Consider the following 50,486-nt stretch of genomic DNA (forward strand, 5'->3'; position numbering starts at 1 on the left):
TGAGTACCGGTACGCACCAGCCACAGAATGGCGTCAAGTACATCCCGGAGTTGATGTTTTGTCTTGCGGTTGATTGGTAGATAATCTTTAACTTCGTTCCACTGGCTGTCAGTCAACCGAGTCCACTGCTTGGTCATATTTGTAGTGTTTAGCGACTTACAAGATACGACTGGCAGCCTTTATATCTAAATTTTCATAATTTTAGACACGCTCTAAGACTTTTGATTTCAAGTTCTTATCTAAAGAGATGAAATTGTCCGGAGTTGATTATTTTGAAATAGATGGGTTATGTACACTACAATTGTCTAGGATTGCTTTTCCTGAGTTGCCATGTAGAAGATTGTCGTCCTTATGTGAATATTTCGACGTCGACGTAAATAATTACCATACTGCGGCGGATGACTCTCTTGCTACAGCCAAAGTCCTGAAAGTACTTTTAGATGAATTGGGAGAACTCAACGAGGTTCAGAGTCATAGTTGCAGTGTTTCTAATAATGGGGCTGATCGGATTGAGTTTAATCGAGATAAATCTAACTTGAAACAACAACATGAACTAAACAAGTTGTCTCGAATCATAAAAAATCGACCAGATTTTGAGACTCAATCCAGTTACAATGTCTCAGAGTACCTAAATCTCCTTGATAGGATTCTTGAGGATCGGATTGTGACTGATGAGGAGGCTCAACTTATAAAAGGCTATGCTGATGACTTCAACATTTCCTCGTTGACATTATCTAAAATTCATGAAGAATATTTCCGAAGGTTATGTTCTTTCTACTTGGAGGATGAGGTAATATCCGAAGCGGAATCAATAGATTTAAGCTTGGTCAGCAAGTTATTAGGCCTTGATGAGACAACCTGTGATCTAATTCTGAGGTTAGAATTAGGGCAGAACAAGAACGGGAATAGTAGATCAGACAAGAAAGCTAATCCTTATGAGGGTAAATCTGTATGTTTTACAGGTGCGTTGGTTGGTGTACTGAAAGGGGACAAAATTGACAGGGAAAAGGCTCATGAGTTGGCGCTTAGTAGAGGGTTAATTATTAAAAAAGGTGTTTCGTCAAAACTCGATATTCTTGTCGTAGCAGACCCAAATACTAGTTCTGGAAAAGCTAAAAAAGCTAGAAGTCTATCAATTCCAATTGTTGCGGAGATCGTGTTTTGGAACAGTATTGGTGTTGTAATAGATTGACAACATAGATGCCTTTATTTTTCTGAGTTTTCGGGGCTGTTTTATAATTTCGTCTATGTTCTACAAAAGAAGCATTAAACAGAATGGTAAGTTGGCTTACACCTCTTAGCCTTAAAAGTAAACGGCAGCAAGACAGCCCCGTAGCAAGCAGCCGCAAGATCAGCCGGCAGGCTGCCGAACCGGCCTTTCCCCGAAGAGGATGGCTGCTTCAACCTTCACCCTGCATCCTGCGGCCGCGCCTGATTGTTGTGATTTGCAACGGTTATGTGCCGTAAACGAAAGCACTGTTCGCTGGGGCGCAAACCAGATTGTCGCGATTGCTGCGCTGGGGAGGAGCAATCGCAACAAGCTGATTTGTGCCCGTTCGTTGGGGCTATCTACGGCAAAAATCGTTGCGGCTACTGGGCCCCGGATTATTCGAGGACCACGAAAAAGTCCTTCAGGCCGCTGAGGATGCTTTGCACCGCGTAGGCCGCTAAAATGAGCCCCATCACTTTACTGATTACCGTGATTCCGTACGTCCCGATCAGGCGCTGGACGTACTTCGCCATCAGCAATATCGACATGGTGACACCAACGACCAGCATGACCAAAAGGCTCGTGATGAGTTGTTGTTGCAGGCCGAAGGTGTGGTTGTCGGTCAGGAGAACTACGGCCATAATGGCTCCGGGAGAGGCGATTGAAGGAATGGCTACGGGGAAGATTGTAACGTGACGATAATCCTGAATCATCAGTTTTTCCGACTCCGGTTTTCCTTCGCCGAAGATCATCGTGAGGGCAAACAGAAAGAGAATAACTCCTCCGGAAATCTGGAATGCATCGAGGGTGACTTCCATTCCCTCGAGAATCACCTGGCCAACCACGATGAAAAACAGCAGGATGAAAAAAGCGATGACGGAGGCCCGGATGGCCACCTTTTTCTGGAGATTTTCGTCGAGCTGCTTGGTCGCTTCGAGGTAAACGGGGACCGAACCCAGGGGGTCAATAACCGCAAACAGAAAAAAGGTTTTAGTGATAATCTCAGCCCACATAGATTGCCTGAATAAATTCCAATAGGAAGTTTTGAAATAGAGTCCGCCTGAGATCAGGCGGGTGCCTTCTCCTTGCGGGAAGACAGATAACCTGTGGGTGCAGCGCGTGGTTGAGCTTTGGATGATATTGTTTCAACAGAGCTTGCGTGGTTTTAATCTGGTTTGCGCCCCCCGATTCTCAAAAAAAACGCAGCCTTGCACCTGCGTCGGCGCCCTGAAACCGACTAATTGCGCTGAGAACATGAAGCCTCCGCATTACTGTGTACGGTAGGGGAGACCAACTTCTGACGGGTTGGCATCCACTGTTGCTCAGGGGGGGCTGAGACCCGAAACCTGTTCTCCCCCGATAACGCTCTCCGGCACCTGCGACCGCGCCACCATACCACGCTGACGCGGGTATAAATCCACTTCTGGAGCTGATGTATTATGGAACCTTAACAGATTGCCACAAAATCGGGCCAAACAAATACACAGCAACGGGTTTTATGACTAAATTGACACACCATTCGTGAACTTTAGAGGGTAAGCGGTTGGTTTCATTTATGAAACGGTATTATTAGCCAGGCTAAAACCTTCCAGAGTAAACATAAAATGTACAGACTAATCATTCTACTGGCGTTTTTCCCGATGTTTTTAGGCGCACAATTTGTTGCGCCCAAAGCAAGTCCGCCAGCCACGACCACGATCGATGCAGGGTACACCCAATTGTCTGTTAAGTACAATCGTCCGAATGTACGTCAGCGGGAAATCTTTGGGAAGCTGCTGCCCTGGGGTGAAATATGGCGGGCCGGCGCAAACGAAAATACCGTGCTCTCACTCGATGGCGACGCAGAAATTGACGGTAAACCGGTACCCGCAGGGGATTACTCCCTTCTTATCATACCCGACCGGAATGGCAGCTGGACCTGGGTCCTCAACCGTGACGTCAACCACTGGGGAGCAAGAGGCTATAAAAAAGAAAGAGATCTGTTGCGGATAGACGCCGCTCCGCGCCGTTTGCCCGAACGGATCGAAACCCTCGAGTTTCGGTGGATGAACGTAAACGCTCAGGGGGCAGACCTGGTGATGGAATGGGAATGGTACCGCCTCAGGCTTCACATCAGCCTGCCCACCGAGCTGCAGGTGAGTGACCGGGCCGCCGTCGAACTCAATCCGGCAAAAGACCCCAAAGAGTACTATGAAATTGCGCGTTATTACCTCGACAATGGCAGCGCCCGTAAGGCCAAAGCATGGATTGACCGTTGGGCGGCAGCGGACGAAGAACAGTTCGGCCGCAGCCGCTACCACGCCATCATTGAGTATAAGAACGGCAACGAAGCCAAAGCGCTGCGGCTGATGAACCGCAGCTTAGCCCTGGCCGAAGAAGCGGGCAACGAGCACTACATCAGGATGAACAAGCAAAGCCTCAGAGAATGGACCCGCAAGCCTCACCAACTCTCGGCCGATTCCGTTCTGACCCGCAGCCTCCGCTTTCATGATCCCGAAGGAAACTGGGGAAAACAGAGCCATTTGATCCAACTGGCCGAAAGCCGGCCCAACGGAACGGTGAGGCACACCCGGCTGTCTCTGTTTCCGCTTACCGATGAGTTCGATATGCAACAGGTTCGTGGAAAAGACAAACTGCAAATGCGCTACCTGAAGGGAACCTTCGGCTACAGCGTAAACGGTGATACTGAAGCCGACTCGAGTACCATCAACCGGCTGGGCCTTACCCCAAAACGAATGCTGGCCATGCGCGACTATTATACTTACCTCTACGGTTTACCCATGAAGCTGCGCGACAAAGGCACGATCATTGATCCTGAAATTCACGAAGTCTGGTTTCATGGCAAAACATTGTTGGAAATGAAAGTGACCTACGCCCCCGAAACAGGTAAAGACTCGTGGTTCTTCTACTTCGATCCTCAGGATTACTCTCTGAGCGGTTACGCTTTCTACCACGACATTGACGGCCCCGGAACCGGAGAATATATTTTGCTGGAAGGCGAAGCCGAAATAGATAAAATGATTCTACCCGCTAAGCGACACTGGTACCTGACGTCTGAACGGCTCTATCTCGGAACCGACGAGATTCTGAATTAACCTGTCCGATTGGAAATACTGACGTACTAAAATGCTAACCATCTAACTGGTCCACCTTACCTTCGCCGCCAAACTACCTTTACCGATAATGAATGTCTTACTCCTGGGCGGCGGCGGCCGCGAACACGCCATGGCATGGCGCCTTTCCGAAAGTATGCTTTGCAAGCAACTGTTTGTGGCACCCGGCAACGCCGGAACCAGCGAATATGCTACTAACCTGGATCTCAACCCCAATGATTTTCCGGCAGTAAAGGACGCTGTACTCACCAACAACGTCAGTTTAGTAATCTGCGGACCGGAGGAGCCACTGGTGCGGGGAATAAAAGATTTCTTTAAAAAGGATGCTGATCTGGCGGATATCCGCTTTATCGGTCCCGATGCCGAAGCTGCACAACTGGAAGGCTCCAAGGCCTACGCTAAAGAATTTATGGCGGAATTCGACATCCCTACGGCTGGGTACCGACGCTTCAATGCTGCCAGCCTGGAGGAAGGGCTCGAGTACCTCCACAACAGCGCAACCCCGATTGTACTAAAGGCTGACGGACTCGCTGCCGGAAAAGGTGTTGTGATCCTGAATGACTGCGGAGAAGCAAAGGAAGAGCTGAAAGCGATGCTGGGCGGTAAGTTCGGCGAAGCCGGAAGTGAAGTGGTGGTAGAAGACTTCCTGGACGGAATCGAATTTTCGGTGTTCGTGATCACCGACGGGGAAAACTACCGCATCCTCCCCGTAGCTAAAGATTACAAACGGATCGGGGTAGGGGATACCGGCCCGAATACCGGTGGAATGGGCTCGGTGAGCCATCCTCCTTTCGTTGATGCTGATATGATGGCCAAGGTCGAGCAACGCATCGTTAAACCTACTTTAGAGGGCATCCAGAAACGAAACCTGGACTATAAAGGATTCATCTTCATCGGTCTTATCTCGGTAGACAATGAGCCCTACGTTATCGAATACAACTGCCGTATGGGAGACCCTGAGACGCAGTCAGTAATGGCTCGCCTCAGCTCAGACTTCCTCCAGCTCTGTCTGGAAACCGCAGACGGAGAATTAGGGCAGGCAGTTGTTGAATTCGATGAGCGTCAGGCTGCAACCATCGTACTCGTCAGTGGTGGTTACCCCGGGCCGTACGAAAAAGGTAAGGTAATCCTCGGCATAGAAGATGTGGAGGGCAGTATGGTATTCCACGCGGGGACAAAGCTCGATGAAAACGGCAGCCTGGTAACAAACGGCGGCCGGGTACTGGCCGTAACCAGCTACGGTGTAACCTTTGAAGACGCCCTCGCCCTCAGTTACGAAAACGCTAAGAAGATCAATTTTGCCGGTTGCAACTACCGGGGGGATATTGGTTTCGATCTTTAAGCGTAGTGAGTGTAAGCTGACGGTAAAACAGACCGACAGCTTTAGTACTAAAACGCAGCGCGTTTTCTTCTGGACAGCCCCTCTCCGCTGAGCCCGAAGCGAGGCGTGTCGGAGAGGGATTGGAGTGAGGTTATTACGGAGAGAACTGGCTCCGGATTACACCCCCTACTTTTGAGAGCGCTGGGAATAAGGATGCAAAATATCAGATAAGCGCTAAGGTTCAAGCCTGCCTTAATTCGCAGCAGAAGACGGTTTTTGATGCTCTCCGGCTCCGGCCGGTACATCTGTTATTGAAACTGACTGTAGAAGTATACCCCGGCAGTAACTACGCGATCCGAAGTCGCCCGTCCCGGCTATTCACCGGGAGGGGGAAGGCTGGCGGTTACGGGAGCAGTAGCTTGCACCCGTCGTTTAGTGGCGGGTTACGTCGTTAAAAGAAGCACATTCGTCGATTTTCTGAGCATCTGACGTCGTAGAAAAGCTTGGTTTATCTATTCGATGACTCCGGCGACCTGAGGCCGTTGTAGTTTCGCCCCCGAATTTTCTAATTATCAAACTCGGGATTTAGAATGAAAAGCCTTAACTACTTTATGCTGGCAGCCTTCGCGCTGGCCATCACCGCCTGCGGCGGTGAGACTTCTACCACCACCACCGACGATGGACCTCACGGAATCATCCTCGAAAACATGGATACTTCCGTAGATCCAAAAGACGACTTCTACAACTACGTCAATGGCAACTGGATGAAGACAACCGAGATCCCCGACGACCGTACCTCCTGGGGCGGTTTTGGTGTGCTCTCCAAGTCTACTTCCGATGACGTTCTTGCCATTCTTGCCAAAGCGAAAGCAAGCGGTAAATATGCTCCTGATACCGATCAGGCCAAGGCGCTGGCCATCTTCGATACCAAAATGGATATGGCGAAGCGCGATGAACTCGGTATTTCTCCACTCCAGTCTGCGCTCAACGAGATTGAAGGAATCGAAACCATCGCCGATCTGCAAACGGTACTTGCCACCAACCCCGCCGTTGGCTCCCCTTTTCTGAGGATCGGTTCCTTCCCCGACCTGAGCAACAGCTCCGTCAACGGGGCCTACTTTACAGAAAGTGGTCTCGGCCTGCCCGACCGTGATTTCTACCTCGACCAGGATTCGAAAGCGAAAGAAATCAGAAAGGAGTACGTTAACCACGTTACCCGGATGTTGCAGTTCCTCGGCGACGAAGAGCCCGTGGCAAATGAAGCCGCAAAGAAGATTCTTGACCTCGAAACCAAACTGGCCGAGCCCCGCCTGGATAAGGTCCAAAGCCGCGATGCCCGCAATTTCAATAACCGCCACACCCTCGAAGAAGTACAGGCAATGGTTCCTGCTATGGACCTCGAAAAATTCCTGAAGGAAAGCGGCCTGGAGAAAGATATCGACACGCTTATCGTGACCCAACCCAAATACGTTGAAGCGGTACAGGAGTTTCTGACCACGACCCCGATCGAAGACGTCAAAACGCTCGTTCGCTGGCATACCCTCGCGGACGCTGCCGGTATGTTGACCGAAGAGATTGAAGTCGCCAACTGGGAGTTTTTTGCCAAATATCTCAACGGTGCGAAAACGCGCCGTCCCGCCGATGAACGCGCCCTGAACACCGTGAACGGAACGGTTGGTGAAGCGCTCGGGCAACTTTACGTAGATGAAAAGTTCCCGCCTGCGGCAAAGGCCAAGGCCGAACAAATGATCGCCGATGTCATCAAAGCTTACCAGAACCGAATCCAGGCCCTCGACTGGATGACCCCCGAAACAAAAGCAAAAGCTATTGAAAAGCTCGACAAATTTACCGTCAAAATAGGCTACCCCGACAAGTGGGAAGACTTCTCGGCAATGGAGGTCGCTGCCGATAAGTCGTACTTCGACAACATGAAGGCGGCCGGTAAATGGAGTAAGGACAAAATGATGTCCGAAATCGGAGAACCGGTAGACAAATCCGAATGGGGAATGTCTCCTCAGACGGTGAATGCTTACTTCAACCCGCTCAACAATGAAATCGTATTCCCCGCCGCGATCCTGCAACCTCCGTTTTACGACTACCTGGCCGACGACGCCGTTAACTACGGAGGTATTGGTGCTGTTATCGGCCACGAAATCTCCCATGCCTTCGATGACTCCGGCGCCCGCTTCGACGGCGACGGAAACCTCGCCAACTGGTGGACCGATGCCGACCTGGAGGAATTTACGAAGCGCGGCGACGCGCTGGCAGCGCAGTACAGCGCCATCGAGGTACTCGACAGTGTATACATCAACGGGAAGTTTACCCTCGGCGAAAACATTGGTGATCTCGGTGGCGTCCTCGGCGCTTACGACGGGCTGCAGCTCAATTACGCACGCAACGGCCGTCCCGATAAAGTCGATGGTTTTACGCCGGAGCAACGTTTCTTTATGAGTTGGGCTACCGTATGGCGTACCCTCACCCGCGATGAAGCCCTGCGCAATCAGGTGAAAACCGATCCCCACTCTCCCGGGCGCAACCGTGCTACCCAGCCGCTCGTAAACATCGACGCGTTCTACGAAGCTTTCGATATCAAAGAGGGCGATGGAATGTGGCTCGCCCCCGAAGACCGCGTGCGGATCTGGTAAGCTACCTGCCTCCTCTCCTGAGGCAGCGGCTGTATGGCTTACTGCTGATGTTCCGGTGGGCGCGGCCGCAGGTGCAATGGAGGTTTTCAAAATAGCATGGTATACCCATCAACTGAATACCGGTGCCCTGGCACGCGGGATGATCCCTCTTCCGTACCAACGGAGGAGGGATTTTTTTCAGGTCACCTGGAACGCTCGAAGAGGCCTGGCCGGTCAACCCTCACTGCATCCTGCGGCCGCGCCCGAAAACTTGAACCCGTCCCGAAAATTAGAGATAAGAGCCAATTGCTATGGATATTTCCTACCTTTCGCGACGGAAAAAGAATCGATGGGTCGTAATTCAATTTTGTTTTATCTGCTTTTGTGGTGTTGCTGTTTATCAGCCCAGGAGTTGCCGCCAATCGCATCCTTTACACCGGAAACATACGGCGGCGGGAGCCAGAATTGGGCCGTCAGCCAGGATGAGCAAAAGCTTGTTTACGTCGCCAATAACCAGGGGTTGCTGGAGTTTAACGGCCATCAATGGTCTTTGTACCCCTCTCCGAACGAGACAATTTTCAGATCGGTAAAGGCGCATGGCGAACGCATCTATACGGGTTTTTACATGGATTTCGGTTACTGGGAACGAACGCCCGACGGCAAGCTGGATTACCACACACTTTGCGCCGATCTCCGGGATCGTATTCTACCCGATGAACATTTTTGGAATATTTTCTTCCACGAAGGCTACCTGGTCTTTCAATCACTCGATCAGTTGTTCTTTCATGAGCCGGGCAACGAAGAGATCAGGATTGTATCTCCGGAAGAAGGCGTGGCAAAGGTCTTCCCCGTCGACGGTGAATTGTACTTCACCGATCAGAAACAGCGGTTGTTCCGGCTGGAGTCCGGCGAAATATCGCCGGTTTTATCACAGGATGAAACCCCCGGATACATCGTCCACCTGTGGAAAGACCGCGACGAGCTAATTCTGCAAACAGCCGCTGAAGGCTGTTTCTCCCTTAGTAACGGAGTACTGAAGGCATCGGAGCGCAATACGTTTCTTAGCGGAAACCGCATTTACAGCGCGACTGACCTTCGTCGCGGAGGCCGGGCCTTCGGGACGGTCTCCAACGGCGTCTACATCGTTGCCCCCGATGGTGATTTGCTGTACCACCTTGACCAAATCGACGGTCTGGCCAATAACACCATTCTTTCGCTGTTTGAGGATGCTCAAAACAACCTGTGGGTAGCCACCGATAACGGACTCAGCTGCATCAACCTTTCTTCGCCTTTACGGAAATTTACCGATGATTCAGGGCAGCTCGGAACGGTTCATGCTTCTGCTGTTTTTGGCGATGATTTGTATCTGGCCAGCAACCAGGGGCTTTTCATCAAATCTCGTTACGGTCAGGATTTGCCAGAAATTATCCCCGGAACGAGAGGTCAGGTATGGTCTCTTTTTGAATACAACCAACAGCTGTTTTGCGCGCACGACCAGGGCGTCTTCCTGGTCAACGGTTCGGATGCAATACCGATATTTTCAGGAGGAGGTGGGACCTGGCGGATTGAAACTATTCCCGGTCATCCGGACCTCTTGCTGCTGGGGAATTACTTCGGCCTTGCCGTATTAGAGCTAAAAGATGGGAACTGGTCGTTCCGGAACAAGATTGAGGGGTTCGATTATTCGGCCCGTTTCCTCGCCAGCACCGAAGCCGGGGAAGTCTACATCAGCCACGAATACCGTGGCATCTACGGGCTGAAAGTCAGTGAAGATTACCGGACCGTAACCGAAGTTAAACTGTTCGATACCCCACAAAAGGGTAAGAATGCCGGTCTTACCCGGTTTCAGGACAGCATTTTGTATTTCTCACGCGACGGCATCTTCAGCCTGGTGGGCTACGAGGAAGGTTTTCGAAAATCCGAGGCCCTGAGTGGAGCAATCGGCAGCACGGAGTACAGCTCGGGGAAAATGACCGTGCTGGGAGACCGGCTTTGGTTTTTCACCAACGAGAGCATCAGCTTCTTTCATCCCGGCGTAGTCAGCGATGAGTTACAAAGGCAAACGATTCCTTTGCCTGCCCGGCTGGTCAACGCAAAATCCGGTTACGAAAACATTTCCGAGAGTGGCAGGGATACGTTGCTGATTGGTACAGCCGATGGTTATTTGCTGCTGGCACTCTCGGCGGTGCCTCTGCATCAACACGAGATTCGCCTGGCATCTGCCACCGCCTACCCGGCTGCCGGCGATCCGATCGCAATGTCTCTGGCGGAGAACGGTGAAGTCCGCTACGAAGACCACAGCCTGAAGTTTGAACTCGCAGTGCCTTCCTACGAAAAGTATTTCGTTCCCCGTTTTCAGTACCGGCTGCTTGGCCTGAGTAATGAATGGAGTGAATGGTCACCAGAGTCGACGCTGAGTTTTCCCGGCCTTCAGTACGGGAAATACACCCTGGAGGCCCGCTCTTTGCTCGGTCGCCGTAGCTCTGAGAACACCGTGTCTTACACTTTCAGGATACTGCGGCCCTGGTATGCCTCGGCCTGGGCCTTCGTGGTGTACTTTCTGGCAGTAGGAGCACTGATTTATCTGTTGCACAAAGCCTATACCCGCTATTACCGCAACAAACAGCGCGCGCTCCAACTGGAGAACGATCGCAGGCTCGCCGCCAGAGAACGGGAAACGGAACTGGAGATGATCCGGATCAACAACCAGAGGTTGCAGGAAGACATCAATAGCAAAAACCGGGAAGTAGCGAATTCTACCATGAGTCTTGTCCGGAAGAATGAACTGCTGCAACAGATTAAAGAAAACCTGCTGTCGAACCAAAATCCGGAGAAGAGCATCGCCCAGGTAATTCAAACAATAGACAAGAACCTGGATGAAGGTGAAACCTGGAGCTTATTCAAAGAAGCTTTCGAAAACGCAGATCAGGACTTTTTCAAGAAAGTAAAAGAGCTCCATCCTGAACTCTCCCCTAATGACTTGAAGCTTTGTGCTTACCTCAGACTTAACCTCTCCTCTAAGGAAATTGCGCCGATGCTCAACATCTCCCCGCGTAGTGTGGAAGTAAAGCGTTACCGCCTGCGGAAAAAGATCAACCTTGAGCCCAAAGCAGGACTGGTGGAGTATATCATGAGCCTGTAGTACCGGTTTCAGGCTACAACATTACCCATACAAAGCTATTTTTTTACTGCTTTTGTTTAGCTGCTCTGTAATAGGCTTTGTGGCTTTAATATTAGCATAACCCCTTGTAAACACTAGGTTTTTACCGGTTGTGTGGTTTTTGTAGTGGTGGAAAATGCGGGATTTCGGACCAATACTGAATAATTTTACACTGCAATCAGGAGGGTTTGTAATCCGGTTGCCAGCTGAGTCCTGTAACAGGCCGGTTGAGGTTTAGAATTTAAAGTCACATGCGCCAGTATATTATAATAATTGCCCTCATCCTGGGATGGGGAGGACTCGCCGCCCAGTCCATCACCGTAACGGGTACCATCACTGATGCCACTACGGGGGAAGCACTGATTGGAGCCAGCGTAATTGTTGTTCAACCAAGCTCCGACGGGCCGGTATTGGGGACGATAACGGATTTCGACGGGAATTACACCATTGATGCTGTACCGGTAGGGAGTCAGCTAAGAACCTCATACACCGGCTACAAAACAGTAGAGAGAGAAGTTCCCGCTTCGGGTAGGGTGGACATTGCGCTCGGAAGCGACGTTCAGGCCCTCGAAGAAGTTGTGGTGATTGGCTACGGTACGCAGCAAAAGCGAAACGTTACGGGGTCGGTTGTAACCATCGATAATGAGACCATCGACGACCTCAAGCCGGTCAAAATAGAGCAAGCCCTGCAGGGAACTGTGGCGGGGGTAAACGTAACGACCCAATCCGGCGCGCCTGGCGCCGGGCTCAACATCCGCATCCGGGGGGTGTCCACCAACGGACAGAACGCTCCGCTGGTGATCATCGATGGTTACCAGGGAGACCTCAGCACTGTCAACCCGACGGACATCGCCAGCATCACTGTTCTTAAGGATGCCCAGGCCGCCGTTTACGGAACAGTGGGGGCCAACGGGGTTATCCTGATTACTACTAAGACGGGAGAAAAAAACCGCCCTACTCAGTTGAGCTATAATACTTACTATGGTATTCAGGAAACATCCCGTGAGTTGAACCTTCTGAACGCAACGGAGTACGGTCTGCTGCTCAACGAAAGTTACGCCGGCGGCGGACAGTCGCTGCCGTTTCCCGATGCCAGCAGCCTGGGAGTTGGCACCGACTGGCAAGACGAGGTGTTCCAAAGTGCCCCGATGCTGAGTCACGATGTAACGGTTTCCGGAGGCAGTGACAAGACTACTTACTCCATCAGCGGATCTCACCTCTCTCAGGAGGGAATCATTGGTGGAGAGAAGTCGAACTTTGAACGAAACACAGCTCGTCTGTCCTTAGGCGTTGACCTGGCCGAAGACCTCAAGCTCACTACCAATGTCATTTATACCAACATCGACCGCGATGCCCTGAGCGAAAATGGCCTCGGAGCGGTTTTATTCAATGCCCTCAATGCGCCGCCAACCCTGCCGCTACTCGATGAAAACGGAGACTTCAGTCTGGTTCCCAATACGCCAGGACTGGGTATCGAGGTAATCAACCCCGCAGCGCAGATTGCTAATACGTTCAACGATTACGATCTCAATAAACTGAACGGCCAGGTAAGCCTGGACTGGACGGCCCTGCCGGGCCTTACCCTCACCGGTCGGGTGGGTTTCAATACATCCAACAGCGAGAGTCGTTCCTTCGCAAAAGAAGTGAGCTACGGAGGCAAAGTATTCGACGTCAACCGCTCGAGTGTTTCTCAGAACGGGATCAACGATAATAACTACTCTGTAGACTTGTACGGTACTTACCAGCGCAGTTTTGCCGACCAGCACAACCTTACGGCTACCGCCGGAACGACTTTGTTCCGGGAAGTCGGAAACGGGCTCTTCGCCACCGGATTCGATGTGCCCAACAACGACTGGGAATTTGCTGACATCTCTCTGGCTACGGGTACCAGCCCGGAGGGCGTCCGGGACGTAGGCTCCTACTCCTACGACGAACGGCGCCTGTCTTACTTCGGCAGAGTGCAGTACGACTTCAAAGAGCGGTACTTCCTGACCGCGATGCTTCGCCGCGATGCGTCCACCAAGTTCGGTCCTGAAAACCGGGCTGCCTTATTCCCATCTTTTACGGCAGGATGGATTGCCTCCGATGAAAGCTTCTTCGCTGAAAACGGCCCGATCGATCTGCTCAAGTTTCGGGTCAGCTATGGAATCCTTGGCAACGACCAGATCCTGAACAATGGCTATATCGGTTCGCTGGACGGGGAAGCCACCTACGTTTTCGATGGTTCGTTGGTGAACGGAACGGCCATCGGTGCTCTTCCCAACCCGTCTCTGCAGTGGGAGGAAGCCAAGAAGTTTAACGTTGGCTTCGACCTTGGCCTCCTCAACTACAAACTCAACGTCACGGCAGATTACTTCATCAATACGCGGGACAACCTCCTGATCTCAAACATCCCAGTATCCGGAATCGTAGGGACCTCTGCTCCCGGCAGCGCGGCCCCAACGGTAAACGCAGGAGCTGTTCGTAATAAAGGGCTTGAACTCGCCATCAGCTACCAACAACGTTTCAACAAAGACCTCAAGCTAAACCTGAGCTATAACATTACCACGCTCGACAATGAAGTGCTTGAAGTGAACAACGGAACAGGCTTCATCGAAGGTGGCGCCTTCGGGGTAGGCCAGTTGGCACCGTCCCGCATGGAAGTCGGGCAGCCAATCGGCTACTTCTACGGCTACCAAACCGATGGCATTTTCCAAAACGCCGCTGAAGTGGAAGCTCACCCGTCGCAAATCGCTCTTGGCGCAGATGCACAGCCGGGCGATATCCGCTTCGTGGACGTAAACGGAGACGGCGTCATCGACCCGAACGACCGGACTAACCTTGGTGATCCGATCGCAGACATGACAATGGGTTTCAACTTCCAGCTGGAATACAAACGTTTTGACCTGCTGACTTACGCCTTCGCATCTCTCGGGGGAGACATCGTCCGCAATTACGAGCGGGCCCTCTCGGATGTGAACCGCCTCGATTACTACCTGAATCGCTGGACCGGAGAAGGAACCAGCAACGAAGTACCCCGGGTAACCACCGCGGCCACTTCAAACGGTGTTTTCTCTGACTTCTACGTCGAAGACGCCTCTTTCCTGCGTCTCCAGAGTGTACAATTGGGCTATACGCTGCCGCTGAACGTAGGAACCGCCCGCAGTTCATCGCTTCGGCTCTACGTGAGCGGAAACAACCTGCTCACCCTGACCGATTACAAAGGCTTCGACCCGGGAGCTTCGAGCGGAGCACCAATTGGCAGTGGCATTGATTACGGGTTTTACCCCATCGCCCGCACTTTCATTTTCGGTGCGAACCTGAGCCTGTAGGGGCCTGCACCTGAAGGCGCTTCCTGCGAAACGGTCTCCGAATTTTATCGCATTTCTTTTTACTGGAATTATCTCGATCATGAGCCAAAAGAATATATTTTTTACCCTTGTATTGTTCCTGATAGGAGCATCTGCCTGCGAAGACGATTTCATCGGCCGTAGTCCGCTCTATTCTATCGATTCCGAGAACTACTTCAACTCCGAAGCAGATTACCAGAACGCACTCATCGGGGCGTACGATTTGTTGCAGCCAACCTACCTCAACGTAATGGTGGGGGAAATTGCTTCCGACAATACGCTTGCCGGAGGAGAAAGTGCTACCGATGTAATCGGCATCCAGCAAGTGGACGATATGATTCATACGCCCGTAAATGCTCAGGTTCGTGACATTTGGAACTGGATGTTTGCCGGCGTCAACCGGGCGAGCTACCTGCTGGAATTCAAAGACAAAACCGAATTCGAAGGACGGGAACAGATCATCGCCGAGGCCCGCTTCCTGCGGGCTTACTACAATTTTGAGCTGGTGAAGTGGTTTGGGCCCATCCCGATCAAGGGCGATGAGCGCTTTGTGCTGGGCGACGAAACGAGTTTGCCACGGGCGTCCAAGTCAGAAGTCTATGCTTCTATCGTGGAAGACCTCACCCTGGCGATTCCGGACCTGGCGGTTACTGCGCCGCAAACCGGACGAGTCAGCCGGGGAGCTGCCCAGGCTTTGCTGGGCAAAGCCTACCTGTACCAGGAAGATTTTGCGGCCGCAGCCACGGTTCTTACCGAAGTGATTGAGTCTGGAAACTTCAGCCTTAACGATGACTTCGCCGAGATTTTCGAAAATACCGGAGAAAACGGCCCCGGAGCCGTTTTTGAGGTGCAGTACACCGATGCCGAAGGCGCCGGGTTTGGTTGTCTGCAGTGCAGCGAAGGCAACGTTGCCGTTGGCTTCAATGGCATCCGTAACCATACCGGACCTACTTACGACAGTGGCTTCAGCTTCAATGTGCCGACCGAAGAGGCGTTCAACGCTTTTGAACCCGGCGATCAGCGCCGCGATGTAGCCATTCTGGACATCGATGCGTGGGCCGAAGAAACCGGTGCCGGTTTCGGAATCGGTAATGAACACACGGGGTACTACAACCGCAAGTACATCGCCCGTAAGGGAGACTCCAACATCGGCGATCAAAACCTGACCAACCCGAACAATTACCGGGCCATTCGCTACGCAGATGTACTGCTCATGGCCGCCGAAGCGCTCAACGCAACTGGCAACGACGAGCAGGCAAGAAATTACCTCAACCAGGTACGCCGCCGGGCATTCGGCGACGAGAACCATGACATCAACGCCGGAGGAACGGCCCTCGCCGAATTCATCCAACAGGAGCGCCGCCTTGAGCTGATGGGCGAAGGTCATCGCTTTTTCGACCTCGTTCGCAAGGGCGCGGCCGCAGGTGCAATTGACGGTTTCACAACAGGCAAGAATGAGGTTTTTCCTGTTCCCTTCGAAGAGATTCAGTTTGCAGGCGGCAATTGGGATCAAAACCCAGGCTACTAAGCTTTTGCCCGTTCCCCCCTTTTATTAACTATCGAAAACTTTTTCGGTCATGCCCGTAAAATATTTATTCTTCCTGCTCTTCCTCGTTGGTTTTACAGCCTGTGACGATGAGCAGATTCTCCCTGCGCTCGAGGACGCTGCAGGCCCTGTCGACCTGTCGCTGGATATCGTGGTGAACTCCGAAAACCCGGGCGAAGCCACCATTACCCCCGGAGGAGAAGGCGTAACGCTGTTTAGCATCGACTTCGGCGATGGCAGCCCGGTTGAAGAAATGACGATCGGAACATCCGTTAACCACAGTTACGCCGTCGGTACTTACACCCTGAGCCTCACGGCTACCGGGATCAATGGTCAGACAGCAACGCTCTCCGAGACACTGATCATAGACGCCACACCACCCCGCAACCTGGTGGTAAGCATCAACGGAACACCAGGGAATACCCTTTCTGTCGATGTAGAAGCAATGGCGGATTTCGCGGATGGCTTCAATGCTTACTTCGGCGATGTAGCCGACGAAACGCCAACGCTCTTTCAGCAAGGCGAAACCATCAGCCATGCGTATGCTGCTGCGGGAGAATATGACATCCGCATTGTGGCACTCAGCGAAGGGGTGGAAACCTCTCTGGAAGAAACGCAGACGGTAACGGTCAACAGCGGAGACAACGCACTGGTGCTGCCCCTCAACTTTGAGAATACCGAACTCGACTTCGCATGGGGTGGATTCGGTGGAGCGGGAGCCGGCGTAGTCGCAAACCCAGATGTTACCGAGGCCAACAGCAGCGCACGCGTCGTTGAGCTCAGCAAATCAAACGGCTCGGAAGTATGGGCGGGCGCATTCCTCGCCCTTGAAGGCCCGGTAGACTTTTCCTCAGGGAGTAAGATTTACGTCAATGTCTGGTCGCCACGTTCTGGTATTCCTATCATCCTTAAACTCGAAGACGGGGAAAACGCTGACATCAACGTTGAGGTTACCGCCAATACTACCGAAGCTAACGCGTGGCACCTTGTCGAATTCGACTTCAGTGGTGCGGGAGACCTCACAGAGACTTACGAAACAATTGTGATCTTCTTCGATTTCGGAACCAACGGAATGGGGGAGAACTTTTACTTCGATGACATCAGCCTTGATGGTGCAGCCGGAGGCGGTGGCGGAGGTGGCGACGAAATTGCCCTTCCCCTCGACTTCCAGAACGGCAACGTGAACTATGTTTTCGAAGGTTTCGGCGGAGCCGGCGCAGAGGTTGTCGATAATCCTGATGTAAGTGGAATCAACACCAGCGATAAGGTCGCCAGCCTGACCAAGAACGACGGCTCGGAAGTCTGGGCCGGTGTATTCATCGACCTCGATGGACCCATCGATTTCAGCGGAGGGCAAAGCATGAAACTCAAAGTCTGGTCTCCCGTTGCCGGTGCAACCATCCTCTTCAAAATGGAGAACCCCGATAACCCGGACGACAACCTGGAAATACCTGCAACAACTACAGGTGCTGATCAGTGGGAAGAACTAACGTTCGACTTTTCAGGTATCGAGTCTTTCTCCAACATCAGACGAGTTGTTCTCTTTGGCAACTTCGGATCAGCGGGGATGGGGGAGACTTACTACTTCGATGATATCCGCAAGGAATAGATCCTGCGCTGTTCCTGCGCTTAAAAACTTATTACTGCACCTGCGGCCGCGCCCTCAATTGTTACGACGGATCGGCTCAGAACCCGCTTCGAGGGGCAGATTGCATTTGGTAAATAACTAATCATGAAACATTTTTTTCTCCTTACTGCTCTTGCGCTTTTCTGCTTCGCCTGTGAACAGGAAGACTATGCCTTTGGTGACATTACCGCACCTCAGAACCTGAGTGTGGAGGCCACAATTACAGGCCAGACGGATGATGCGCCCTTCGGCGACGGCAGCGGGCAGGTTGTTTTTACCGCTGTGGCCGATAATGCCATTACTTACCGTTATGTATTCAGCGATGGAAGCGAAGAGATTGCCCCTTCCGGTCGGCTGACCAAGCGTTTCAGCCAGGTAGGGGTGAATACCTACGGCGTGACGATCGTTGCCTCCGGAACAGCTGGGGTGAGCACCACCCTGACCACCGAGGTGACGGTTCAAAGCAGCTTCAGTGATCCGGAAGTTGTAGACTTCCTCACCGGCGAGGGAAGCAAAACATGGTACTGGGCCGCAGACGAACCCGGCCACCTTGGCGTAGGCCAAAACGACGATAACTCCGAACTGAATTTTTACGCCAATTACTACCAGGCCGCACCTTTTGAAAAAGATGGTGGACCTGAAAGCGCGTGTCTGTACCAGGACGAACTCATCTTTACCCGCGAGGGGGATGCACTTTTCTTCCAACTGAATAACTTCGGTCAGACCTACTTCAATACTGCTTATCAGGGCGTTGCCGGAGGATCGCAGGGATTTGACTTTTGCTATGATTTCGATGTCGACGCAACGCCCCAACTCGTGCAGCTCGCTCCCTCTGAAAGTGTAGTGGTAGACAACGGCGTACCCGGGCAGACCAGAGGAACGAATCTGGTGTTCACCCAGGGTGGTTTCATGAGCTATTACATTGGTGCAACTACTTACGAAATTATCTCGGTAACCGATAGCCGCCTGGTGGTACGAGCCGAGCAAGGTGATAACCCCGGCCTGGCCTGGTACCATATTTTCAGCTCCACCAAGCCAACGGAAGGAAGCGACGATACCGATTACGACAACCTCGTATGGGCGGATGAATTCAACACCGACGGCGCTCCTGACCCCGCAAAGTGGGGCTATAACATCGGTCGGGGAGACAACGGCTGGGGTAATGGCGAATCGCAATACTACACCGACCGGTCGGAAAACGTGAGGGTAGAAGACGGCGTCCTGAAGATCACGGCCAAAAAGGAGAACTTCAGCGGTGCCGAGTACACCTCAGCACGTCTGTTAACCGAGAATAAGTTCGAGTTCACGTACGGACGAATCGATATCCACGCAAAGCTTCCCACAGGAGGAGGAACCTGGCCGGCACTCTGGATGCTGGGCGAAGACTACGCGACCAACACGTGGCCCGGGTGCGGCGAAATCGACATCATGGAACACGTCGGTAACCGTCAGGATGAGTTGTTCTCCACACTTCATTTCCCCGGTAATTCGGGCGGAAATGGCGTAAGCCGTGGAACCAACGTACCAGGAATCTCCACCGAGTTTCACACTTTTTCCGCGATCTGGTCGCCGGAATCGATCCGTTTCTTCGTCGATGACGAGCTCTACCACACCTTCGCCAACGACGGGAGCCTTCCCTTCAATAGCGACTTCTTCCTGATTTTCAACGTAGCCATGGGTGGAGGTTTCGGTGGCAATATCGCACCGGACTTCGTGGAGTCGACGATGGAAGTAGATTGGGTACGGGTGTACCAGTAACCTTTCCCGTTCATGGGCATGACAACGGGCCTGGGCATCGGAAATATGTGAAAGCCCGGGCGCTCCGAAACCAAACTTGTCGGATCTGACTACTACGTAAAACCAGAAATTGAAATACGCTCCACTCTTTATGCTTCTGCCCCTTGTGGTACTTCAGGCTTGCTCCCGGGTGGATGCGGGTGACGTATCTCTGGCGGAAAGAACCGCTGAGCGTCAGCTGGTGTGGTCTGATGAGTTTTCAGGAACCGATCTCGACGCCGAGGTATGGACCCACGAACCGGGCGATGGCTGTCCTGATTTATGCGGTTGGGGCAACGGGGAAGTCCAGTATTACACCAAAGATAACCATCGCCTGGAGGACGGAAAGCTCATCATCACGGCTGAAAAGAACGAGGGGGTTTACACTTCTACCCGAATCACTACCAAAGAGAAACAACAATTTCGCTACGGTCGTATTGAAGCAAGAGTGAAGTTGCCCGTAGGCAAAGGCCTTGTACCGGCTTTTTGGATGCTTGGTCAGAATATCGATCAGGTGAATTGGCCCGCTTGCGGCGAGATTGACATTCTGAAGTACAAAGGGCAGAAGCCCGGAGAAGTGCTTGCTTCGTTGCACACTCAGACGCAAAACGGAGTGTCGGCCAGTACTAAAAAAACGAGGTTCTCTGACATAGAAGAAGGGTTTCATCGCTACGCAGCGGAATGGACCCCGGAGAACATCGCCTTTTTTGTGGATGATCAATGGGTTCATTCCTTCGAACCCAAAAGCCGATCTGCAGAAGCCTGGCCGTTTGACAAGCCTTTCTTCCTGCTGCTCAACCTGGCGGTAGGCGGCACGTACGGTGGCCCGGAAGTGGATGATTCAGTTTTTCCACAAGACTACGTCATAGACTATATCAGGGTTTACGCGCCTGAGTAAACAGCCCTCCCGGTAGGTCTACTGCCGGGGCGGGCTATATTTTTTCGCTTGTAATTAACTTAAGTCGATATTATGAAATCATGCTACACACTTTTACTTCTCCTGCTCCTGTCGGTCACGACCACAGCGCAGAGCACCATCTTCGATTTCGAGGGTGACGTGCCTACTTTCAATGACTTCAACGGGTCGGTAACCACCGTCGTTGATAACCCGGACGCCAACGAGCCCAACACGAGCGCGAAAGTGGCTCAGAACGTGATCCCGCCCGATTTTGCGTTCTCCGGAACCAACATCCCCCAGACCGTGGATTTTGCCAACGGCAAAACGTTCACAATGCAGGTGTGGTCGCCCGCTACCAACGTTCCCGTTCTGCTCAAACTGGAAAGAAGCACTAATGACTTCCGGGAGGTTGCGGCCACTTTCACCGGCGCGGCCAACAGCTGGCAGGAACTCACTTTTGATTTCTCCGCAGAAGCCAACCAGAGCTTTTCTTCGGTAACGATCTTCATGAACTTCAACGTGGTTGGCGGAGAAGAAATGACGTTCTACTACGACAACCTCATCCAGAGCGGTGACGGCGGAGGCGGAAACGACAACCTTGGCCCAACCACCGCAGCTCCCGCTCCAACGGCTGCCGCCGAAGACGTGATCTCTCTCTTCAGCGACGCTTACGATGATGTAACGGTAACCACCTTCCTTACGGGTTGGAGTTTGTCTGGCCTCATCGATACTGTTATTGACGGCTCGGCGATGAAGCTTTACTCCGACCTGAACTTCGCGGGCATCGAAACTACAGGAGGAAACGCGCTGGACATTAGCGGAATGACCCATCTTCACATCGATTTCTGGAGCGCAAACAGCACCAACTTCCGCGTGAAGCTGGTTGATTTCGGAGGCGACGGATTCGAAGGCGCAAGTGCAGACACTGAATTCGAAATTGCAACCGATGTAGCCCAGGGCCAGTGGATCAGCCTCGACTATCCGTTGGTCTCTTTTGAAGGGATGAACCAAACTGACATCAACCAATTCATCATCGCCAGCACTCCGGCTGGCATGAGCGATGTTTACCTCGACAACATTTACTTCTACTCCGGCGTGGAACTCGGAGCTCAGATGGACCTGCCGGTTACCTTCGACGAAGAAGGTGTCGACTACGGCCTGGCCGACTTCGGCGGCAACGCTTCCTCGATCGTTGCCGACCCCGAAGACGCAACGAACACCGTAGCACAATCCGTAAAGACTGCAGGTGCAGCAACCTGGGCGGGTACAACCCTGAGCTCGACGGCGGGTGGCCCCGTTGGTTTCGCTTCGCAGATTCCCTTTACCGCGGATGCTACAACCATGTCTGTACGTGTTTGGTCGCCAACGGCAGGTACACCTGTATTACTGAAGGTTGAAAAAGCAGATGATCCCAACATCAGTGTGGAAACCCTGACCAACACTACTGTTGCTGGTGCCTGGGATACGCTCGTGTTCGACTTCAGCATGGAAGCTCCGGGAACTGCCGCAATCAACTTTGCTGCGGTGTACGATAAAGCCTCGATCTTCTTCAACTTCGGAACCGAGCCCGCAGCCGATGCTACTTATTACTGGGATGACATCTTCTTCGGTGGCAACACCAGCGGTAACGGCGGCGGCGGCGACGATGAGCCGATGACTGCGGCTCCCACACCTACGCACCCTGCCGAAAACGTGATTTCCATGTTCAGCGATGCCTACACAGACGTGGTGGTCGATACCTGGAGAACCGACTGGAGCAGCGGAAACCTGGAAGACATCATGATCGAGGGCAATGCAACCAAGAAGTATACTAATCTTGACTTTGTCGGAATCGAAACCATCGGTGCCAATGCGATCGACCTCACCACCGCCGGCATGACCCACCTGCACCTCGATTACTGGACGCCTAACATGGATACTTTCCGGATCAAACTCGTTGATTTCGGGATGGATGGCTTTGACGGAGGCACCGATACCGAGAACGAACAAATCTTTATGGTGGGTACCGGCCAGTGGAACAGCCTGGACATTCCCCTGGAAGACTTTGCGGGGATGAACCAGACCGACATCAACCAATTCATCATTTCCGGACTGCCCGTTGGCGCCGGCACGATCTACATCGACAATGTGTACTACTACAAAGAGATTGTAGACGGAACCAATGATCCGATAACTGGTCTGCTGGAAGCTTTCCCGAATCCCATCGGTGAGGAGTTCGTGATTATTGCCCCCGAACGGATGGAGTCTCTGGTGTTGTTCAATACCAACGGTGAAAAAATGGGCGAATGGCGACCAATGACTGAACGCTTCACACTGGAGGCCAGCCACCTCGCTCCAGGGTTTTACGTGGCGCTCGTTCGTACCGACCGTGGCCTGATGACCGTAAAAGTGGTGAAGGAGTAATTTCCCCTCTTCGCGTAATCAGGGTTTTGCCCCCAAAGTATTCTCTCCGGTTCAATTCCGGAAGGTTGCTTTGGGGGCATTTTTATTGTCAGCATAAGCAAACCAGTAACCTGATCTACGGCTGCGCTTTGCGGGTTCAATAATACTTCCCACCCCACCATTTCTTCAGCCGGTCGAGGATGCCTTTTTCCGAAGGGTTATTTGGCTTTGGCTGGAAGAAAGCCGTTCCGCTCAGCTCATCGGGCAGGTACTCCTGGGCTTTGAAGTTGCCGGCATTATCGTGGCTGTAGTTGTAGTTTTTGCCGTAGTCCAACTGCTTCATCAGTTTGGTGGGCGCATTACGCAGGTGCAGGGGAACGGGTAGCGTGCCGGTTTTACGAACGGCCGCCTGTGCGTTATTGATGGCCATGTAGCTGGAGTTGCTTTTCGGGCAGGTAGCGAGGTAGGTTACGGCCTGGCTGAGGATAATCCGCGCTTCGGGGTAGCCGACCATCTGGGCGGCCTGGGCGGCGGTAGTTGCCATCAGCAGTGCGTTCGGTGAGCCGAGGCCGATGTCTTCGGAAGCCGAGATGATGAGCCGCCGACAGATGAACTTCACGTCTTCGCCGCCGTCAATCATCCGGGCGAGCCAGTAGACCGCGCCGTTGGGGTCGGAACCACGGATGGATTTGATCATCGCCGAAGCGATGTCGTAGTGTTGTTCTCCGGTTTTGTCGTAGCGGGTCATGTTCTCCTGTACGCGGGCCGAGACCCAGTCGGCCGTCAGGGTAATTTCTTTGCCGTCCTGGGCCTCGTTGGTTACAAGTTCCAGGAGGTTGTAGAGGCGGCGACCGTCTCCACCCGAGTACCGCAGCAGGGTATCGTAATCTTCGACCTTCACTGCTCTTTTAGCCAGCACTGCATCCTGCGTCAGCGCCTTATCCACCATTCCTTTCAACTCTTCTTTACCCAACGATTCAAGGATGTAAACCTGGCAGCGGCTCAGCAGGGCGGGGATGACCTCGAAGCTCGGGTTCTCGGTAGTGGCTCCGATCAGCGTGACCGTTCCGGCTTCCACCGCACCGAGCAAACTGTCTTGCTGGCTCTTGCTGAACCGGTGGATTTCGTCGATGAAAAGGATGGGGGAGGCCCGGTCGAAAAAAGTACCGCGTTTGGCTTTGTCGATGGTCTCCCGCACGTCTTTCACCCCCGAGTTGATCGCCGAAAGCATGTAAAAAGGTACTTCTATCTGATTGGCGATGATCTTAGCCAGCGTTGTTTTGCCAACTCCCGGCGGGCCCCACAGAATGAAACTGGGCAGCCGTTTGGTCTCCACGGCGCGCCGCAGGACCGCACCCGGGCCGACGATGTGGGTTTGGCCGACGTAATCGTCGAGAGATTTGGGGCGCATTCTTTCGGCCAGTGGCTGCATAGTGAAACGGGAATTTGGTGAGTAGCTGAAGGTCTGGCAAAACTAACCCGTCGGAACATAATATGGTTCGGGCGCGGCCGCAGGTGCAAAGAAAGGATGATGAGAAAGAACCAATTGGAGGCATCTGTCGCTTCCACCCAACCAATCCGCCCTGCCAGCGTTCGATCTACAAGTTTACAATTTTACCACATGAATCAACTCGGCCAGCAAACTTCTCCCTACCTCCTTCAGCACGCCAACAACCCCGTACACTGGCGGGCCTGGGGCCCGGAGGCGCTGGCGGAGGCAAAAGCCGCAGATAAACCCATCATCGTGAGTATCGGGTACAGTACCTGCCACTGGTGTCACGTGATGGAGCGGGAAAGTTTTGAAGATCAGGTTACGGCCGACCTGATGAACAAGCACTTCGTCTGCATAAAAGTGGACCGCGAGGAACGACCAGACGTTGACCGTATCTATATGGAGGCATGTCAGGCTATTTCCGGTGGCGGCGGCTGGCCCTTGAATGCTTTTTTGTTGCCCGACGGGCGGCCTTTCTACGCAGGTACCTATTACCCGCCCGAACGCAAATACAACCGGCCCAGCTGGAAAGAAGTCATCACTCACCTGGCCGGCCTCTACAACGACGACCGGGCCTCGTTGACCGAACAGGCTGACCGCCTGACGCGCAACATCAAATCAGGTGCTACCCGTTTACTGAAACTCGAGCCCGAAGCCGAAAACCATGACGAATGGCGGGAGAAGACGATGACCAAACTGAACGACGGCTACGACTACGCGCGGGGCGGTTTCGGCGGGGCACCTAAATTTCCGATGAGTCTCGCGCTGGAAGCTTTGCTTACCAACGGAGTACTTCACAAAAACTTCAACGATCAACACCGCGCTCACCACGGAATGATGGCGATGCTGAACGGAGGAATTTATGATCACCTTGGCGGCGGTTTCAGCCGCTATACCGTAGATGCAGAATGGCGGGTGCCACACTTCGAGAAAATGTTGTACGATAATGCGCTGTTACTCCGCTTGCTGGGTAAGCTCCATCTGGCGCAACCCAGTCAGCTTTACTTCGACGCAATAACCGAGACCACCGCCTGGTTGCAACGTGAGATGGCCCTGCCCGGCGGCGGCTACCGCGCCGCCCTCGACGCCGACTCCGAAGGCGTGGAAGGAAAGTACTATACCTGGACGCTGGAAGAAATAGCTACGTTATTGCCCGCTGACGACGCAGAACTCATCGCCGAATTTTACGGGGTTACCGTAGCCGGGAACTGGGAAGAAGAGCAAACAAATATCCTTTACCGCCCGGTAGATTTGCTCGCCGTAGCCGCTAAACTCGACCTGCCGGTAGATATTGCCGTCGCGAAACTGAACAAGGCCCGGAAAACCCTCCATGAAGCCCAGATGCTCCGCATCCCTCCCGGTGCAGACGATAAACTCATCCTTCAGTGGAATGCGCTGCTGATTTCGGGCTGGACTTGGTGCTACCGCGCTACCGCCGACGAAAAGTACCTGGACCTCGCAACCGATCTGTGGCGTGTGCTCAACGATCAGCTCCGCTCCGAAGGCAATTGGTACCGAAACCTTACCGACGGGCAGCTTGGTGCTCCGGCCTTCCTGGATGATATGGCTGCGCTCGCCGAAGCAGCGCTCGACCTCCATGCGATCACCTTCGATTTGGACCTAGCTCTGGTAGACGCCCGTTCGATTGTCGATGAAGTATTGGAGCGTTTCTCGATGCCGGATGGTGGCCCGATGTTCTACATTCGCCCTCCAGCCGGCAGTGACCTGCCGGCCGACGCCGTCGAACTCTTCGATAATGCCCTGCCGAGCGGAAACAGCCAGATGATGGGGGCACTCCTGCGCCTTGCCCGCCTCTCGGGCGAGGAAAAATACCTGAAGCGCGGTGAGATGATGCTGGCCGCTATGGCGGGAAGCATCGAACGGTATCCGTCCAGTTTCGGTAATTGGCTTAGTGCGGGCTTGTTGCACGGTGTTCCACCGCGCGAACTCGTGATTACCGGGCCAGGAGCGAGGGCTGCGGCGGCTTCTTTCCTGTCGCGTTACCGACCAGGTTTACTGATTGTTGCATCCGAAACGGCGCGCGAAGACGTTCCCTTAACACAAAACCGTTACCTTACGGATAGCACGCAGTTCTTTGTTTGTGAGAACCAAGTGTGCAATCTTCCGGTTTCTACCAAAACAGAAGCCCTCAGCCTGATCGATCCCGAATGATGAACTTCTGAAAACTATTTCCCGGCCATGTCAAAACGCTTCGCCCTCTTACCGCTACTTTTCATTACCCTTTCTCCTTTTCTCCGGGGGCAACAGTTTGCGCAGTATAGTATGCCGTGGCTGGATCCCGTGCAGTTCAACCCTGCTTACGCCGGTTTAGATAACAGCCTGAGCATAACGGGAGCATACCGGTCTCAGTGGGCTGGCCTCGAAGGCCAGCCGGTAGGCCAGCGGGTAAGTGCGCACCTGCCGGTATATTTTCTCAGTAGTGGAGTCGGGATTGAGGTGGAGCGGGACCAGATCGGAGCCCGCCAACTCAACAGTTTCGGTCTTTCCTACAATTATCAGTTGGTGCGGGGTGCCTCGGTTTGGTCCGTAGGCCTTTCAGCGCGAATGCTTCAACTGGGCCTCGACGGATCGGCTTTGAGAACTCCGGATGGTAACTACGAAGACTCGAATACGGTAATTCACAACGATGATCTGCTGCCGGTTGGTTCGGTAGACAATAGCTCCGTCGCCTTCGGCGCAGGGCTCTACTACCAATCTGAAAGCTTTGAAGGCGGCTTGTCGGCCCGTAACCTCAACGAAGCAGTGATTGCTTTTCCTGGCTTTGATTATCTCCTCCAACGGGAATACCACGCATATTTACGGGCGAAGTTCGATATTCTGCGCCAATGGGAAGTCTTCCCGATGATCTATGCTGTAAGCGATGGTACTCAGTTTCAGACAACCGCAGGAGCAACCTTCCGCTTCCAGGAAAATATATTCGGGGGAGTTGCTTACCGGGGGTACAGCGGAACGACTTCCGACGCCGTCATTGTTTCGGGTGGATTGAACATCAGCGAGAAATTATCGCTCGCATATGCATACGATATCACCCTGTCTAACCTGGCAACGGTTCAAACCGGAAGCCACGAAATAAGCCTGAAGTACAACCTGAGGCAGCGCATCGGGGCGGGAGTTCCTCCACCATTGATCTTCTATCCGCGGGCCAAAGAGTAAGTATTTATGTTAAAAGTTGGTTTCGTAGCCAACTTTAATACTACGACCGCTCTCTTTGGCGTTTCCGTCGCGTAGCTGTCATGAGCATTGTTAAATACCTTCCAAGTTTGTCGGAAAGTTGTTTAGCTATGGCAACTCGTATATCTTTGCAACGCTTTTTGAACTAAGAGGAAAAAACTCGGGTCTTTTAATGAAGAATTTTATATACCTCCTCCTGGCCGCATCCCTTATGGCCCTCTCTTTCTCCAGCTGTGGAAGCCGCGAAACCGGTGAACTCGTTGGAGCACTTGATCGTCCTGACTGGAAAGGCGTACAGCCTTACGGCATGGTCTACGTACCACCAGGAACCGCCCACGTCGGTAACAGTGACCAAGACATCTCCGGAACATTCATCCAGCGTCCTAAAGCCATTACCATTAATGGCTTCTTCATGGATGATACGGAGATCACCAACAATGAGTACCGCCAGTTCCTGAACTGGGTACGCGACTCTATTGCTCACGACATGATGGGCGATTTTGACGAGAACGGTAACATTGACTGGGAGATGGAACTCGATTACGAGGACGAAACACTCGCTGACCTTTACCTGGAAGACCGCTTCGCAGGTAAAAAGCAAGTGAATACTTCTCTTTACGAGTACACCTACAAAGAAGCCGACTGGGGTGCAGCTGCTAACGCTGGCCGCCTCTCCGGTAGCGGAATGAACGACTTCATTTCAGAAAAAACGGTGAACGTTTACCCCGATACTCTCGTGTGGGTTCGTGACTTCGCCTACAGCTACAACGAGCCGATGGCCCGTAGCTACTTCTCTCACCCTGCTTACGATGAGTACCCTATTGTGGGTATCGACTGGCACATGGCACGCGCCTTCAGCTACTGGCGCACCTCGCTGTGGAACCAGTACAACGAAACTGCAATCGAAAACTTCCGTCTTCCTACGGAGTACGAATTTGAGTACGCAGCGCGTGGTGGCAAAGAAAACGCTCCTTACCCATGGGGTGGCCCTTACGTCCGCAACACCAAGGGATGTCTGCTGGCCAACTTCAAGCCTGGCCGCGGTAATTACCCCGATGATGGTGGTGCTTACACCGTAGCTGCTGATGCTTACTACCCCAACGATTACGGTCTCTACAACATGGCTGGTAACGTTTCTGAATGGACAATCACCCAGTTCAACGAGAACGCAGGTAGCTTCATCCATGACTTTAACCCGGATATCCGTTACAACGCGAAAGAAGATGATCCAATCGCACTTAAGCGTAAGGTTATCCGTGGTGGCAGCTGGAAAGACGTTAGCTTCTACCTGCAGAACGGTACCCGTACCTTCGAATACCAGGATACAACCAAGTCTTACGTCGGTTTCCGTAACGTAATGTCTTACACTGGTCGCTCAATCAACGATTTCTAGGCAGAACTCTACTTTACCTATTTAACGATAGACCCTGCTTAAACGGTCATTTCCTGTAACCCGGGAAATGACCGTTTTCATTTTCCCGGTCCTTTACACTGCACCTGCGCCCCCGCCTCTTTCACTAAAGCGGACTGCCGGCGGCTGAACGGCACGGAGAGTGGCCTGAAGTGCGTATTAGGTTTGGTCGTGAGTTTGGTTGAGTGTTCTGCCTGGCTGGTATTCGCTGCCGATGGACTTCAGGAGGAGAGGCGACGTATATTTCCTGATCGTCTGCGTTGCCCGTTCATTCTTAACAAATTAAGAAATATATAACCTATCTTGTGGCATCAAAAACCTTCGATGCACGTTTTTTAGGTGCAAACCATCAAGAACTATGCTTAAGCAATTTTTCCTGGCTTCAATGCTTCTTTTCGCGGTTACTCTCGGTGCCCAGAAAGCTTTCCCCACGCCTGATCTGGTAACTTTAGATCAGCAACCGGTGGCCCTGTCTGATTATGTCGGTAACGGAAAACCAACGGTCATTGCCGTTTGGGCAACGTGGTGCCAACCCTGTCACATGGAGTTGGATGATATGAAGAGCTACCTCACCAAGTGGGAGACCGAATATGGTGCGCAGGTTCTTGCCATCAGCGTCGATAAGCGGCATATGGTCAACCGGATCAAGCCGTTGGTGAGCCGGAAAGGTTGGGATTACAATATTCTTGTAGATACCGAAGGTAAGCTACAGGGTAAGCTCGGCTTCCGCAGTATTCCTCAGATGTACATTCTCAATGGCGAAGGTGAAATTATAAAATCTTTCACCGGCTACCAGAGCAAGCGGGAACTGCAGGTCGAAAAGGCGATCAAAAAACTGACAGAGTAAATTCCTCTGCTCTTGCTGGAAACAGCTGATAACAGAAACGCAGAAATCAGAATGCGAAGTGCTGGGGTGATCCCACGCTGCGTTCTGGTTTCTGCGTTCTGATTTTCAGACAGATGATGACCGATCAATAGGGGATGATGGTCTTCGTTACCGGGTTATACGTCTACCTCGAAGGTGAGTTTTACGTTGACGCGGAACTTATCGACCTTGCCGTCCTTCACTGTGGCTGATTGCTCGTTGATGTAGACGGAACGGATGTGGCGGACCGACTTGGCGGTGGATTCCACCGCGTTCTTGATGGCGTCTTCGTAGCTTTCGCTGCTTTCACTGAGGACTTCGATTACTTTCAAAACTTTGCTCATCGCAGATGTATTTGTGGATAGCCGGTGATACCGGTATCCGGGTTTTATTGAAAAACACCAACGAGTACCAGAATGTGCGCCCGCGCACGCTCTACATCAAGCCTGAGATCGAGATCGGATACGGCAGGATTGGAATAATCAAGCAGTGGATAGGCGGTGGCTTGTTGGGTTTTTGCCACGATCTGCCCGTCGTCGGTGCCTAAATATAAACTTATTTCTGCAGGTTCCGGTCCAGCGGCGGCCGCTATAATTTTTTGACCTTCAGGATGTTGTAGTTTTCGGAGGGTGGCCCCCTCGTTTTCTCGCAAAGAATAACCGAAAAGGCACCATTCCCCCGGCTGTTTTTGCCAGTCGATTCCGGGCACAGAAGCCCGGACCTTATGCGCTGCAGCAAAAAAGCCGGTTGCTACTTTGTGGTAGTCCTGTTCCGGGATTTGCCGGCCACGCCGGCACAACAGACTGAGGGCTACGTAAGCCATTTCTTCGTTGGCTGCCACGAGGTGAAGTTGAAGCTGATACGCTCCGTTTGCCGGAGCTCTGAATTCCACGACTGGTGTCCCGTCCTCTTGTTGGTCGCGCGCCAGAATAGTTCCGGTTGAGTCGCGCAGGTACAGATCTACATCTGCCTGTTCGTAAGGCCCGGAGGCTACGAAAACATATTCAACGCCTTCTTCCAGCGAGACATTCAGGCTTACCGTGCCACCTATTGCTAAATGTGCGGCGGCAAGGTTCAAACCCGGTCGCCACTGATGATCGGAGAGCGCGACCATGAGGTTTCCTTTCTCGAAAGCGTTGCTCAGTACTCTTTGCGGACTATCGCTCAGGCCCTGAGTGAATACGTTTTCAGTAAGGATGAAAGTGACGGAAATAATCAACAGCACCCGGAGCATAAGAGACCGAAAAACAAAGGTGTGAAGTACTGTTACGGTAAAAAAACGGCTTCTGTCTGTAAAATGGAAAGCCATGCAAGTTGGGATTGTAGCGGCTGCCGGACACACCCGAAAAGGCAGAAGTACTCAGGGTATCGTTAGCTTCACGGAAGTGTGTGATTAATAAATGTACCAACAGGCATCAGGGCAGGTGGTTCAGTACGGCCTGGGCCGTTCGGAGTCCTGCTCCGGAATTATCGTTGCACAGCTCCTCCTGAGCGGTGGAAGCCGCTCCGTTGAAAGACTTTTTGATGGCTTCGGTCAACTCGTTTGAATTGCCGATGCTGAAGGCTCCTCCGCGTTTGATGGCTTCGGCGGCTTCCGGGAATTTTTGGTACTTCGGCCCGAAGATTACGGGGAGCCCGTACGCCATCGGCTCCAGCGTATTGTGCAGGCCTGTTTTGAAGCCTCCGCCCACGTAAGCAATTTTTCCGTACCGGTATGCACGGCTGAGAATACCGATAGTGTCCAGAATCAGAACCCGGCTTTTATTTACGTTCTCAGCCGTCGCCCTGGTGTAACGAACGGCCTGGAACCGGCTCTCCCAGTGCTGAATCTCGTTCTCATGAAGTTGGTGCGGAGCAAGGATCAGCCGATAATCAGAGGGCAGTTGGTCCCATACTTGTTCCCAGCAGGCTACGTCTTGCGGCCACACGGAACCCGCAATTATGGTGACGTTGTCACCGTGGGTGAAACTTTCAAGGATCTTGTCCGAAAAAGGGGTGCGGGCCAGCTGCAACGTCCGGTCCATTCGTGGGTCTCCGGCAACGATCACCGCCGAGGGGTCGATCTGCCCCGGCCCGGTGAGTAAGCTGCGATCGCCTTCTGTTTGAACGATAATAGCAGTAAAGAAGCCCAGCATCCGTCGCCACCATCCGCCCAGGCTTCTGAAAAACCACTGGGAAGGCCGGAAACTGGCGGCAATAAGAAAAGTGGGGATTGCTGCTTGATGAAGAGCCCGTAAGTGAAAATACCAGAACTCGTATTTGACGAAGATCGCAACCTCAGGTTCAACCTCTTCCAACCACTGCGTCGCCCGTCGGGGCCCGTCGGCGGGGAGGTACGCCACGTGATCGGCAAGAGGCTCATCCTTACATCTTTCGAAACCACTGGGACTGTAGAAAGTGAGCAGGACGCGCCAGTCGGGGCGGGCGGAGCGTAGCTCTTCCAGTACGGGGCGGCCCTGTTCAAATTCACCGAGGCTGGCGCAGTGCATCCAAATAAGAGGAGTGCCGTTCCGGGCGCCGGAGCGCAGGTGCAAGGGAAGGGACGAAGAGGCAGTGTTTTTACGGCCCTCAACCCAAAGCCTGGCTTGCTTTACACCAAATAATGCCGCCAGCCGAACAGCAAGGTGGTAGAAGGTTACAGCAATGCGGTAAAAAAACGTCAAAGGATTGGAAACTAGGAAAACAGGAGCCAGCTCCCGAGGTATTATTTATAGAATATCTCACGCCCTTCACCGAAGTAGAGAGGGATGATGAAGCCGGCTTTGACACCGAGTACGATGTCGGTTCGCCCTTCTGAAGATGGGGGAGCACCGGTAGGGATATCAAAGTTACGCAATGCCTTGGTGAAGCCGGCCATTACCTCAGCTCCAAGGTAGAAGTTGAGTCGGCGGTCTAACGCGAGTTGTTGGTAACCGATGAACTGATGGACAGCGAAGCCGCCGGTTAGTTGGTCGTAGCCAGGCAAGAGATTGTCGCGCAACTGAGGTACGACCTGAACCGCGTCTTCCTGAAACCGAATCCGGTGGAAAAAATACCCCAGGCTTGTTTTCAGATGAATGCCGGCCCGCTTGTTTTCCCCTAAAGCAAAGGTGTAGCCCGCAGCGGGGCCAATGAAAAGCTGTCGGTGCCGCAGCTGAATGTCTGCCGGAGATCGCTGGTTTCCGATGATAAAACCTTCGCGGGTACGCAGGCCTGAAAGGACATCTTCTTTCACTTCAGTCCCGAAACCGTACTGCACCCTGAATCCGAATTCAATATTTGAGTCCTTGGGGAGCCAGGTAACACCTCCGTCGATAGACCAGCCGGCACCGAAACGGTCGCTGAGGTCTCCGGCACTGGTGAAGGGGCCGTACCCGAGGTCAATAAGTATCGCCGCGTCCAGGTTTCTGGCCCCGGCGAGACCCTGAGCCCCGAGGGCTGAGGTGAGGAGGATAGCAAGTGAGAAGTATAGCGTCTTTAGCATTCGGCAAAGGTAAGACAGCGGGGTTGTCTTAATGCATAATAGCTTGTCTGCTGTAAGGCATTGGGGTAAAATAGCCTCGGGAGGAAGTAGGGTTTGTTGAGCTGATGGCTGGTTCCGGACCCGGAATCCAATTTTTTAGCCCATCAGCTTTTCTTTCTGCATCTGGTATTCTTTTTGGGTCAGAACACCTGCATCATGCAGTTCGCGCAGCCGGGTAATTTGCTCCAGCAGGTCCGGGCCGGGGGGCGGAGCATCAAATGCTGGCGGAGGAGGAGGCATGGTTTCTGTCGTCCGGGGCGGGGGCGGAGCGTTGAAGTTCTCGATCGTTTCGGTTTCGTCGACAATCGGGGTGTCCGTTGCTTTGGGCTCGGTGAGCTCCAGAAGATTGAGCCTGCGGAAATTGTTGGCTCTGAAACTACGGTACGAAGAATGCTTGCGCAAGGCCGCAAGCGCGGGGTGCTTCTCGATGCGCTCCGGCTTGGGCAGGCCGAAGGTGACGGACAGCTCGAGATGACGAAGCGATTCGCCATACTGGCCAAGTTGAGCGTAGGAGCAAGCGAGGTTGAAATGAGTGCCAGGGTCACCAAGGTCAGCTTCTGAGGCTTCGGTGAAAGCCTCGATGGCCAGGTCGTAGTCGCCGGTACGGTAATAACGGATGCCCTCGGCCTTGAGCGCTTTGGTGTCGCGGTGGGCGTAGGGTGCAGCGATGCCGAGCGGCTGATTTTCGCCCAGCGAATCTTTATCGTACTTCTTGAGCCATTTTTTTTCGGGCGTAGCCCAGAAAACGATGGCCGTTATGATTGGGGCAATGACCATAGTGGCGATTACCATCCCGAAGAAAACCTCTCCGTCGCTATCGTTAACAAGGTTAACCAGTACAATCGCACCAAAGAATCCAGCAAATTGCATAACGCCCCGGAACCACTGGCCGAGGTAAAAACGATGAACCCCAAACATGCCCAAAAAGAAGGCAAAGAATCCGGCAAGAGTTTTATTCAGCATGGTGAAGTGAGAATGAGTGTTTGGTCCGTAAGGTCAGAACAATAACGATAAAATAGTTACCCATAGATACGACAAGGAGCGGAAAAGGATGTACGGGAGGGTATATTTTTTCGACGTGAAGCCCTGCTTCGTGGACCAACATTTGCTCACCCTGCTATTTTTAACCGGTGCCGGCACCTGCGGCCCCGCCCACCGATGTAGCTTCTGCCAGGACGAATACGTTGCAAAACAACCCCGGTTCAGAGCAATACTACTGTTTCGCTGCGCCTATTTCTGCCTTTTTTTGCGCGCCAATTATCCTGAGTTCCTCACGGATGCCGAGAAACGAAAGGTAGGGGAGGAGCCGCTCCAAACGGCTCAACTCTTCTACTGATGTAACCTGGTGAAAGGCTGACCTCAGCAGGTCGGTTTCCAGTTGCCGCCACTCAGGACGGGCCGCTGCTTTCTTGAGCACCGCAACGTTCATGAGCCTGTAATTTGAGTTGGGAGCGTGGGCCAGAACGGCTTCGATCATCCGAGTAGGCTCAGTGAGTTGATCGAATATTTTGTCGGCGACATTGAGGACGACAGTATAGATTTTTTCGTACCGCGACGTCAGCAATTCCCGGATACGTTGTTCGATGGGGAGGGGAATCTCCGGTGTTGCTTTTTGCGCCTGCACCCAAGTATCGAGTTGGAGCAACGCACAGCGTTGCAGCCAGGGTTCTGAGCGGTTCAGGTAGGAAAGGATCAGCCCGAAAAGCTCGTCGGGCTGCGCGCTCACTACGAGCTTTCGCCAGTTGGGGCCAAGCATTTGCGGCCAGGTAACGGGGGCTGCCGTATTGAGGGAAGGGGTGTCAACTTTAGCGTTCATATCACCGAGGGTGACCCGTATGCCCGGGGGCTCCCGGTCGATCAGCTCAGCGATGAGATCAAATAAGCGCAGGTTCTCTTCCTGATCGAACCGTCCCCGGATCACGGTGCCGGGGGAAGGATGGTGAGTAGCCCGCAGGGCACTGAAAACTTCGCCCGCCAGGGAAGGATGCTCGTCGAGAACGGTCATAATGCTTTGGTGAACATCATCGCCTTCCAGACGGCTGATCACTCTGAGGTAGTCTTTTACCTGACCACGATCGTGCAGTAAAGAGTGTTGTAATTCCAGAATCCGGGCCTTGTTGGCGGGGACGGCGAGGGCGATCAGCGCATTGAGCAAACCACTGGCAAAGGGATGGCGGCCGGGGCGCTCCAGTTCGCTGAACAAATACTCTGCTGAGCCAGGCGTATCCAATAAGCCGATTAGCTGGTACACCACTCTGCGGTCTTCGACTTCCCGCACGAGGTGGATAATGGAAAACAACCAGGGCTCCAGAGCCTCAGCATCGCAGTTACCGCTTCTCAGCAGCTTTGCGATGACCCTGAATGCGTCTTTAGCTTTTTTCTGCAGAAAAAGAGCGGGCCGGGCTTCGGGATGCTCGAGCCAAAAGGATGCCCGGCGGGCATACAGCGGGGCATCGTTGCCGCCCGCAGGGCTGGAAAGAGGAGATGTTTTCCGGAATGTTCTGCGTAACAACTTGAACTCAGGCGGACTGTCGTTAATCCAGGCTGCGGCTTCGGCCCGGTAAGCCAGGTTGTCTGCCAGTTGCTGGAAATATTCGCGTGCACTTTCCCACCGGTCTCCGTAAGTGATCCGGAAAACAGTCTCCGGCAGCTGAGCGGAAGCGGATGTAACAGCCAGTACTTCTCCATCCGGAGAGAGTTTTATCTCGAAACCGGCGGGGCCATAATCTTCAGTCGGTACAGTTATTGTGCTTGTCATTCGGGAGGGAAGTTACACAGTTTTTGGGCTGCGGGAATACGGAAATCAGCGGGAGTTTTTGCGACCGATCCTAATCTGTGATCGCCACGATCGCATCTTCTCCCCATGGGGGGCTCGGAGGTCTCCGGCGGACGCCGTCGTCGAGGTCGAAGATGCCAAAAATAACCGGCGTATTGAACCGGTGGGTCGGGTAGCGGGTAAAGCCGTCGGTAAGCACCAGTACGGAGTCCGGGGCAGGGTTGAGGTCGAGTGCAGCGAGGATGCCCGCGGTCATGTCTGTCCCGCCACCGCCGGGTAGCGATTGCAGCCGGTAAGCTTCCTGCCCGGCCAGTATCCGGACGGGTTCATAGGCAGTGTTGTCGCAGGGGATGATCGTGACCGGATATTGGAACGTGCGCAATACGGCAGCGACTTCGCCCAGCGCACGAGATAAGAGTTCGGGGCTCATGGAGCCGCTGGTGTCTACCACCACAGCGATGCGCGCGGTACGATCCCCCCGCAGGGACGGGGTAAGAATGGGGTGGTAAACAGATTGCCGCCTGCTGGGGCGGCTGAAACTGTAGTCTATCCGGCTGCCGATGCCGTTTTGCAGGGCGACACTCATGCGGTTGCCCAGCTTCGCCCGCCAGTTGATCTGAGGGTGAAGGATGTCTTCGGTCCAGTTTCGCCAGCCACCGGGTGTTGCTTTATTACCCGCTTCTTTCATCCGGCGGGCTACTTCACGCCGGAGCACCTGATCGTCGAGAGAGGAGATGTTTTGGCGCTCGTTACCATCTTCCCATTCACGCTCCTGGTGGTGGGCTCCGCTGCCGTCGTCGTGGTTGGCCGACAGATCGGGATGGCTTTTGCTGATCCCCTCGAAGTAAGTCTCGGCCAATAACCCACGCTGGTAGCCGAAGTCTTCGGGCAACATGCCGGGGTAGGCCGCCGGCATCCGCATCCCGGGCCATTCGGTATCGTTAATTTCAAAGTCTGCAGCAATGTTCCACAGGCGTGCGGCATCCGGGCCGTGGACATTGAAAGCCTTAGCACGCTCGGCGTGCTGCCTCAGCCGGTGACTGATCTCGTGGATCCAGATGAATGCCAGTTCGGCAAGGGCAACAGGGCGTTCCCTGCTATGCCAGATGTCGTCCACCACCGTGGGGTTCCAGTACACATTGTAATGCAGGTCGATGGCTGCCACATCCACCGATTCAGACAAGATTATGCGGCAGCGGAACAGGGCTGGTGCAAACCAGGGGAGTTTTTCTGCCGCGTAAGCCCTGGCGAAGCGTAAATGAGAAATCATGGAGAAAACGGTTTCGTAGAGGCGGGTGCGCAGAAAGTACCGGGCAGCGGCTGAGATTATCGGTGGTTACGGGGCCGTTGTTTATTATACGACCGTACAGCCACGATTAGCCGCGGCCAGCAGGTGGCTAACTGAGCACTTCAATAAACTCCCGTAACCCCTCATCACTGAACAAACCGTTGATCGATGCTGAGATAGCTGAGAATTTATCCGGTCCCGCAGCCTGGCCTTTGGCCATGAGCCTTACGAGCCACGTAGTGCCGGCCAGTTCTTTGAGCGGAACGAAAATAACGTCGCGCCGCCCGTCGGCGAAGGCGCGCGCAGCGAGGTCGAGGTAAGGCTCAGACCAGGTCAGGAGCCGGTCGGAGTCGAGTTCTTTTTTGAGGTAATCGTTTAGGCCGGCGAATAAGACAAACAATTCGCTGTCGTCGAGGTCTTCCACCGGCACGGAGACCTGCCCGGTGAGGACTTCTTTGGGGTCGGGCAACCGAAGGTTGCGCAGGTACTCGAGGAGCATAATGGCCGTTGCCTCGCCGAGGCAGCCCGTCGTAAGTTCGAAGAGGACCTGGTTGTTCGTATCGTCATCGATGCGGTAGCCGAGCAAATCTGCCGTAGCGAGAAGTGCAGCCGCGAAATCCCAACTGCGCGGGCTGGCGAATCCGTATTTGTTCTCTTCGGGGTTGGCGTGCAGAGCGTCGGGTTTTACGCGCAGAAAACCAGCGATCCGGGTCTGGAAAAACCGTAGTTTTTGGGCGTGAGCGGAGACATCTACCTGAGGCAGTGCGCCGGGCTCCCAGCCACTGGTGAGCGAGTGCACGTACAAATCGGTCGAAACATCCCAGTTCAGGTGAACGAAACGGTTGCGCAGGGGAGGGGAAAGCTCCCAGCCTCCGACCATAAGATCGGGAGGGTTTGCCGCCGCTACGATTCGTACACCAGGGGGGAGCGGGTGAAAACCCACTTTGCGTTCGAAGACCACCCGCAGGAGAGCGGATTGAACTGAAGGCGGAGCGGTACTCAATTCGTCGAGGAACAGGATTCCGTCGCCATCGTCAGGGAAATCATCCACCCAGCGGGGGACGGCGTACCTGACACGTCCGTCTTCGAGAACGGGAAGCCCGCTGAAATCGGTCGGGTCGTGAATGGATGCAATCAGGGTGGTTACGGGCAGTTGTTCGTGGGCAAGCCCTTCAATAAAGCTGGACTTCCCGACGCCGGGCCGGCCCCATAGCAATACCGGGATGCCGACGTCTCCTCGCGGAGCAGGTGTGGCCAGGGCAATGAGTAACGATTCGGCACCGGTAGGGAGGTTCTGGAGGGTATTATTCACGGTTGAAATCAACGTTTGGACCGGAAAGAAGGTTGCAGGACGCCAGGGATTGGATTTTTATCTTTTCGGAAGCGTGTGCGGCGAACAATCCCAATGAGGGTGCGCTATAGCAGTACATCACTATCAGTAAAATACACTATTATGAATATTCTTGCCTGGATCATACTTGGCCTTATCGCCGGCGCAATCGCCAAATGGATTCACCCCGGTGAAGATCCCGGAGGGTGGATCGTCACGATCCTCATTGGTATTGTCGGTGCTTTCGTCGGCGGGTTCATCACGCGGACACTCGGCATCGGCCCATCCGAGACCGACGTTGTTAACCTGTGGTCGATCATTGTTGCCGTTTTCGGAGCAGTTATTTGCCTTTGGGCTTACCGTAAGTTCTCCTAGTACAGTGAACCTAAATATACTCGGGCGTATAAGCGCTTCTCTTGCACAAAAGGGAGGCGCTTTTCGTGGCCGTACGGTAACCGAGGCGACCACCACCTGACCGGGTAGGGCGCGGCCGCGGGTGCAAAGCCGGTTGAAGAAGAAAGCTCCTGCCGGTAAAAGAGTAAGCCGGAAGGCGACTTCAAGGCGTATTTAACCCAAAAATATCTCTGCCGCCACCTACTACCATACAACTCAGTCACATTGCTACCTTTGCGCCGTGATGAAAGCTCCCCTGAAATACTGGCTGTTCCGTGCCACCTCTGCCGTACGTTGGTACCTCGGTGCAAGTACTCGTTACGATGTACACTCGCCCCACCTGGTTGAATTTATCCGGGAGGTCTACCGCGACGACCGGCACTACCATGCTTTCGACCTCATCGCATCCGTCAGGAATTATTGGCGGGGAAGGCCGGGAACGGTCAAATTGCAGTCACTTGGAGCACCGAGCAAGACAACGAGCAAAAGCGAGCGAACGGTCCGGTCTCTGGTGGCAACCAATGCCATCGATGACGATTGCGGACGCTTTCTCTTTCGCCTGGCACTCTGGCTCAGGGCAAAAAGCATCATCGAGTTCGGAACCAACGCCGGCATCTCTACGCTGTACCTCCATGCCGCCGATACCCGGGCTACACTCCATACCGTAGAAGGAAACGCCGACGTTGCAGCCCTGGCAAAAGAAACCTTCGCCAAAGCCGGCGTTGGCTCCGGCCTGCACGCTCACGTAGGGCTGTTTACCGATTGGCTTGAGGACAGCCCGCACAAATCGGTACAAGCTGTGGTCCCGGTGGAGCGGATGCCCATCACCACTAAGGTACCAGACAACGAACCACTGGACCTGTTCTTCCTGGACGGAGACCACCGTTACCAGCCCACCCTGGACTATGTCCGCGCCTTGCTACCCAGCCGCTCAGAGAATGCTGTCTTCGTCATCGCAGACATCCACTGGTCGGAAGAAATGGAGCGCGCCTGGGAAGAACTGAAGTTGTTTCCGGAAGTGACAGCCTCGGTGGACGTCTACCATTTTGGCCTTCTTTTTTTCAAGGAAGGGGTTTCCGGGCCTCACATCAGCCTCATCTCAACGAGGTTCAAGCCCTGGCGGCTTGGTTTTTTCGGCGCACAGGGGTAGCGGCAGAATTTCCAACTTCAAGGTCGAGGTGTCTCCCAAATGACAATTACCTCCATCCGGTAAGGATTAAAGCTAATATTACGGCACAAAAAAGCCCTCCGGTAAATTACCAGAGGGCCAAAATTATGGTATGTCAGAAAGCTTTCTCTTAAGACAGAACTCCGGTTCTGAGAACCGGTGGGATCTGTTTGTGTGTTGGTATTGAGGCTTTTGGACCAAAAAAGGAAGCGTTTTCAGCCTCAATACTTGCCGAAAGTAGTCCTTTAATGGGAACCGGCCAAAGTTATAGCGTTTTATTTTTCGAGTCGCAACCCCATGATTGTGGGGTTAGGGTGGGGCCGGAGTAATCGGGAGCCCTTCGTTTGAGAAGGGGATAGGGCATATCTTGCGGACATTACCAAAGCTTACCGTTTCTACCCATGCGTACCCTTCTCACTCTGCTCTGTTTAACCCTGCTCTGCACCTGCGTCAGCGCCCAGACCCCGAATAGTATTCAGACCGCTAATACTTTGCTGCAAGCGGGGCCGATGCTGGGGTACTGCGAGCAGCGGGAAGTCATGATCTGGGTTCAAACCAAGTTGCCCGCCCTGGTAAAGGTTGAATACACCGACGATGCCGGCCAGACGATGACCACTAACGAAGTGAAAACAAGCCGGGAAACGGCCTACACCGCAAAAATGATCGCAGACCAGGTTCAGCCCGGCCAGCATTATACCTACCGGGTTTTTATTGACGGGAGCGCAGTAGAGTTGGATTACCCGACAGAATTTACCGCTCAAAAGATCTGGCGCTGGCGGGAAGATCCGCCCACCTTTCAGGTTGCGCTGGGCAGTTGTACCTACATCAACGAGCCAGCATACGATCGGCCGGGCGAGGGCTACGGCAGTGAGTACGAAATCTTCACCTCCATCGATCAGAAGAACCCGGATCTTATGATTCACCTGGGCGATAATATGTACCTCCGCGAGCCAGACTGGTACACAAAAACTGGCTATCACCACCGCTATACCCATACCCGAAGCCTGCCCGAAATGCAACCCTTGCTGGCGCGTACCCACCACTACGCTACCTGGGACGACCACGATTACGGCCCTAACGATTCTGACCGGACATGGGTGCTGAAGGAAGTAGCAAAAGAAACCTTTGATGCTTTCTGGGGCAACCTCACCAGCGGGTTACCGACCAGTAAGGCCGAGAGTGGTTTCGCGGGAATTACTTCTACCTTCCGCTACAACGATACCGACTTTTTCCTGCTCGATAACCGTTCTTTCCGCACTCCGAACGATCAGAAACGAGCCGACAATAAAACAGTCCTGGGCAAAGCCCAGCTCGAATGGCTGGTCGAGAGTCTCATTTTCAGCGACTCGCCCTGGAAAATGGTTTGCATCGGTGGTCAGGTGCTGAATACCGTAAAGGCCGGAGAAACCTACGTTAACCTCGCTCCGCAGGAGCAGGAGTACCTGCTGCGCCGCATTACGGAAGAAAATATCACCGGTGTGGTCTTTCTTACCGGAGACCGCCACCATACGGAACTGTCTGAGCGTCGCCTGAGCAACGGGAAAATGATCTACGACCTCACCATCTCCAGCCTGACGGCCGGAACGGGCTCGAGCCGCTCCGAGAAAAACACTTACCGCGTACCGGGGACGCTGGCCGTAGAGCACAATTTTGGGGTGCTTACCTTCTCCGGGCCACTTAAACAAAGAACACTAAAGGTCGAAGTTTTCGATACGGAGGGGAAAGAAATCTGGACCAAAATGCTGGACAAATAACCTAACCAGAAGGTGAAAAAAGAAAGCCAGAAGCTATGCACATAGCTTCTGGCTTTCAGTTTGCGCCGCCCGAATCTGGTTTCAGCCGTAGCTAAACGGGGAGGCAGGGGGTTATGACTGGTCAGGAAGAATCCTGACCAATGAAGTGATACAGCCTGGAGATACAACTTAGTCGTTGAAGACCTCAACGTCGCGGTTTCTGACCACCAGGTCAGTGAACTTCCCTTTGAAACGGGTAGCTTTCACGATGTGGTTGTCGATCCAATGGTAGTTGCCGCCACGCGGCTTACCCATCAGCATGCTGTGCCACTTGAAGTTGTGTTTCTTGAGCCAGTACTCGGTGATTTCGCGGTGCTCTTCGGTACGGGAGGTAAAGAAGGTGATAATGTGACCTTCTTCGTACCATTTATTTACGATGCGGAGCGCATCGGGGTAGGGCATACACGTACCCATGCGTTCGGGCTCTTCGTTGGGGATGTCATCGCAGATAGTACCGTCGATGTCGATCAGGAAATTTTTCACACCAGCGGCCAATACCGGGCTGATGAGTTCACCTTTTTCGTTGAAGGTGGTTTCAAGATCTTTTTCACTCGTATCCATAGTAGGAAGTTTTCAACTTTGTTATTTCGGGGGGGGAGTTCGCTTAAGCTACCACAAAGATAAGAAATTACGGGACCTGCGTTGGGCAGATATAGCATTTGATCACGCGCTTTTCCGTTACTTTACGGCTTCTAAAACTAAGAATTCATGCAATACGTAGCTCTCGTTACCGGTGCGTCCTCAGGTGTTGGCGAAGCACTGGCTCCTCTTCTCGCTCAGCGCGGCTATAAGGTTTTCGGTATGAGCCGCCGGAGCGTTGATCTACCGGGAGTCACTTCTTTACCGGCTGATATTTCCGATGCCGACGCGCTGAATAAAGCAATAGAAAGGCTGATCGAAGAAACGGGGCGATTGGACGCTGTATTGCACTGTGCGGGAATTGGTGGTGCGGGGCCGGTAGAGCAAATGCCCACGGAGCGCGCGCGCCGGATCATGGAAACCAACTTCTGGGGCAGTTGGAATCTTTGCCAGGCAACCCTTCCGTACCTGCGCAAGAGCGACCGTGGTCGCTTGCTTCTGGTTGGAAGCATCGCCGGGTTTATGGGCATTCCCTTTCGGTCGGCCTATTGTGCAAGCAAGGCCGCATTGAAAGCAATGTCGGACAGCCTCCGGATGGAAGTTCAGGGCAGTAACCTTGAAGTTACGATGGTTGCGCCGGGGGATATTGCTACCAATTCCATCGCAACCCAGTACCGTCAGCCGGTGGAAGACCTTGATCCTCTCTACCGGGAGCGCTACAAAAAAGCCGACGACGGGATGGCCGCCAACGTTGACCACGGAATGGATGCCGCCTTCGTGGCCGAAGCGATGTACCAGATCATGGAAAAGGACCAACTGAAGCCCTACTATGCCATCGGCGAGTTGCTGCAGCGGGCCAGCGTGAAAGCCAGTCGCCTGCTGCCCGGGCACTTATGGGAAAAAGTACTGGGGAAGTACTACAGCTGATAGTCCTTCAGAACAGTCTGCAACGGAGGGCTGGCTTTAGCTCAGCCACGAAATTGCCCGCTTGCGCTCCGTAGTGCCGAAGGCGGAAAGCTCGAGCCCCGGTGTCAGCAGGTCACTGAGGCGAACGGTGGTTTTCAGCCAGCTTTGATCGCCGATGATGGCCATGCGTTCTACGTTTTTATACTGCTTAACGGAGGTCTTCAGGTCTTCCATGAGGGCCTTTCCGGAAAATCCGGCAGAGGTGACGATCTCGAGCATTATGCGGGCTTGCCCGTACTTGGCGGCCTGTTCTTCGATGAGGGTGTTCAGGCGGTCGTAGTCCGCAATACCCATCTTACCGATTATGGCCACGCCGAGCAGGTGCTCGTGGCCGAGGTCGATTTCCTTGAGTGCTTCGGATACTTCGGGGGCTACGTCGAGTTTCAGCCACTCGTGCGCGAGTTCGCCTTCGTTGAGGGCAAATGTTTTCACGTTCATGCGTGGTGTCAGCCAGTCCAGACTGCCCGAAAGCGAGGCCAGCCAACCGTGATCGGTGAGGATGGCGTATTTCTCGATTTTGTCCCAAAGCTCAGTTTTTGCCTTGAGAAGCTTCCAGAAAGTTTGAAAATCCTGAAAGCCGCCGATGTTTTTGATATTACCCAGCAGCCGTAGCTTTCCGTGGGTAATTACCTTGGCTTCAACGGCCATGAGGAGCTTACGCATGCCTTCATCGTCTACTTCACCGTCGAGGGTAAAGCCTAAAAGATTAGATTGGGAAAGGGGAAATACAGAAATCATTAGGTAGAACTTTGGACTGGTTGTTCGTGGTAAAGGAGGTCAGAGCTTTGACCAAACCACCTGAAGTTATAACGCAACATAGGCGTCGTGGTTAAATCAGAGGCCGATCTTTCGACCAAACCGCTGAATTGTCGGACGATTAAACGGGCGCGGACGCGGGTGCAAAGAAGGTTAGGGTAACAGACCTGCGGGAATACGCGTACCTTGCCGCCAAAGATTCTAAAGAATAACTGATTCATGCTTCCCCTAACTAACGATATTGTTTTCTTCGACCTTGAGGCCACCGGCCTCAACATTACCCAGGACCGCATCGTGCAGGTGGGCTTCGTCAAACTATTTGCCGACGGCCGCCCTGCGGAAGAACTGGAAATGAAGATCAACCCCGATTACCCCGTTAATCCCGAAGCGGCGGCCATCCACGGCCTCACCAACGAAATGCTGGAAGGGGAACCAACCTTCAAGGAAGTTGCCCCGCAACTCTTTGACTTCATCGGAGATGCTGATCTCGGTGGCTACAATTCCAACCGGTACGATGTGCCGCTGCTGCAGGAAGAATTTTACCGCGCCGGGATTTATCTCGACACGAGCAAGCGCCGGCTCATCGATGCCCAGCAGATCTTCTACCGCATGGAGCCACGTACTCTCTCCGCCGCCCTGAAGTTCTACTCCGGAAAAACAATGGAAAACGCCCACGATGCACTGGCTGATGTACGGGCTACCGTCGATATCTTCGAGGGCCAGCTGAAAATGTACGCCGGAGTTGATTTCGAAAAGGAAGACGGGGAAACAATTCAGCCCTTCGCCGATATGGATACAATTGCGGCCTTCTGCCAGGATGATCGATTCCTGGACGCCACGCGCCGCCTCAAAAAAGGGCCCGACGGAACACCACAGTTTAATTTCGGTAAGTATGCCGGCCAAAACGTTGCCGCGGTGTTCAATAAAGATCCGCACTACCTGAAATGGATCCTCAGCAAAGACTTCTCCACGGAGGTGAAGGCGCTCGTCAAGGCAATTGATGATCAGCGGAGAGGGAAGTAAAGGTTGGGGAGGAACAATTTCCCTTTATCCCTTTATAACCACCCGGGTTTCTACCCGGCCGTCTCCGTCCTCCAGCCGGAGGAAGTAGTGGCCCGGAATAAGCTTATGGTTGTCCATAAAATCAAAGCGCAGCGTATTGCCGCCAGCTTTGAATGCTTTGGGCTGCCAGTGGTGAAGCGTCGTTCCGTTGGGTGCGTACAGGTCTGCTTGCAAAGTGCCGGGGCTGGTGGATTCGAAGTCAATGTTCAGGTAGGTCGTGAATGGGTTGGGGAATACCGTTGCCTGCTGTAGGTAGGTTGCGTACTCTGAAACGGGAAGCACGTGTGTTGTCGTTCGGCTGGTACTGTGAATACCGCCTGCTAAAGTAGTGTACTTACCAACAGCTCTGTAAGCAGTAACGGTGACTTCATCCAGGGTTGTGCTTGATTCTTCCAAAATAACATCCAGAAAAGGATCATGAAGAAATACTGCTGCATCCAGACTGTAGACCTCGGTCTTGAAACCCATAAAGCTGATCCTGACGGTATCGCCAGTAGTGGCCCGCAGGGTGAAGTGTCCGTCGATGTCCGTAACGGTCCCGTGCGTGAGGTACTTGCCAGAGTAGATCGCTACGGTTGCGTAGGGCAGGGGTTGGCCGTCGGCATCAGAAACGATGCCGTTGAGATTGAAGTCGCGGCCAGGTTGCTGAACAGGTTGGTGGATGGCGGACTTAGCTTTCGGCTCAGCTTCCAACTGGGCAGCGATGCTTCCGCTGAGCAGAATACCCGCGGCGGTCAGCCAGGTACGCCATTTACTGGCACGGGCGTGCTCTGCGATGATAGGACGGCCGAGTTGGTCAGGGCGGAAACGGCCGCAAAGCCGACCATTGGTTGCGCTTAGGTGAGCGTGGATTTCCCGGTCGGTAAAAGTGCTGAAGTCCGTCAGGTTGCGAACGCAAACTGCGCAATGGCGTTCGTTTGGGGCAGTTTGGGGCATTTTGTCCCAATCTTCTGTGCACGGAGTAGGGATGTTGATTTGTAAGGCTTGCTTCATGGTGAGTGGGTTGTGGACCCTGGATGCCCCAATTCAGGAGAATGCATAATTTCATCCCGAAATGATCGAAGAATGATCCCGGAAGGCTAAAAATAACCGAAACAGTTTATACGTTTATATATTTATGGTCGGCGCAAGCAGGGAAACTGAACTTACAGGACACTTTTGCTTTTTATAAATATAAGCATTGCACCTGCGCCCCCGCCTAATCAATCAAAGGCCCATCGTTTCTGTACAAATCACTTCGGGCGCTCCTGTCCGCTGAGGTTGTAAGGCGATTGTGGTCTACTATTCAAGAAAAACCAACTTTATGATCAGAGTATCGCTTTTCGCCCTTTTTGCTTGCTTTTCTATTAGTCTTCACGCACAGTCTGCCGCGAAGAACTACAATTATTCAGCTCCGGAACTGGTGGGAAACCTGGACCATGAACTGGATGAAATTTCAGGGCTTTCGGTTGCACCCGGAACCCGCAATGAACTGCTTGCAATTCAGGACGAAGAAGGAAAAATCTTTCGCATCAATTCTAAAACCGGAGCTTTGCTTTGGGCAATCACCTTCTGGAAAGACGGTGATTACGAAGCCGTTGAAGCAGTAGGAGAGGACATCTGGGTCTCGAAAAGCACCGGCACGCTTTACCACGTCACCAACGCCGGGAAACCAAACCAGCACGTCGAAAAGTACAATACTGACCTTACGGGAGACAACGACGTAGAGGGGCTGGCCTACGATAAGACCAATAACCGCCTCCTCCTGGCCTGTAAGAAAGATGCTAAAGACGACGGGAACGACAAAAACGGTCGCTACATCTACGCCTTTGACCTGGCCACCCACAAACTCAGTAAGAAACCGGTTTTCGCCATCGAGCTCGAAGCGGTGAAAAACTACCTCGCTGCCTGCGAAAAAACCACCGACCACGAACGCCTTTGCGATTTTTTCATCAGCCGCGATGAGTATGACCTGGCGCCATCAGCACTGGCTGTTCACCCGATGACCGGCCAGCTTTTCCTCACATCTTCGGTGGGCAAAGTACTGATGGTGCTCAATCCCGACGGGAAGATCGACCACATGGAGCGGCTGGATAAAAAACTCTTCGCCCAGCCCGAAGGGCTGGCGTTCGCCGAAGACGGAACCCTGTTCATCAGCACCGAAAAGAAAAAAGCTGACTACGCTCGGGTCTACCGTTTGCCCTACAAAGTGAGCCGTTAAAAGAAGTCGCCTCTGCCGGTAATTGCAGGGCCGGCTTAGCTTCATTGCTTCAACAAAAAAAGCGTTCAGTATTCAGGCTGCCTTAAATGGAAGCCTGAATACTGAACGCTTTTTTATTGAGGATACACCGAAAGATTGATCCGGAATATCCCGCTCTTGAATCAGAGCTTAGACATGCAGAATGCTAGTCGACCGAGGTACTCACCGCTGCGGCGAGTGCTCCTTCGAGGTCGCTTACCAAATCTTCAACGTCTTCCACCCCAACGGAGAGGCGGATGAGGCTATCTGTAAGGCCCACGCTCAGGCGCTGCTCGCGCGGGATGCTTGCGTGGGTCATACTCGCCGGGTGGCCAATCAGGGACTCCACTCCGCCGAGGGATTCCGCAAGGGTAAAGTAGTGGGTGTTCTTCATCACCTGAGTGGCTGCTTCGAGGGTGTCCTCCTTGAGGTCGAAAGAAACCATGCCGCCGAAGTCACGCATCTGTTTTTTAGCAATCTCGTGCCGGGGGTGGTCCTCCAGACCTGGGTAGTAGATGTTGGCTACGAGGTCATTGTTTTGCAGCACCTTCACAATCTGGCGGGCGTTCTCGCAGGCCCGCTGAACCCGCAGGTGAAGCGTCTTAATGCCCCGAAGTACCAGGAAACAGTCCTGTGGGCCAGGAACCGCACCCGCGGCGTTTTGCAGGTAGTAGAGTTTTTTCGCTGTTTCCTCGTCGTTGAGGATTACTGCGCCCATCACTACGTCGGAGTGACCACCAAGGTATTTGGTAGCAGAGTGGAGCACGATGTCGGCACCGAGGGTTAGTGGCTGCTGGAGATAAGGACTTGCAAAAGTATTATCGACGACAGAGATAATACCGTGGTCTTTGCTGATGGCCGTGAGCGCCTCGATGTCAACGATGTTGAGCATCGGGTTGGTAGGCGTTTCGATCCAGAGCATCTTGGTGTCTTTGGATATTTCCCGCTCTACGTTGGCCGGGTCGCGCATGTCGATGAAGCGGGACTTGATGCCGAAGGGACCGAACACTGCGGTCAGTAGCCTGTAGCTGCCGCCGTAGAGATCATCGGACGCCAGAACTTCGTCTCCCGGTTGCAGAAGCCGGAGTACATTGTCCATCGCCGCAAGGCCGGAACTGAAACAGATGCCGAATTTACCTTTTTCGATGGCTGCGAGGTTGTCTTGCAGAGCGGTACGGGTGGGGTTACCGGTGCGGGCGTACTCGTAACCTTTGTGTTTGCCTGGTTCTTCCTGGGCGTAGGTCGAGGTCTGGTAAATCGGGGTCATTACGGCACCGGTCTGAGGGTCAGGGCTGAGGCCTCCGTGGATGCATTGTGTTGCGAAGTTGGCGTCTTTTTTTGCGGACATGGTTTGGTTTTATTTTGCTTGTAAACAGATGAATCCGTGCTTAGTTGGTGCCAACACCGTCGGAGGGTTTGCCAGCGACAAAACCTTTGGTTATACGCTGTAACCTACTGTGTACATTGGCGATGTACTGCTCGGAAAACAGCACTAAGCCCTGGCTTGCGGGAGTTGTGTAGCTCGTTACCGGGCAGAGGAAACCGCGAATCCTGGGGTTGTCAACAAAAAAGCACCCAGCATCCGGTGTTCAGGTTGTCTCGGATGACGGCCTGAACGCCGGGCACTGGGTGCTTTTATGGCAAATAGCCATGAAGTGGCAGAGGGCTAGTCATTGACACACTCGGTAGCGTAGATGTAGGCGTGCTCGGCAAGGTCAGACCATTTGGTTTTCTTGCTGGTTTTTACGCCTTCGCAATCACCGAAATAAGCGACGAATTCGGTTTTGTAGTCCTTCTTTTTAAGGCGGATGGCAGTTTTAGCACCATTTTTTTTCACGTAGTAGCTTTTTGCATCGCCACCCGCGGAGAGGGGGCCGATGCCAATGCTTGCGGTTTCTTTCGCCAGCGGATCGAAGTAAATCCGGACTCCATCGGAAAAGTGTGGGTTCAGGAGTTGCATGAGGAGTTCCATCTGCTTTTTCTTGACCTGTACATTGGTGTTCTCGAGGTAGACGTAGCCATTGGTGAACATCTCTTCGTTGAGGTCTTTGCCCCAGTGCTGAACCTTGAGGTCATCGTAGAAGGAACTCAGCTTGCTCAGGTTGGTAGGTTGGAAGTAGCCATGCTTAATGTCAGAACCTTCAAGTTTGTGGGTTTTACCTTCGGTGTCTTTGATCTTGATGTACTTCGTAATGCCTTTTTTGCGGTCGAAATCCTTGACGTTACCAACGATTTCTGTTCCGTCCTTGAGGGTGATGTACGATAGTTTTTTCTTTGAAAACTGGTAGGTGGGGTTCATCAGGCCCGGGGGCTTTTCCTGGGCGGAGGCAAAGGTGGCGGCGGTTAGTACTACGGCGAGTACCATTACAAGGCGGGAGATAAATGATTGCATAACAGGGTTTTTTAGTGCAGGCACCCTACGTGAGGGTGGCCCGGTTAGAAGTGTGGTTACAGGGTAATAATGTTGTGACACAAATGTAGGGGTTCGACCTGAGATAGCAAAAGTTTCACCTTAAAAATTACAATTTTTTATTTTGTAACTTTTTTGATGTCGGCTTGGTACGGGCGTTTAATACCGGTGCGCGGCCCTTTAAGTTTGTGCTGAGGCAATCGGCCTATACATAGAGAAAGCAAAAATGTGTAACTTGAATTGATGAGCCGCCGCCGTTAGGAGGATGGCGGTCATCAATCAAGCTACACATTCGTAAA

At 53.2% G+C, this 50,486-nt stretch carries 36 protein-coding genes and 1 pseudogene; 22 read left to right on the top strand and 15 right to left on the bottom strand.

Annotation, left to right across the window (positions count from 1 at the left end; genetic code table 11):
• Nucleotides 1-226: 226 nt before the first annotated feature.
• Together FUA23_RS22955 and FUA23_RS22960 are read left to right on the top strand one after the other, a co-directional pair.
• Nucleotides 227-415 (top strand): annotated as a pseudogene (locus tag FUA23_RS22955) (exonuclease domain-containing protein); the annotation flags it as partial.
• A 120-nt stretch (nucleotides 416-535) separates the two neighbouring features.
• Entirely contained in the window at nucleotides 536-1,192 is a 657-nt protein-coding gene (locus FUA23_RS22960) for a BRCT domain-containing protein (RefSeq protein WP_406603411.1), read from the top strand.
• Nucleotides 1,193-1,605: 413 nt separating this feature from the next.
• Here FUA23_RS22960 and FUA23_RS19645 read toward each other — a convergent pair whose 3' ends face one another.
• On the bottom strand, nucleotides 1,606-2,223 hold the full coding sequence (locus FUA23_RS19645; protein WP_147932481.1) for a MarC family protein: 618 nt from the start codon (nucleotides 2,221-2,223) through the stop codon (nucleotides 1,606-1,608).
• 591 nt (nucleotides 2,224-2,814) lie between these two features.
• Between FUA23_RS19645 and FUA23_RS19650 the strand changes: the two genes are divergently transcribed.
• The 10 genes from FUA23_RS19650 (at nucleotide 2,815) to FUA23_RS19695 (ending at nucleotide 23,007) form a co-directional block, all read left to right on the top strand.
• The gene (locus tag FUA23_RS19650) at nucleotides 2,815-4,305 is read left to right on the top strand and encodes a DUF6503 family protein (RefSeq protein WP_147932482.1); all 1,491 of its coding nucleotides are present in this window, start codon (nucleotides 2,815-2,817) and stop codon (nucleotides 4,303-4,305) included.
• A gap of 88 nt (nucleotides 4,306-4,393) precedes the next feature.
• Nucleotides 4,394-5,665: a phosphoribosylamine--glycine ligase gene (purD, locus tag FUA23_RS19655; protein ID WP_147932483.1), complete on the top strand. Its 1,272-nt coding sequence runs from the start codon at nucleotides 4,394-4,396 to the stop codon at nucleotides 5,663-5,665.
• A 569-nt stretch (nucleotides 5,666-6,234) separates the two neighbouring features.
• On the top strand, nucleotides 6,235-8,289 hold the full coding sequence (locus FUA23_RS19660; RefSeq protein ID WP_147932484.1) for a M13 family metallopeptidase: 2,055 nt from the start codon (nucleotides 6,235-6,237) through the stop codon (nucleotides 8,287-8,289).
• Nucleotides 8,290-8,680: 391 nt separating this feature from the next.
• Nucleotides 8,681-11,410 (top strand): helix-turn-helix and ligand-binding sensor domain-containing protein, encoded by a 2,730-nt coding sequence (locus FUA23_RS19665; protein WP_187271142.1) that lies wholly within the window; start codon nucleotides 8,681-8,683, stop codon nucleotides 11,408-11,410.
• A gap of 269 nt (nucleotides 11,411-11,679) precedes the next feature.
• Complete coding sequence (locus tag FUA23_RS19670; protein ID WP_147932486.1) at nucleotides 11,680-14,739, top strand: SusC/RagA family TonB-linked outer membrane protein; 3,060 nt, start codon at nucleotides 11,680-11,682, stop codon at nucleotides 14,737-14,739.
• A 79-nt stretch (nucleotides 14,740-14,818) separates the two neighbouring features.
• On the top strand, nucleotides 14,819-16,285 hold the full coding sequence (locus tag FUA23_RS19675; protein WP_147932487.1) for a RagB/SusD family nutrient uptake outer membrane protein: 1,467 nt from the start codon (nucleotides 14,819-14,821) through the stop codon (nucleotides 16,283-16,285).
• A 49-nt stretch (nucleotides 16,286-16,334) separates the two neighbouring features.
• Entirely contained in the window at nucleotides 16,335-17,912 is a 1,578-nt protein-coding gene (locus FUA23_RS19680; protein ID WP_147932488.1) for a PKD domain-containing protein, read from the top strand.
• Between the two features lie 123 nt (nucleotides 17,913-18,035).
• Nucleotides 18,036-19,688 carry a family 16 glycosylhydrolase gene (locus tag FUA23_RS19685; protein WP_147932489.1) on the top strand — a complete coding sequence of 551 codons (1,653 nt, stop codon included), beginning with the start codon at nucleotides 18,036-18,038 and terminating at the stop codon, nucleotides 19,686-19,688.
• A 109-nt stretch (nucleotides 19,689-19,797) separates the two neighbouring features.
• Nucleotides 19,798-20,604 carry a glycoside hydrolase family 16 protein gene (locus tag FUA23_RS19690; RefSeq protein WP_222707069.1) on the top strand — a complete coding sequence of 269 codons (807 nt, stop codon included), beginning with the start codon at nucleotides 19,798-19,800 and terminating at the stop codon, nucleotides 20,602-20,604.
• A gap of 72 nt (nucleotides 20,605-20,676) precedes the next feature.
• Nucleotides 20,677-23,007, top strand: a complete 2,331-nt coding sequence (locus FUA23_RS19695; protein ID WP_147932490.1) for a T9SS type A sorting domain-containing protein — start codon at nucleotides 20,677-20,679, stop codon at nucleotides 23,005-23,007.
• Between the two features lie 136 nt (nucleotides 23,008-23,143).
• On the opposite strand, the gene FUA23_RS19700 is transcribed toward FUA23_RS19695, so the two are convergent.
• Complete coding sequence (locus FUA23_RS19700; protein WP_147932491.1) at nucleotides 23,144-24,418, bottom strand: replication-associated recombination protein A; 1,275 nt, start codon at nucleotides 24,416-24,418, stop codon at nucleotides 23,144-23,146.
• 189 nt (nucleotides 24,419-24,607) lie between these two features.
• On the opposite strand from FUA23_RS19700, the gene FUA23_RS19705 reads away from it, so the two are divergent.
• The 4 genes from FUA23_RS19705 to FUA23_RS19720 all read left to right on the top strand — a co-directional run bounded on the left by FUA23_RS19705 (nucleotide 24,608) and on the right by FUA23_RS19720 (nucleotide 29,928).
• Nucleotides 24,608-26,650 (top strand): thioredoxin domain-containing protein, encoded by a 2,043-nt coding sequence (locus tag FUA23_RS19705; protein ID WP_187271143.1) that lies wholly within the window; start codon nucleotides 24,608-24,610, stop codon nucleotides 26,648-26,650.
• A 27-nt stretch (nucleotides 26,651-26,677) separates the two neighbouring features.
• Entirely contained in the window at nucleotides 26,678-27,652 is a 975-nt protein-coding gene (locus FUA23_RS19710) for a PorP/SprF family type IX secretion system membrane protein (protein WP_147932493.1), read from the top strand.
• 190 nt (nucleotides 27,653-27,842) lie between these two features.
• The gene (porK, locus tag FUA23_RS19715) at nucleotides 27,843-29,063 is read left to right on the top strand and encodes a T9SS ring complex lipoprotein PorK/GldK (RefSeq protein ID WP_147932494.1); all 1,221 of its coding nucleotides are present in this window, start codon (nucleotides 27,843-27,845) and stop codon (nucleotides 29,061-29,063) included.
• Between the two features lie 376 nt (nucleotides 29,064-29,439).
• Nucleotides 29,440-29,928 (top strand): TlpA family protein disulfide reductase, encoded by a 489-nt coding sequence (locus FUA23_RS19720; protein ID WP_147932495.1) that lies wholly within the window; start codon nucleotides 29,440-29,442, stop codon nucleotides 29,926-29,928.
• A gap of 155 nt (nucleotides 29,929-30,083) precedes the next feature.
• Here FUA23_RS19720 and FUA23_RS19725 read toward each other — a convergent pair whose 3' ends face one another.
• From FUA23_RS19725 to FUA23_RS19760, 8 genes are all read right to left on the bottom strand, one after another.
• A complete protein-coding gene (locus FUA23_RS19725; protein ID WP_147932496.1) occupies nucleotides 30,084-30,290 on the bottom strand; it encodes a dodecin family protein in 207 nt (68 codons plus the stop codon).
• Between the two features lie 44 nt (nucleotides 30,291-30,334).
• Nucleotides 30,335-31,255, bottom strand: a complete 921-nt coding sequence (locus FUA23_RS19730) for a PPC domain-containing protein (protein WP_147932497.1) — start codon at nucleotides 31,253-31,255, stop codon at nucleotides 30,335-30,337.
• Between the two features lie 106 nt (nucleotides 31,256-31,361).
• Nucleotides 31,362-32,609: a 3-deoxy-D-manno-octulosonic acid transferase gene (locus tag FUA23_RS19735; RefSeq protein WP_147932498.1), complete on the bottom strand. Its 1,248-nt coding sequence runs from the start codon at nucleotides 32,607-32,609 to the stop codon at nucleotides 31,362-31,364.
• A 41-nt stretch (nucleotides 32,610-32,650) separates the two neighbouring features.
• Nucleotides 32,651-33,409: a hypothetical protein gene (locus tag FUA23_RS19740; RefSeq protein ID WP_147932499.1), complete on the bottom strand. Its 759-nt coding sequence runs from the start codon at nucleotides 33,407-33,409 to the stop codon at nucleotides 32,651-32,653.
• Nucleotides 33,410-33,544: 135 nt separating this feature from the next.
• Complete coding sequence (locus tag FUA23_RS19745; protein WP_147932515.1) at nucleotides 33,545-34,411, bottom strand: NINE protein; 867 nt, start codon at nucleotides 34,409-34,411, stop codon at nucleotides 33,545-33,547.
• 250 nt (nucleotides 34,412-34,661) lie between these two features.
• Nucleotides 34,662-36,206, bottom strand: a complete 1,545-nt coding sequence (locus FUA23_RS19750) for a hypothetical protein (protein ID WP_147932500.1) — start codon at nucleotides 36,204-36,206, stop codon at nucleotides 34,662-34,664.
• A 70-nt stretch (nucleotides 36,207-36,276) separates the two neighbouring features.
• Nucleotides 36,277-37,494, bottom strand: coding sequence for a vWA domain-containing protein (locus tag FUA23_RS19755; protein WP_147932501.1), 1,218 nt, complete (start codon nucleotides 37,492-37,494; stop codon nucleotides 36,277-36,279).
• Between the two features lie 127 nt (nucleotides 37,495-37,621).
• Complete coding sequence (locus FUA23_RS19760) at nucleotides 37,622-38,824, bottom strand: AAA family ATPase (protein WP_147932502.1); 1,203 nt, start codon at nucleotides 38,822-38,824, stop codon at nucleotides 37,622-37,624.
• 141 nt (nucleotides 38,825-38,965) lie between these two features.
• Here FUA23_RS19760 and FUA23_RS19765 point away from each other — a divergent pair, with 141 nt between their 5' ends.
• The 3 genes from FUA23_RS19765 to FUA23_RS19775 all read left to right on the top strand — a co-directional run bounded on the left by FUA23_RS19765 (nucleotide 38,966) and on the right by FUA23_RS19775 (nucleotide 42,157).
• The gene (locus FUA23_RS19765; protein WP_147932503.1) at nucleotides 38,966-39,217 is read left to right on the top strand and encodes a GlsB/YeaQ/YmgE family stress response membrane protein; all 252 of its coding nucleotides are present in this window, start codon (nucleotides 38,966-38,968) and stop codon (nucleotides 39,215-39,217) included.
• Between the two features lie 262 nt (nucleotides 39,218-39,479).
• Nucleotides 39,480-40,385 (top strand): O-methyltransferase, encoded by a 906-nt coding sequence (locus tag FUA23_RS19770; RefSeq protein WP_147932504.1) that lies wholly within the window; start codon nucleotides 39,480-39,482, stop codon nucleotides 40,383-40,385.
• Nucleotides 40,386-40,804: 419 nt separating this feature from the next.
• A complete protein-coding gene (locus FUA23_RS19775) occupies nucleotides 40,805-42,157 on the top strand; it encodes an alkaline phosphatase D family protein (RefSeq protein WP_147932505.1) in 1,353 nt (450 codons plus the stop codon).
• A gap of 168 nt (nucleotides 42,158-42,325) precedes the next feature.
• On the opposite strand, the gene FUA23_RS19780 is transcribed toward FUA23_RS19775, so the two are convergent.
• Complete coding sequence (locus tag FUA23_RS19780; protein ID WP_147932506.1) at nucleotides 42,326-42,757, bottom strand: LNS2 domain-containing protein; 432 nt, start codon at nucleotides 42,755-42,757, stop codon at nucleotides 42,326-42,328.
• Between the two features lie 147 nt (nucleotides 42,758-42,904).
• On the opposite strand from FUA23_RS19780, the gene FUA23_RS19785 reads away from it, so the two are divergent.
• Nucleotides 42,905-43,702 carry an SDR family oxidoreductase gene (locus FUA23_RS19785; protein WP_147932507.1) on the top strand — a complete coding sequence of 266 codons (798 nt, stop codon included), beginning with the start codon at nucleotides 42,905-42,907 and terminating at the stop codon, nucleotides 43,700-43,702.
• Nucleotides 43,703-43,738: 36 nt separating this feature from the next.
• Here FUA23_RS19785 and FUA23_RS19790 read toward each other — a convergent pair whose 3' ends face one another.
• On the bottom strand, nucleotides 43,739-44,479 hold the full coding sequence (locus FUA23_RS19790) for a SpoIIAA family protein (protein ID WP_147932508.1): 741 nt from the start codon (nucleotides 44,477-44,479) through the stop codon (nucleotides 43,739-43,741).
• 237 nt (nucleotides 44,480-44,716) lie between these two features.
• On the opposite strand from FUA23_RS19790, the gene FUA23_RS19795 reads away from it, so the two are divergent.
• A complete protein-coding gene (locus FUA23_RS19795) occupies nucleotides 44,717-45,520 on the top strand; it encodes a 3'-5' exonuclease (RefSeq protein WP_147932509.1) in 804 nt (267 codons plus the stop codon).
• A gap of 24 nt (nucleotides 45,521-45,544) precedes the next feature.
• Here the strand turns inward: FUA23_RS19795 and FUA23_RS19800 are convergent, their stop codons facing one another.
• A complete protein-coding gene (locus tag FUA23_RS19800) occupies nucleotides 45,545-46,552 on the bottom strand; it encodes a carboxypeptidase-like regulatory domain-containing protein (protein WP_147932510.1) in 1,008 nt (335 codons plus the stop codon).
• 310 nt (nucleotides 46,553-46,862) lie between these two features.
• Here FUA23_RS19800 and FUA23_RS19805 point away from each other — a divergent pair, with 310 nt between their 5' ends.
• A complete protein-coding gene (locus tag FUA23_RS19805) occupies nucleotides 46,863-47,759 on the top strand; it encodes an SdiA-regulated domain-containing protein (protein ID WP_147932511.1) in 897 nt (298 codons plus the stop codon).
• Nucleotides 47,760-47,943: 184 nt separating this feature from the next.
• On the opposite strand, the gene FUA23_RS19810 is transcribed toward FUA23_RS19805, so the two are convergent.
• Together FUA23_RS19810 and FUA23_RS19815 are read right to left on the bottom strand one after the other, a co-directional pair.
• The gene (locus FUA23_RS19810) at nucleotides 47,944-49,125 is read right to left on the bottom strand and encodes a cystathionine gamma-synthase (protein WP_147932512.1); all 1,182 of its coding nucleotides are present in this window, start codon (nucleotides 49,123-49,125) and stop codon (nucleotides 47,944-47,946) included.
• A gap of 318 nt (nucleotides 49,126-49,443) precedes the next feature.
• A complete protein-coding gene (locus FUA23_RS19815; protein ID WP_147932513.1) occupies nucleotides 49,444-50,169 on the bottom strand; it encodes a hypothetical protein in 726 nt (241 codons plus the stop codon).
• Nucleotides 50,170-50,486 lie beyond the last annotated feature (317 nt).

Source organism: Neolewinella aurantiaca, assembly GCF_008014675.1.
In the GTDB taxonomy this organism is placed as follows: domain Bacteria; phylum Bacteroidota; class Bacteroidia; order Chitinophagales; family Saprospiraceae; genus Neolewinella; species Neolewinella aurantiaca.

Bases quoted from the DNA above. Each gene is read 5' to 3' on its own strand.
- FUA23_RS19785 (WP_147932507.1), top strand. From the start codon at position 42,905: ATGCAATACGTAGCTCTCGTTACCGGTGCGTCCTCAGGTGTTGGCGAA.
- FUA23_RS19680 (WP_147932488.1), top strand. From the start codon at position 16,335: ATGCCCGTAAAATATTTATTCTTCCTGCTCTTCCTCGTTGGTTTTACA.
- FUA23_RS19720 (WP_147932495.1), top strand. From the start codon at position 29,440: ATGCTTAAGCAATTTTTCCTGGCTTCAATGCTTCTTTTCGCGGTTACT.
- FUA23_RS19755 (WP_147932501.1), bottom strand. From the start codon at position 37,494: ATGATTTCTCATTTACGCTTCGCCAGGGCTTACGCGGCAGAAAAACTC.
- FUA23_RS19770 (WP_147932504.1), top strand. From the start codon at position 39,480: ATGAAAGCTCCCCTGAAATACTGGCTGTTCCGTGCCACCTCTGCCGTA.
- FUA23_RS19710 (WP_147932493.1), top strand. From the start codon at position 26,678: ATGTCAAAACGCTTCGCCCTCTTACCGCTACTTTTCATTACCCTTTCT.
- FUA23_RS19790 (WP_147932508.1), bottom strand. From the start codon at position 44,479: ATGATTTCTGTATTTCCCCTTTCCCAATCTAATCTTTTAGGCTTTACC.
- FUA23_RS19675 (WP_147932487.1), top strand. From the start codon at position 14,819: ATGAGCCAAAAGAATATATTTTTTACCCTTGTATTGTTCCTGATAGGA.
- FUA23_RS19645 (WP_147932481.1), bottom strand. From the start codon at position 2,223: ATGTGGGCTGAGATTATCACTAAAACCTTTTTTCTGTTTGCGGTTATT.
- FUA23_RS19730 (WP_147932497.1), bottom strand. From the start codon at position 31,255: ATGGCTTTCCATTTTACAGACAGAAGCCGTTTTTTTACCGTAACAGTA.
- purD (WP_147932483.1), top strand. From the start codon at position 4,394: ATGAATGTCTTACTCCTGGGCGGCGGCGGCCGCGAACACGCCATGGCA.
- FUA23_RS19765 (WP_147932503.1), top strand. From the start codon at position 38,966: ATGAATATTCTTGCCTGGATCATACTTGGCCTTATCGCCGGCGCAATC.
- FUA23_RS19685 (WP_147932489.1), top strand. From the start codon at position 18,036: ATGAAACATTTTTTTCTCCTTACTGCTCTTGCGCTTTTCTGCTTCGCC.
- FUA23_RS19670 (WP_147932486.1), top strand. From the start codon at position 11,680: ATGCGCCAGTATATTATAATAATTGCCCTCATCCTGGGATGGGGAGGA.
- FUA23_RS19815 (WP_147932513.1), bottom strand. From the start codon at position 50,169: ATGCAATCATTTATCTCCCGCCTTGTAATGGTACTCGCCGTAGTACTA.
- FUA23_RS19810 (WP_147932512.1), bottom strand. From the start codon at position 49,125: ATGTCCGCAAAAAAAGACGCCAACTTCGCAACACAATGCATCCACGGA.
- FUA23_RS19700 (WP_147932491.1), bottom strand. From the start codon at position 24,418: ATGCAGCCACTGGCCGAAAGAATGCGCCCCAAATCTCTCGACGATTAC.
- FUA23_RS19775 (WP_147932505.1), top strand. From the start codon at position 40,805: ATGCGTACCCTTCTCACTCTGCTCTGTTTAACCCTGCTCTGCACCTGC.
- FUA23_RS19795 (WP_147932509.1), top strand. From the start codon at position 44,717: ATGCTTCCCCTAACTAACGATATTGTTTTCTTCGACCTTGAGGCCACC.
- FUA23_RS19725 (WP_147932496.1), bottom strand. From the start codon at position 30,290: ATGAGCAAAGTTTTGAAAGTAATCGAAGTCCTCAGTGAAAGCAGCGAA.
- FUA23_RS19780 (WP_147932506.1), bottom strand. From the start codon at position 42,757: ATGGATACGAGTGAAAAAGATCTTGAAACCACCTTCAACGAAAAAGGT.
- FUA23_RS19650 (WP_147932482.1), top strand. From the start codon at position 2,815: ATGTACAGACTAATCATTCTACTGGCGTTTTTCCCGATGTTTTTAGGC.
- porK (WP_147932494.1), top strand. From the start codon at position 27,843: ATGAAGAATTTTATATACCTCCTCCTGGCCGCATCCCTTATGGCCCTC.
- FUA23_RS19695 (WP_147932490.1), top strand. From the start codon at position 20,677: ATGAAATCATGCTACACACTTTTACTTCTCCTGCTCCTGTCGGTCACG.
- FUA23_RS19705 (WP_187271143.1), top strand. From the start codon at position 24,608: ATGAATCAACTCGGCCAGCAAACTTCTCCCTACCTCCTTCAGCACGCC.
- FUA23_RS19805 (WP_147932511.1), top strand. From the start codon at position 46,863: ATGATCAGAGTATCGCTTTTCGCCCTTTTTGCTTGCTTTTCTATTAGT.
- FUA23_RS19800 (WP_147932510.1), bottom strand. From the start codon at position 46,552: ATGAAGCAAGCCTTACAAATCAACATCCCTACTCCGTGCACAGAAGAT.
- FUA23_RS19660 (WP_147932484.1), top strand. From the start codon at position 6,235: ATGAAAAGCCTTAACTACTTTATGCTGGCAGCCTTCGCGCTGGCCATC.
- FUA23_RS19740 (WP_147932499.1), bottom strand. From the start codon at position 33,409: ATGCTAAAGACGCTATACTTCTCACTTGCTATCCTCCTCACCTCAGCC.
- FUA23_RS19750 (WP_147932500.1), bottom strand. From the start codon at position 36,206: ATGACAAGCACAATAACTGTACCGACTGAAGATTATGGCCCCGCCGGT.
- FUA23_RS19745 (WP_147932515.1), bottom strand. From the start codon at position 34,411: ATGCTGAATAAAACTCTTGCCGGATTCTTTGCCTTCTTTTTGGGCATG.